The sequence below is a fragment of the Humiphilus diazotrophicus genome, from assembly GCF_059726315.1.
In genome coordinates, this window is sequence record NZ_AP040870.1 from 7,306,069 (window position 1) to 7,363,739 (window position 57,671).

Sequence of the window (57,671 nt, forward strand, 5' to 3'; positions counted from 1 at the left end):
CAAGGATTTTAATGTTACATAAATGGATTGCGAAATCGGAATGTTCGTTTCCAGTTATGGAAATATCGATTCGGTCAGCAGAGCATCTTTGACTGATGAAATGAGTTGTCTCCAGATTGGAGGATGTATGGAAAGCAGAAAAGGACGGCACTTGTTACGGGAGCCTCTTCAAATCCGCAACAATGAATTGGAACCAGGAGCGGCGCGGGTTATATAATTTGTCGAACTCTCATGAGATTGCGTTCGTTTTTGCTGCTTTACGGCCTGCTCTCCGGGTGCGTTATTGCGACCCATGGACAGGAAGGTCCTGTGCTCACGGGCTATATAACTCGCGTGGTTTCCTCTTCAGATTTCGACGTTGACGGCATCCATGTCCTATGCCGAGAAAGAACAGGCGATGATTCGAATTCAATTCTGGACAAATCGGTAACGACTGTGGATTGTCCAAGCGAGACGCCACACGCCGGGGACAGCTTCGCCATTCACTACTCTGTATGGGATAACAGCAAAAACGCTATCTATGCGACTCACCTCGATAAACGGCCCGTGTCATCGTTAGGAGAGATTTCCGGTTCGGCGGTGATTGATGCCGCACCGACTGAAGAGAAGACCGGAGTACAGCCGCCTGGCCTAACAGTCCGCGCGGACGGCTTTCGAATTCGCATCGCAGCCGAGACTCGGATCGAGTGGAATGCCCCGTTACAATCACTGGTCGATGTAAAAGCAGGGAACTGGATCAAATACAAAGGCAAAGTGAATGCGGACGGAGTGCTGATCGCCAGTTCCGTGCAGATTGCTCCCAATATGATCAGCGACAAAGAAGAGAAGCTTCGTACTAAGAATGAATTTGACCCATCGGCTGTTTCTGCGGATACAAAACAAAACTACCTGAAGGCTGCGTTTGCAGGAGGTTATGACGCGAAGAGATTTCCCCCATTTCAGGATTCCGCAATGCAGGCGCGCATCGAGAAGATCGGGAAAAGTCTCGTACCTGCATACCAGCGTGCTCTGCCCGATTCAGATCCGGCCAAAATCGATTTCCGTTTTCAGTTGATCGACACGAAACACTTACGCGAAACTCTGACTCTGCCCAACGGCATCATCCTGATTCCGCATCAGATAGTGGAGAAACTGCAGAACGATTCTCAGGTTGCGGCCGTACTCGCGGACGGCGTGGCCCGCGTTTTGGAAAAACAGCAGTACCGGACGGCGGGGAAAGTTAAGGCAGGGTATGCCGCGATGTTTGCGACGCCAATTTCGCCGTTAGCCGGGTTCGGAGGCCACGTTGCAATGGATGATATTAAGAAGAAAGAAATGGAACAGCGTGGACGCGTCAGCCTCATTTTGCTGCACGATGCGGGATACGATATCGTACAGGTCCCGATGGCATGGTGGCTGCTCGACAAAGAAAAACCGGAGTCGCCTCTCCATATTGAGATACCCGACCGCGTCGACTATCTTTTTCGAGTCATTGGAGAAATCTGGAAAAATCCTGCGGTTTTCACTTCTTCAGCCCACTAGCATTTCAGCCGTCTACCTCAGAAACCGCGAGGACGTTTCTGAGGTCCGGGCGAATAGCCGCCGATATCTTGAACTTTACGCGAAGGCCGAATGACGTGACCTGCCCATTGCATTAGCTGATGCGGTAAATCCGATGTTAGAGGATGATTTAACGACTTACAGTAAACCGATGGGTGTCTCTACGTACAAACAGCCAAAACGATCATAGACGGGTTTCTCCAGGTTTGTGTAACTAGGCTTCCGTTGCCACATGCCGTGCAAGCGGAAAAATCACTGCATCCTTTTTGCACCTCAAGAATCTGAGTCCGTGTAACGACGGAGACACTCAGGAGATAGCAATGGAAAAGATCATACTCGTCACGGGTGCCAACAAGGGCATCGGCTTTGAAGTCTCGCGGCAGTTGGCCCGCACCGGAGCGCTGGTGCTGATGGGTGCTCGTGACGCCAAGCGAGGCGAAGAGGCTGCGGCCAAGCTGCGTGCCGAAGGGTTGAACGTGCGGTACGTGGCGGCAGACCTGGAGAGAGCCACCGAGACGGCAACGGAACTTGCCAAGCAAATCGAGAGCGAATTTGGCCATCTTGACGTGCTGATCAACAACGCCGGTATCGCCGATCTGGCCACCGATGGCCGGGCAAGCGCGACCTCGATCGATACGGTCAAGCGGATCTTTGCAACGAACTTTTTCGGAACGGTCGAATTTACGCAGCCGCTGCTGCCCCTGCTGAAGGCCGCTCCTTCGGCGCGAATTGTGAACGTTTCTAGCGGCCTTGGATCACTCGGGATCAACAGCAATCCGGACTCGCCGTTCTACGATGTGAAGCTGCTGGGCTACAACTCATCGAAGGCAGCGCTGAACATGTTCACCGTAAACCTCGCGTGGGAGTTGCGCGACACCAACATTAAAGTCAATTCAATCTGCCCCGGCTACACCGCCACCGACCTAAACAACAATAGCGGCCCGCAGACCATCGAAGAAGGCTCGATTGCAATTGTGAAGTATGCACAAAGCGGCAACGACGGCCCAACGGGCGGCTTCTTCCACAAGGATGGCGAGTACCCCTGGTAAACGCTCACTGGGTGTACGTCAAAGCGCGGCGCATTCGGGTGCTAACTCATCAGTGCGCCGTAATGTCGATATCTAGCCGACGACGCCGTTTCCGCAGAGCACCTGCAGTGCACAACATAACGGCTCAACGAACACGATTGAAAAGGTGATGAGTGATGACAGTATTAGTGACCGGTGGAACGGGACTCGTGGGATCGCGGCTGTTGCGCTACTTCGTGAGTAGTGGCATCGATTGCCGGGCTCTTGTCCGTTCAGGAAAAGAACTTCCAGTGGGCGTTACGCGTGTAGAAGGAGACCTCTTCGATGCGGTTTCACTAAAGAAGGCCGTGGAGGGAGTATCGGCAGTCGTTCACCTTGCCGCCGTTTTTCGAACGTCCGATGAAAGCGAAATCTGGCGAGCGAATCTCGAAGGTACACGTGCTCTTATCGCATCCGTAAAAGAGCATGCTCCGCATGCCCGCTTTCTAATGGCGAGTACCGTTCTGGTGTATGACGAAGATGCCTCTCGTCCAGGTATGGAAGAGGATGAGGTGAGTCCCAAGCATGCCTATCCCGCAAGCAAGGTTGCGGCGGAACGGGAACTCCGGGAGAGCGGGCTGAACTGGAGCGTTCTGCGTCTCCCGTTCGTGTATGGAGACGGCGACGAGCATTTGGCCGCTGTCCCCGCGATTGTTGCGAGGTTGAAGTGGCATCCTGCACAAACATTCAATCTTGCTCACCAGCGGGATGTTGCGCGTGCCTTCGAACTTGCGCTCACCGGTGTGATGGACGGACGTGTCGTCAATATTACAGATGATGCGCCGACTACACTCTATGAAATGGCCAGGGCCATTGGTGGCATGGTCGAACCATCGTCGGAGCCGCTGCAGAAACCATGGTGGGGGCGCGCAGATGGGACACTTAGTCGCAGTCTTGGGTTCAGGCCGAGTGTTGCCACGCTCAACCAGGCCATTCGGGATGGCATCCTTTAGCACGGTTCCGGGTTCCGCTTCACAAGCAGATTCCTTGAGTCGGGAACTTTCAGAATGGGCTCGCTGAAGAGGATTCTCCGCTTCCTAAGAACAAACTTTTCCCGTAACCATTATCATTAGAAGCTGATAGTTCAGATTCAACCAACGAAGGAAGTACGAATGTCAGTTTCTGCAAATCGTGTTTGGCGGCAATTGCCCAATGAAATCCGAGTCGCCATCTGCCAGGTTTTTTGGGCTGAGGCAAAGGGTACTGAGAGACAGTTCCTTTTTGCCACCCTCGCGAAAGCGAAAAATGTGCGTGAGGTCTTTGTCCGCAAAAGCTCGATTGAGCGGCTGGTCAACTGGACGGCGTCAACCCTGTCGCTGCCTGACCCGCTCGTGGATGATCTGCTGAAGGAGTATCTGCTCCATGAGCATCGTGCTGTAATTATTAGCTTTCTTGACTTGCTCAAAATTCCCCATTCCGAGGGCATGATTGCAGAGGACTTCGACTACGGCACTCTGAAAAATAAGAGCGTACAGGAGGCTGCCCGCAGCTTGCTTACATCGGCAGATCGTACGGGCTCCGAACTTTATCTGAAGTACCTCGTGCTTCAAGGTGGTCCATGGGCGGGGATAGAGGAAGTCCTGCCTGCCGGGGAGTGAAGACAGTTGGCAAGTCTCTGATTTCAATTTTTAGTGAAATCGGGTGCAATGGAACAATGACATCCCCCGGGGGATCGCACAAAATAGCCTGGTGTGAAGCGTAGCGGAACACTGGGTTACCTCCATTCAATTCATCCGCCCCAGTAGGGGCGGAATGAATTCCAATCTCCTTGTTTAAGATTTCTGAAGGATTTCCTCCCGTCGCTCTACGGTGCTGGGTTTTAGGGGGAAGCTCATCCCGCGCTCTCGTCCGCAAAGCGCGATGCATTCTTAGGCTTTTAGGCCATTTAGCTTCCCGCCTGCGATTCTGAACTACAGAATTTTTAACATTTAGTTTCTATTTGGGAATGTGAAGGATAATCGTCGGTGCCCAAGTAAATCGATTCGCAAAAATAAGCCTCTGGGCGTAGTATTGCGACGACTAATTTCGTCGGGAAAATTTAGCCCCCAGACGGCAAGGAGAACATCATGGTGTCTACCGATTCTTCACGCATAGTTCCCTCCAGAATTCTTGTTCCGGTTGATTTCAGCCCGTCGTCTCATCTTGCAGTTGAAACGGCTGCGGGACTGGCGGAAAACTTCGGCGCGGAGCTGTATTTGCTTCACGTTGTCACGGAAGTTACCGGCTTTGTTTTACCGGATGGCGTCACCCAGGAATCCATAATGGATAAGACCAAGTCGATTGCCAATGAGCAATTCCAAAACGCCCTCGCCGATCTGAAATCCGAGAGGTTGAAGGTCAAAGCCTGTGTCGAAGCTGGCGGTGACGTGGTCGGCACAATTCTGGATGTAATCGAACGTGAGCACATCGACATGCTTGTGATCCCGACGCACGGTCTTTCGGGCTGGTATCCGGCAGTTTTCGGCGCTGTCACGGAAAAGCTTCTCCGTTTGGTGGAGTGTCCGGTGTTCCTGGTGCGCACTCCTCAGCCCGAAAGTTCTCTACAGACACGTATGCTACCCGCGATGGAATGGTGGACTGCTCGTATCCCCAAAATTGCAATGAGTAAATGATTGATCCATCTTGAATGGTTCTAAAACGTGTGCCCCGGTGTAGTGAACAATAATTGGCCTTGCGGAGAGGCCTCCAGAACTTAGGTGCTCTTGTAAGAAAGAAAACCTGCTTATGGAGGTTATCTGTAAGCCAATTAGCGACACACTACACGGGGCATAACGACGCACTTCAAACAGAAGTTTCACCTTAGTGCGTTCAATTTCGAGACTTCAAGAGGATAAAAGCGTTGCCTTCGAAACTCTTGGTTGAGCTTTATGGATAAATGGCATCCGTGAAAGGTCGCATAACTAAAGCTTATTTAGTAGTAACTTACCTCCATGTTAAGAACCTTCAGGAGATCTCCGCCGGGTCAAAAGAAATCGAAGGACTGGCGTTTCCCGAAATATTTGGACGAGCGGCAGCCCTGTAATGGTTCGGAGAAGTACCTATCATGCGTTTGAACGCGTTGCTGAAGGCACTTTCAGAGGTATATCCCAGGGAATGAGCGAGCGCCGATACCGGAACGTCCTCTTCTCGCAGGGCTCGCGCAGCCAGACGCATTCTCCAGGTGGCAAGATAAGTCAGCGGTGCCACGCCTACCACTTTCTTGAAATGAACCGCGAACATCGTTCGTGACATTGCTGCTGTTCGTGCAAGCTCTTCCAAGCCCCATGAGTGGTTCGGTTCGCGGTGGATCGCACGAAGTGCTGGAGCAATTCGCGCATCTGCAAGTGCACGAAGCCAGCCAGTCGGCAGTGTGTCGGAGGTAGCGAGATGAGCGCGCAAAATCTGGATGAACAAGAGCTGTGCCAACTGCTCCGAGGCCAGTTTGGAACCGGGCATGCTCGATGAACGCTCTTGAACGAGTTGGTCGAGAAGCCATCCGAAGGCTACGGCCTGAGGCAATCCAGCACGAATGTGTATCCAGGGTGGTAGGGCATCGGCCAATAATTCCCGACTCGTTGAGTCCAGCAGCACGTGTCCACCCAGGTAGCTGAAGTCTTCACCCTCGCCCAGGTGTGCGGTTCCCTTTGCCGCGCAACGAAAGACCTCCATCGCTTCTACCGGAGCGGTTTGCAGATCGCTGGATAGCACGAATGATCTTCGCGCGGCCAGAAGTCCTACGTCTCCTGCTCCCACTTCAAAGGGCTCGTTCTCCCCATCGATTTGGACCCAGCAGCGGCCCTTCACCACGGCAAAGAATTTGATTTTGTCCGGGGCGGGGAAGCGTATCGCCCATTGGCCGCCGGCAGTGAATCCTCCCGTCACGAGTGTTTCGGCGCGTGTGAATTCGAGGATATCGGAAAAGGGATCTGCGCTCATTATCGAACTATCGCGCAAGTCAAACGTACTTTCAAGTATTCAGCGTTCATGGCGTACGAACTATTCTCAATTCAGTCGTCAGGCCCATCGTTGGGATCTGCCTCCGGATGGCGAAGACGAGACAGGAGTTTGCGTTGAACGAAGAAGTAGTACTTGTAACGGGTGGAACTGGTTTCATCGCTCAGCACTGCATAATCGCGTTGTTGAGCCACGGATATAGCGTACGGACGACGGTCCGATCTCTGTCGCGCGAAGCGGTGGTGCTCGGAAATCTCAAGACGGGCGGAATCGAACCGGGCGAACGCCTCTCGTTTTTTACCACCGATCTGTGTGCCGATCCAGGGTGGAAAGAGGCCATAGATGGGTGTACTTATGTGATCCATGGCGCGTCGCCAACTCCATCCGGGAACCAAGTGAGCGAAGAGGACTGGATCAAACCAGCCGTTGAAGGAAATTTGCGAGTCTTGCGTGCTGCGCGCGAAGCCGGAGTCAAGCGAGTGGTGTTAACCTCCGCATTCGGAGCAATTGGCGTCGGCCACAAGCCGCGCAAGAAGCCCTTCGATGAGACGGATTGGAGCGACTTGACGGGCAATGTCGCACCTTATCAGAGGTCGAAAACACTCTCTGAACGCGCAGCCTGGGACTTCCTTGCGCGAGAGGGTGGCAGCCTAGAGCTTTCGAGTGTGAACCCGGTTGCCGTTCTCGGTCCGGCTCTTGGCCCCGATTATTCCCATTCCATTCGTCTGATCAAGGGCCTGATGGACGGGCAGCCTGGATGCCCAAAGATCAACTCCGGCTTCGTCGATGTGCGGGATGTGGCGGACCTGCATCTGCGTGCCATGACCAATCCCGCCGCAAACGGCGAGCGCTTTCTGGCAACAGCTGGCGAAAGCATGTGGTTAGCCGATGTTGCCAAAGTGCTGCGAGCCAGGATGGGGGCGGCGGCTGAAAAGGTGTCAACGCGGGTGTTGCCGAACGCGGTCGTTCGCCTCGCCGCACTTACGAATCCCGCGATGAAGGCAATAGTGCCGCTGCTTGGCGTTAATCTGAACGCCACAAGCGAGAAGGCCCGGCGTGTACTCTGCTGGTCACCTCGTTCGAGCGAAGAAGCTATTGTCGCTGCAGCAGAAAGCCTGGTTCGGCTTGGCTTGTTGCAGTAGGCCAGCTGAATCGTGAGGAAAGAGGGCAATCCTCCGTTCAAATTCGGCCCGTCATTCGTAGCGAAGAAGCTCCCATAGTATCGACCTTCGAGGCTCTGTGGGCGGAGGATTGGAGACTTGACCGGACATTTTCTCTACCCTTGACATCTAGGGAAAGGACGGCTAGGCTGTGTTTACCCTTGATATCTAGGGGTGGTTCGATGGCGAAAAATGACCTGCAAGGAGCACTTGACCTCCTGATTCTCAAGACTCTTTCTCAGCTTGGCTCGATGCATGGATACGGCATAGGGATGCATATTCGGCGTGTTTCGGATGAAGCCATCATCGTAGAAGAAGGTTCTCTCTACCCCGCGCTCCATCGCATGGAGCAGAGCGGGTGGGTCCGGTCGAACTGGGGGATCACAGACTACGGGCGCAAGGCGAAGTGGTATTCGCTAACTCGTGTTGGCCGGGAACAACTGCTAGATCGCGAAAAGAACTGGGAGCAAGTGGCGAAGGGCGTTGCCGCAATTCTGCATTTTGCATGAAACGGATGATACCGATGTTGCACCGATTCTGACTTCGCAGGCAGTCGTCTGCGCATTGTGGAGAGGACATGATGTCGATGCTTCGAAGAATACGGAACCTCTTTGGGCGTACGCATTTGAATCGCGAAATCGAGATGGAACTCACCGCCCACATCGAGATGTGCATTCACGACAACATTGCTAATGGCATGACGCCTGATCAGGCACGCCGAAACGCGCTTATCCGGTTCGGCAATCAAGCGGCAACCATGGAGCGCGTCGCGGGAATGGATACAGCACCTTTGCTGGAAAGCATTGCCGCCGACTTTGCCTATGCAGTCCGCCAGTTCATAAAGAACCCTGGATTTGCGGCGACCGCGACCGTTGTCCTGGCTTTGGGCATCTGTGCCAGCGTTTCCATCTTTGCCTTTGTCGATGCCACACTGATCAAACCTCTTCCGTACCGCAATCCTTCACAACTGGTGGGACTCTTCGAGAGCAATCCTCTCGGGCCGCACTTTCATCTTTCCTACTTGGACTACCTTGATTGGAAGAAGCTGAATCACGTTTTCAGTTCAGTAGAGGCGTACGACAATAAGCTGGTCGCGTTGAAGGTTGCAAACGGAGTACAGCGCGCCGACGGTGCCATGGTAAGTGCCGGATTCTTTCGCATGATCGGAGTCGCTCCCATTCTAGGGCGCGATTTCAAGGATGGCGAAGACACGCTCGACGCGCCACGAACCGTACTCTTGAGTTATTCAGTCTGGCAGAAGCTCTTCGGCGGCAGACAAGACATCGTTGGTAAGACTGCGATACTCGATGGCGCGGCTGTCACGATCATTGGTGTCCTGCCCCGCAACTTCTACTTCGGGCCGGTTGGTGCTGCTGAATTCTGGATGCCGATCCACGAATCTCCGAATCCGGAGCTGCGCGGAGAACATGACCTCCTGGCTCTTGGACGGCTTAAGGATGGAGTACAGCTTGAGGCCGCAAGAGCAGAAATCGGCAAGATTGCGCAACAATTGGCTGTGCAGTACCCGGACGCGGATGGTGGACGGGGCGGGACCGTTATGCCACTGGTTGACATGGTAGTTGGCGGCATACGTCCGACACTCTGGCTCCTCTTGAGTGCGGCCTTGCTTCTGCTTCTTATTGCATTTATCAACGTATCCGGCTTGTTACTTTTGCGCTTTCAGGCCCGGCAACAGGAGATTGCAGTACGTAGCGCGCTCGGTGCATCGCGCACTCGTCTCCTCCGCCAATTCACCATTGAAGCTGTTGTGCTTACGATGACTGCCAGCCTTACGGGAATTTGTGCGGCGTTTGGCATCATTCATCTTCTACGGAAACTCATTCCCCTCAACTTCCTCGCGGCAATGCCGTATCTCAATACACTCGGCATGAATCAGCATGTTGTGCTCTTCGCCGCACTGGTTAGTCTTGCCTGTACGGCATCGTTCGCACTGATCGGGGTTTTCCGTGCGCCTTTATACAATCTTCGTCCTGGACTTACGGAGGGAGGTCGCGGTGCTGTGGGAATCGTTTGGCGGCACCTGGGTGCCAATCTTGTCATCGTCGAATTGTGCATGGCCACGATTCTTATGGTTGGAGCTGGACTGCTTGCGAAGAGTCTTTACCATCTGATGCATACTGAAACCGGGATCGATCCCAGTCATCTGGCGACGCTGCGTCTTTCGACGCCTCCTTCGAAATACTCAAAAGATCCACAGATAATCGCGCTTGCAAAGCGCATCATCGCCGACGTAGGCCGCCTGCCAGGCGTGCAGTCTGTCGCTGTGACGCACGGATTGCCGATTGCGAATATCGCCGGAGGGAGCACTACTTTTGAAATTCTTGGCAGCGATCAGAACAAACAACAAAACAATGAGGCGGTCAGTCGGCCGGTCAGCACAGACTACTTCCTTACACTCAGGGCGCGTCTTTTGCAGGGGCGATGGTTCAGCGAGACAGACGACACTTCTCAGTTTCGCGTTGCTATCGTGAACCGCACCTTCGCGCGGAAGTATTATGCCGGTCAGAATGCGATCGGAAAGCATTTCCGATTCGATGCCTCTCAGCCTCCAGTCGAAATCGTCGGCATAGTGAATGACCTTAAGGAAGGCCCCTTGGACTCAGAGGTTCAGGCCGCTATCTATACGCCTTTCAACCAGGGACCTGACGCGTCATTCAATGTGGTGGTTCGGACTGAGCAAGCCCCGCAGAACCTTCTGCCCACTCTTGAGAGGACAATTCACGAGGTAGATTCCGACATCCTCGCTTCAGGTGCCGAAACAATGGATGACCGGATTCAGAATCTCCAGTCGACCTATCTTCATCGCTCGTCCGCCTGGCTATCGAGCGGGTTTGCATCTATAGCGCTTCTGCTCAGTGTTGTTGGTCTATATGGTGTAATCGCTTATTCCGTAAGCCAGCGGACGCGTGAGTTTGGCGTACGCATCGCGCTTGGCGCATCGCGGAATTCGGTCTACCGGCTGATCTTGAGACAGGGAGGGCGAGTGATTGTCTCTGGCATTGCAGCGGGCCTGCTCCTTGCACTCGGGACTGCGATGCTTATAGGAAAACTGCTCTTCCATACGCGACCATGGGATGGTCTTACCTTCTTCATTGTTGCTACTGTGCTTGCGATTTCTGCGCTGATAGCTTGTCTTATCCCAGCACATCGTGCTGCTGGCGTCGAGCCAATGGCGGCTCTGCGGACAGAGTAGATCCCCCCAGTTCTGATTTGCACGGTTCCTGAGGAACGCCGAACTGACATCGATATCGGTGCCTTGTTGCGAAACCAGAGACGAAAAGGAGGCGTCCGCCTCCCTTTCGTCTCAACGTTCTGTTCGACTCTTACGGTGCCAGTACAAAGGCAATCGCGGCTGAGGCGTCATATTGGCTCTGGCGGCTCCAGCCATTGTTCGCCGTTGCATATACATAGATGTATTCAGCGAAAGCAGCGATATTGCAGCTTCCCATGAGGTAATCGATCGGCGCCGTGATAGGCGAAACCACAGCGCCGACCGGTCCGCTGGTTGGCGGAGGCGGTGGTGCAGGCGGCAGCGTTACCAGATTGACGCCCTTGATCAGCTCCCAGGCGAATGTTGCGAAGCTATTTGGATGTGTTGCCGTGAATGCCATAGAGACTGGGTCGGCATTCTTCGTTCCGTAATGCAGCAGGCCACAGGTTGGATCGGCTCCTGCTCCGTGCAGGAGAGGGGTGGCAATCGTGGCACCGCACTGATTGTTGTCGATTCTGATGATTAATGGAGAGCTGGTTTCAAGCACCGTTCCTCCGCTGTTGGTAAACTCCAGCGAGATGGCATGGAAGCCGTTGGTCAATCCCGTTGTATCGAGCAGATCGCCCAGCGACGGATTCATCCAGAGGAACAGCTGGCTGATAGGCCGTAGCGGGTAATATCCGGGGCTACCTCCTATCGAAGTGGGTGTAGTGGTGACTGCGACATATTCCGCACCGTTCCAAAATTCATCGGTAAACGAATCGGTGTGCACCACGCCATCCACCTTTACCCGGTAATAGGACGCGCCATCATTGTCGGCACGCTGGTGGTTCACCATCAGCGGTAAAGTGCCGCCAAAGGGTGTGTCCTTTACCTGATAGAAATAAGTCGGATCGACCGTTGTATCTGCGAGCCCACGATGCGGACCCGGGACCTGTACGATCTTGTCGAAAGGAATGAATCCAATTCCCATCAAAAGCGGTCCGGACGAGGCCAGAGAGAAATCAAATTCTTCGATGGTCTGGTCCGTGCAGATGAGCAGTTCGGCAGTTGAGACTACCGCAACGCTGGAAGGCCGGGACGCAACCCCGCTTGCAATTACCTGTGACGTACCCGCCGTAAGGCTAATGAGAAGTACTGAGTTGGCTGGATCGCGCTGCGGTATTAGCAGGGAAGTCTGTGCTGCATCCATCCATGTCAAGAAGAACGGCGACGTCAGATGAGTCGCAATAGACTGGCGGGAACCATCGCTCAAACGATAACGGCTGACGCGGCCGCCGTCTGGGCCTGCTGTCTGTTCACTAATATAGGCATATTGCCTGTCTGCGCTAAGCACGATGCCAACAGCATTTTGCAGATTGCTCAGCAGCGCACTCTTCGTTCCTGTGGACAGGTTGATTTGCCATAGCTTTCCCGTGGCCGCATATTCGACAACGTAGGCATAACCATTGACTTCATCAAGAAACATCTGCTGGGGCGCCGTCATTCCTGAAGCGACGACGGCAGCAGACGCACGGTTTGCACTGAAGAGCGAGACCTTCAGGAGGTCGCCGCTACGTTCCGTGACATAGACATGGGTTCCGTCTTTACTGGCCTTTACATCCTCCGGCTCGCTATATCCCGTTCCAAGCACGGCATACGGGGAATCCAGGTGATAAGTTACCCACTGGATCGTCATGTTGTAGCCGTAGCTCACGACCTTGACCTTGGCATAGTTGCCGCTTGTAGTAAGGACGGCGAACACGTCTCCGGTGATCAGTTTGTTGCTGGGATCGTTATTGCCATCGATGGCCGTGGTCGAATAGGTCAGGTTATAAAGCGTGTCTGGCGTGATGGCATTAAAGTCGATATTGCCAAGGTTGATGAGCTTCGCCGAGTTGAGCGGCGTCATGGTGCGGAGCACCGCTGTTTTCTGCTCCCACCAGATATCGAAGTTTGCGCCGAGCCCACCTTCGGCTCCGCTGTCGAGGTCAAAAGTCCAGGTACCTTTCAGAATTGCGGTTCCGGAGGATACAACAGTTCCGGTACGGAATAGGTTTAACCGAGACAGTTTTCCATTGTATTCAACAAAAACCAGTTGGTTCTGTGCCCGGCGAAAGTCGCTTCCAATGGCGCCGCCGAGACCACTTACAAGGGGAACGGGTGAAGACATGATCTTCCTCCTGAAACTTACGTTTTGAGCCTGTTTAAAGTGAGATCAGAACATAGCGTTACAAGTAACTTGACTGTGAAACCTCTTGGACTCGCGATATGCTCCATTTGAAATAGCGCTAATTGTGACTCTGTATCTCGCAAAGATCGCTAAGATTTTCACGCAGGCGAATTTTCCAGGGGCTCAGAACTTCAGCTATTTACAAGCTAAACAGCTCATTAGGAGTGGGTTCAGGCTCGAAGGCAGGAGGGATTCCCAGAAGCCCGTTCATCGTGCTTTAGTGGGGGTACACATTTTCCATTGCGAGAAGCGCTATACGCCGCAACATGCCGCGAAAGATCCAGAAATGGATTGGATAAAGCGCGTACCAGTAAAGCAGGCCAGTCAAACCTGCCGGATCGAAGATAGCGGTCTGGCGAATTACAGATCCAGATCCATTTTTTTTAGGAATGACTTCGAATTGCAGCCAAGCTTTTCCTGGTACCTTCATTTCAGCAATCAGACGCAGTTGGTGACCAGCTTCAATCGATTCGACGCGCCAGAAATCGAGTGCATCGCCAGGAAGCAGATTCTTTGCATCGCGCCTGCCCCGACGAGTGCCCACCCCGCCGACCAACAAATCGATGGCGCCGCGCAGTGTCCACAAAAAATTGGCATAGTACCAACCATTGTTGCCGCCAATTGTGCGGATAGGAGCAAAGGCAGTTTCAATATCAGCCTCTACATCGATGCTGCGGGAGTCGACCAGTCGAGTACCAAATCGTGTACCTCCCCAGCTTGTCTGTTTCCCTGAGGAGGATATGGCATCGCACCAACTGGTGGCAGCAAACTCCTGGTCCTCGCAGAGCAAGGCACGAGCAATTGCCTCTTTCATGCTACGCGGACGCACCGAAAAGGTTGTAAGCGCTGCATCGTCTTCGACCAATGTGGCAATTTTCATGCTGTCAATCAGCTTACGTCCCACGCGCGCATAGAGAGGAGTGACCAGGCCCAACCACAGACTTGAAAGACGAGGTGTAAGCACCGGCACGGGAATCATCAGTCGATACAGCCCACATTGCCGGGCATACTCCTGCATGATCTGCCCGTAGCAAACCTGATCTGGGCCGCCAATCTCAAAGGTGCGATCTTCCCCGTTGGGTCGTTCAAGAACTGCAACCAGATATGAGATGACGTCTTCGACTGCGATGGGTTGTGCTTTGGTGTGAACCCAACGCGGGCAAATCATTACGGGCAATCGCTGAACCAGTGCGCGGATCATCTCGAAGGAAAGACTGCCAGAGCCAATTACAATCGATGCCCGCAATTCGATCACAGGTACTCCCGTTGAGCGCAGAACCTGAGCTACTTCTTGCCGGCTTTGCAAATGAGGTGAGAGCTTTGTAGTGCTTGATCCAAGTCCCCCCAGATAGATGATACGGCGCACGCCAGCTTCTTTGGCGGCCTCGGCAAAGTTGTGTGCTGCACGACGGTCTTCTTCTTCGAAGTTGCCATCCGACCCCATCGAATGTACAAGATAGTAGGCTGTGTCGACGCCCTGCATTGCGGCAGGCAAACTTTCGCGCTTGAGACAATCGGCAGCAATCAGTTCTGTTTCCTGAGCAAGCCGCGCCCGCACAAATTCCGGGTTGCGCGCCATGCAGCGAAGCCTGTGACCACTTTCTTCGAGTTGCTTGGCAAGTCTGCCACCAATGTAACCACTGACGCCAGTGAGCAGAATGAGCCCCGTTTCAGCATTGCCCATGATTTGCTTCATCTGTGAAAACGTTCCTTGATCAGCCGCGCCGCAATCATACCTGATTGTTAGATAGTCGGTAGGCCACTGCCCGGGTGCGTGGTCATGTGCTCAATTCGCTCAAGCAGCATGGTAGGATCGGCGATGCTATGCAAGCCAGATCCCCTTTTAGCAGAATTCCAGCAAAGCAATTTGGAATCAGGACAAAAGGATAATTTCGACCTGTCAACGATACCGATTCGGGCCGCACGTCTCTCCGACTCTACCTGGGCTTGTTGATGCAATAGAAATCGTCTTCAAATCATCAAAATTTATCTGGTCCGAAATTATTGATCTTTGAGACTGCACTGGAGGGTATCAGGCGCAAGTATTGCCTCTATCTCTATCTCTATGTGATTATGTCTGAGCATGTCCACTTACTTGACTTAATATTCGTAATCAAAGCAGTTTGTCGAGGAGCTAAGTGATATACATCGCAGACCTGAGAATAGAGGGCTAGGGGAACATCCTGAGGTTTGGAATTGACCCGCTCAAGCCAAAGGAAGGTGTGGAGTGTTAAGACATACTTTACAGTTTGTCTCCAGACATCTTTTACAGTTTTCAGTTACAAAACTAATCTTCAAGCCATTTTGACTTCACTTAATCTGAATGCCCCCGACGGAAACTAAACAAAGCAGTCACCGGATTGCCGCCCCATCGCCTGAGAACCTCTGAATTGTCAAAGGGAAGCGCCCCGGCCACGCTCACGTTGAAATGATTAGCAACACGAGGCACTGGGCAAGCAGAGACAGAACGAGCAGCGGAATACGGATTGTTAACGATCTATCCCACGACGCCTGTAGCTCTCGACCATTGTTGAGCCTTTGTCCGGTTTTCGCCGCTTCGGTTTGAATCCGATTGATTGGTTTTGACAAGCGGTTATAGATAACGACGAACAGAATCAGCATGAAGAGAGATGCGAGATAGAACCATCGCTGCTCACTCCTGCTGAACACGGCCAGCAAGAGGTTAGACAATATCGCCGAGACGCCCCAGATCGGCATGCGGGCGTCGGCGAAGAGGTGAAGAAAACCCATAACTTCGGTTCCGGCAGATGGAGAAGCCAATTTGAGCGCGGAGCGGCCGATAGTCAAAAAGAACATGTCCGTGCCATAGACCACTGCCGTGCTAAGAATGCCAATGAGAGATAAGGCCCACATCCAATGGTTCATTGTCTCTTCTCCTTCTATTTCTATCGCTGCTGCTTAAATGGCATGGATCAGCAAGAGGCCAGCCACAACCATTACCGCGCAGGTCACGCCATGAACGGAGAGAGCGGTGGATTTCCGCCCATCAGAGAGCAAGATGTTGGACATGTCGCCAAAAGGGATGATCGCGAAGACTAGGAGAACAATGCCTACCGTCCGGGTGTCTGTAGTCATCATCAGAGTCAGGACGGCCACCCCAGATGCGACGTCCCTGACTCCCTTTAGACGTAGCCATGCGCGAGTGTCGGTATCCGGGGCTGGCGGCTTTAGACCAAATGCCCCCGAGACCCGTTCCGGCGAGAAAAGGTAGAAACAACCGATCACAATGATCCCAACGGAGACGAGAACGGCGAGAGAAAGCGGGATAGCGGTATGCATAAATATCTCCTTGTTAGAAAATCTAGCAACGCTAGTTTTGATGTAGAGTGTACGAGAAGGATTCACTTTCCATCGAATAAATCTAGCGGCGCTATAATTCCTATCGATGGAAACGAAATTGGCAGTGAACCGAATTGCAGAACGAAAACTGCGCGACAGGCAGGCCCGCAGGGCACAGATCATCAGTGCCGCACGACGGATCGCGGAGATGGAAGGGTGGTCCAACGTGACTGTCCGGCGGCTATCCGACGAAATTTCTTACAGTCAACCCGTCTTGTATTCTCATTTTGAAAACCGCGAAGGGATTCTCGCCGCAGTCGCCATTGAGGGTTTCCAGGAGATGGGGCTGGCTTTGGAGAAGGCGCGGAAACGAGTTAAGCGAGGAAGTGCGGTCGAAGCGGTCGCGGCAGCCTATCTGGAGTTCGCCGCGTCTTCGCCTGCGCTATATGAAGCGATGTTTTCGCTCGGCTTGAGCGTGCCATTCGATGACGCGGCTACTCCTCGGGAGCTCCGATTCGCGTTTTCTCAACTCCTGGAGTTGTTTCAGGAGCAGAGCCCGAAGCCGGAGCTTATGTCGGAACTGTTTTGGGCAGGCCTTCACGGTATCGCTGAGCTGACAAGAACCAAGCGGTTTCCGCGTAGTCGTCAAAAGGAGCGCGTAAGGGCGCTCGTTGAGCTCTTCACTTTTCGAAGAGATGAATAGGATCAGGTGGTGAAAGCGCGATAGCTGCTGTAGGTGCGTTGCTGGCAAAAGACACGCAATAGAAAGAGCTTCTTCGTAAGTAAGTTTCTGTTATGGAGACAAGTTCAATCGGGAATTCTGAACAAAACCGGAATTGATTTCGTACAATCGGCAGGCTGCGGTTTTCGCTGCCTTTCGAACCGCAGAATGACAACTCAAGCAACGGACTACATGAATCCTGTGAATTCTCCGACCGACAAGCGCCAGGCGATTGTACGAGCAGCATTGTTTTGGGCTGGCTTCTTTGCCTTCTTCTTTCTGACCAGAGTCGTTGTCGGAACGATCAGGGAGGGCCGAAACAGCAGCCAATGGTACGGGGCGGCGGTAATGACGGTTTTGCTGCTTATATGGACGCGTATCTGCCAGCGTCTGGAGCGCAGGTCCGTCAATCCAGGCACCTCGTTTTCACGAGGCAGCATCCCTCGGACATTACTTGGGCTGTCTTTGGGAATACCGCTGTGCGGCGTCTCTCTCGTCAGTTTGAAGTGGCTCGTACCTGGCGTTAAGTTTGTTTTTGCCCCGGTTGCTATTGAACCAGTCCTGGTCTCACTCTTATTGTTCCTGCTTCTTTCTGCCTACGAGGAGATCGGTTTTCGAGGATACCCGTTGGCCCGGCTGCTACCGAGCTTCGGCGTTTGGCCTACACTGCTATTGATTGCACCGATGTTTGCTCTCTACCACGTTGCGATGGGCTGGGCACTCCTCCAGGCAGTAGTCGGGACGGGATTGGGGTCGCTGCTCTTCGGGATGGCTGCGATTGCCGCCAGGCGAGGTCTGGCGTTTCCTATCGGAGTCCATGCTGGCTGGAATTTCACCACCTGGTGTTTAACCAGCGATACCGGGCTTTATAAGATGACCTTTCCTGCTTACTTATCCCATCGTGTTCAGACATCCGGAATGATTATGTATGTAATCTGTATGCTGCTCGGAACGGCATTCCTGTGGCTCTGGTGGAAACGAAAGAAGGAGTTGCCACTTTCATAGTTCTTCGAGAGTGGATGCGAGCACTCGAATAGGACTGTGTCTGCGATTTCAGTTGGAATAGGGGGGATTGAACGTCGATGTGTACAATACTCAAGGAATTCAAACCCCATGACCTCCAGAACTCTGTCCTCGGTCTTTTCGTTCCTTGCGCTGTTTGCGGTGTCCTCTGCGTGGTGTGCTCCGCCGCAGCATAAGCAGACCTTAGATGAAATTCTTCAGCGTTTACAAGCTAATCTGAACCACTTTGATACTGGTGTTCCGAGCTTCTTCTGCGATGAGCATGTTATTTCGCAGATGGAATCTGACCAGATCGAACGGAATATCATTGAGTCTGTCTTCCGGCTTAAACGCACTTCGAACAAAGATCATACGACAACTCTTGTCGAGTCACGCGACATCAAGAGCGTTGATGGTAAATCTCCGACGAAGCAGAATCTGGAGGGTCCCTCCTTACTTAGCGGATGGTTTGAAGGTGGTCTTGCCCTAGTCTCACTTAATCAGACAGACTGCATGAGTTATGTGTTGGAGCGGACCAATGGCAAACCTCAAAACGAGCCCTATGTCATCCGCTTCTCCACCGTTGCCTCTGCACCGAATTCTGCCTCCTGTCTTCTCCAGGAGAAGAGCAAGGGCCGTGTAACCATCGATGCTGCCTCTATGCAGATTACGCGTCTGGAAATCACTACTCCTCGTCATGCCATTACTTCCGGGAACTCGTATTCATCGTCCGAGGTTGGCGAGCGAGTTCTCACGATTGACTATGCGCCCGTCGCGCTAAGCGGCGATACCTTCTGGATGCCCTCTACGATCACAATGCGTGTTACCAAAGGGAAGGGGAGATTCAACATGATTGTCTGGTCGTTCCACGCTACCTATAACAACTATCATGAGATGGAAGTAACGTATCGTATCGTGCCGGGTAGCGAAAGACCTTTGCAATGACGCTCTTCAGGCAGGACTGACGCACGATGAAGCTTTCGTTCGAGCGAAGTTACTCGAGTGCCATCAGTAGTACGGCCTATCTTGAATGGACGAGCCAGACCTCACCAGCCAGGAGTCCTGCCGACACACCGAGAAATGTTCCTGCGATCACATCGCTGACGAAATGAAAGTCACCCACGACCAGCAGCATTGCAGCAATGATCAGCAGGGCAGAGAACAACGCGATACTCCTCTTGTATAACCGCATGAAGACACCGGCGAAGGAGCCTGCGAGTACCATGTGTCCAGAGGGGAAGCTGCTGCCTGGGGAGCCGTTCAGAAGATCAAATACATGAGGGGCTCCGTGCAACACAACCGCAGGATTTGCTACTCCGAACAGGAGCTTCATAGTGCTGTCATTGATTGCATAAGCGCAGATAGAGGTGAGACATGCGAGTCCGGTTGCCTCACCCCAAGCTGGCAGATGCCCGCGCGTTATCCGGATGCTTACGAGCGCTAGTGCAACAGTCGCTTCACCCCCCAGAAGAATGCCACTGGCAAAGCCCCTACCCAGCATTTCCGTTATTCCAAGGACTCCATAGAAGTGTCGGGCTACCGGGACATCGAGGTACACGAACGCCAGCACGACTACAAGCGTGCAAATAAGCAGTGACAGAAGCCATCTCAAGGAGGGAAAGCGGAGCCCTTTCCGTTCCAGTCCGCCTCCATCGTGTTGCTGAGATCCGACAGCATCTTGAAGCAATAGATTCTTCCTTCCGGGGACGTCCCGGTGCCACACTACCCACTTCTTGGGCTCTGTCCCTCTGAATACGATGCCCGCATATGCAAGGCTCTGCAAATTAATGATACTTGCGGACGGTGAAGTTTCGGGACATGGGGGCGATTATTCAGGGAAGACTCACAAGCAATAGATAGGCTGCATAAGCTTCTGTGACTTGGTCTACATCTTTGCAGGAAGTGCTTTAGAGCGTTTTTCGAATTAGTGTAGACTGAGCATGGCGAAACTCAGCGACAAGCAAAGCAATGGCGAAAGCCTACGAAGATGATCTGCGACGTAAGTTCCTAGCAGCCTATGATGATGGGAATGGGACGCTGGAGGAATTGGCAGAGCTATTTGGAGTAAGTGTAGGTTGGGCGAAGAAGGTTTCCAGCCAGCGGAAGCATAGTGGTCAAGCCGAGCGAGTTGTTCATCGTCCCGGGAGAAAACCACACGTCGGAGCCAAAGAGCAAAAGCAGGTAATAGTGTGGGTGGAAGCGGAGCCGGATTTAACGTTGGCTGAAGTGCAAGCAAAGTTGCACAATGAAGCAAGCGTGGAACTGAGCTTGGGGCGGATTTGGTTTCTACTTCGGAAACTGGGTTTACGGCTGAAAAAAAGTCGCTCTATGCCAGTGAACGCGATACCGAAGCGAACCGCCAGCGACGCCAAGAATTTGTCGCCAAGATCCAGGCGACAAGTCCGGAACGGCTGATCTTCCTTGACGAGAGTGGTGTGACAACTTCGATGACGAGGCGTTATGCCCGTTGCCTCGGAGGCACTCGTATACACGAATCTACTCCTGGAGGACAATGGAAAATCATGACCATCCTGGGAGCAATGAGTTTTCGTGGCATGGTAGCAACGATGACCATCGAAGCCGCTACCGATGCGGAGATATTCCTAGCCTATGTCGAACACATACTCTGTCCGGCACTGACAGCTGGCGATGTGGTGGTAATGGACAACTTGAGTTCCCATAAGGTCAACGGCGTACAGAGGCTGATCGAGGCCGCTGGAGCAGAATTGCTATACCTGCCGCCTTACTCGCCCGATCTGAATCCGATCGAAAAGGCTTGGGCTAAGCTCAAACAACTGCTTCGGGCTGCCAAAGCTAGAACCAGAGAATCCCTTGAGCAAGCTATAGCCGACGCTCTCAAGCTTATTTTCCCTGATAATGCTCAGGCTTGGTTCCGTCTCTGTATAAATGGTCTACACTAATTCGAAAAATGCTCTAGTTATTTTCCGTTGACTTACCTGGGTTGGTCTCCGTTCTTCTGAGCGATTACCAAGCCACGTGGAGTTGAAAGAAGGACTACGGACAACAGTCCTTCCCGTTCGAGACGAAGCGCGGCTTCTCTGACAGTTCCAAAGGAAGAACTAGCGTCATGAATCAGAACAAGTCCGCGTGGACTGACCTGCGGCAAGAACTTACGCACCTCCTGCTCGCGGATCGAAACATCGCTGTCGCTGTAGAGCAAATCGATGCTCCCCGATACTGTCATATCGAGACTCGATCCGTTGCGAGCTTCAATCCAGTCTGCCAATCCCGAGTTGTCGATATTTTGCCGGGCCTTCGCATAGACTTTGGGATCGTATTCGACCGTAATAATCCGGCCGAAACCATTTTCCCTGATCGCCTCGGCCATCTTGATCGCGCTGTGTCCGATAAACGTGCCTGTTTCGACAATAAGGTTCGGCTTCACGGTGCGGACGAGCGATTTCAGAAAGTCCAAGACTTCTACTTCCGCACTTTGCGCGTCGAGCATACTCCATCGTTCGGGGAATGGGCATTCCGGTGTGGGCCGAATCCATTCCTCCTGGATGAATTCGCCTTGCTCCGAGATCCTGTCGATAATTGCGTGCTCTTCCTTCGAGTGTAGGAAGCGGAACACCTGAAGGCTGACAAGAACAGTGCCCGTCAGCAAAGGCAATATGCGCCAAACCAGGCTCACATTTGTCTGGATGGCTGCAATGTAAACACCCGTAAGAATCAGATACTCGCCGAAAACAAGACCGTCGGGACGCTGCAATTGAAGTTGTCTGCGGCCCTCACTCCATAGAAAGGCCGCCACGAGAATGAATGCGGCTAGCAGCAGCGGATGAGTCATGGGCGAGGCCAGAACCGCGAGGGTGGCGGCAGCGATTGCCAAAGCTGCCAGGTCGAGCAATCGGAAGAGATTCCATCCATCCATTTGAAAGAGGCTAAGGCGTCTTCTTCGCAGATCCATCCGAACAGCAAGTACTACACAAAGTCCAATCAATATGGATAAGCCGGTAAATTTCATCATTCGCACCTTCCTGTGTTGTTCTGGTTCTGGACGCAGCCGTCCTCTGCTGCATACAGACAAGCCAAATTTGGCCGTATGCCGTGTATTTGCGTCGTCTTTTGGGGTGGGTTGCTAGAAGTGAAGTGCGAAGCCGAACATCGCTGAGGGATTGTTTCGGTCGAAACTCACAGTAGAAGAGGCAATCGTGTCACGCACATCGCCACGCAGACTCCAGCGGCGGTTCAATCGAAAATCCAAACCCGTCCCAAGAACGTAAGCTGCACTCGTCGCTGGACGTTCAGGGCGTGTCGCGATACCAATGCCGAACGTTGCGTAAACGGCGGTCCGATTCGTTACGTTGAAGTGATAGCGAATTCCAGGGGTGACAAAAAGCCGGAGAGAATTAGCCTCGTGTTGAGGCGCGACTGGGATGATGAGCGGAACTTCCACGTACAGTCTTCCTGCAGGCCGTTCGACCAGTTCCCGGGCATAGTTGACCTGCAACCCTACACGAGCATCCGAGCTGCTGCTCGAAACTCCTCCCAGGATTCCGAGATCGGAGTTCTGCGCCCATGCGCTTGCTGTTAAGGCCGAGAGGAAAACTAGAAATGCGAACGTCTTCATGAGAACGATGCTAGCGAGCCATTGGAGATGTGTCGACCTATTCGCCGTGAGCGGCAGGATATGGGCCATCAGCGGCTATGAGCTCCAATTTCAGCCATATCGCCGGTCAAGATCGATTTTCAGCCACTCATCGGAAACAAATAGGGCGGCACTGGCAGGACGCCGTATGCTAGGCACGTGAAGTTTGCAGCGAAATGGATATTCCGACTGGTGTTGATGGCCGTGTTCCTCATAGGAGGGGAGCTGTTGTCAGCACAGAGTTCGTGGAACAAAATTCGCTACGAAGGCGGAACCATACCCGCCAAGGTCAACCCGTTCGACTGGAATACGACACTTCGCATTTCACAAAATAATGTCGAACTAATCTTCGCTGGAAGTAAGAGATTGGAGATTCCGGCTACCGAGATTACCCGGCTTCTATCGGGTGAGCGTGCGTATCGCGAGATTGGCAAGGAGCTCTCACATCGTGAGACTGTGGCTCCAGTTCCACTCTTCGGTATCCTTCAAGCGAGCAAGGAATATCTGATCGGGATTGAGTTCACAGGAGGAGATCGCATACATCACGTGCTTCTTCTCAGCGTGCGAAAAGACTCGTACAACGATATTCTGCATGCCCTCGCTACCGTATCCGGGCAGCATGTGGAAGGAGCATTCTAGAAACAGGATCGATGGCTCTCATTCTCCAATTCATTTCGCTGGTCGTTTTTGCGTTTGGGGCACCTGCCTTCACTGTCTCGGCCTTTTCCTATTGGCGTCAGCGCGGCATCAAAAATCATCTCTTACGCGCTTTCACTGTAGTTTGCGCTTTCTCCTTCTTAGCCAACCTGATTTCGACCGTTGTCTTTATCGATTATCCGGTGGTTCAAACGCTGCGTGCCGTTCTGGCAGCTCTTGTGCCGCCCATGATGCTGCACCTGGTGCTGAAGAGGGAAGCAAGTGCCCGGACAGCACGGATCGTCTTCCCTCTGCTCTTGATTCTTTACGTCGCCTCCACCCTCTGTGCGGTAGGACGCGTTTATTTTTGGAGCTTCGCGTCAAAGTTGCCTCCGGCGCTATTCCTGTGCGCTGCAAGTCTGCTGTCAATTCTGGTGTTGTTTACCAATCGCCACGGACGTGCTCAGGCAGAGCGAACGCAATATCTATGGAATCTTGTCATCTTTGTGTTGCTGCTGGGAACCGGAGTTGGAGCACTCGTCGCAGACAATCCGATCTATGTCCTCGCACCTGACTACCTTGTCCTGCTGTTCTTAGCCATTCGACTTTACTACGCTGAACGGCTGGCCTTTTTTGACACATGTCTGAGAGTCGGTGCATTCTTCGCTTCCGGTACGATTCTCTTTGCTTCCGCGTTGCTCTTCGCACCACCCTTTCGCAGCGTCTTTGCGAACGCGTGGTTTTCGACCTGGCTTGGAATCCTGGTCCTTATGCCTGCCTGGCTGCTGGCGCCGTTCCTCTATCGCGGTTTCAGTCACTGGATGGATCGCGCGCTGGACCGAAGATACTCTGCGATCGAAGCCGAGCGTCTCTTCAGCAAATCGGTTCAAGCAGCGCAAGATGAACATCAGCTTCGCGACATCGCAGAAAATACGTTAAACACCATTTTCTCCTGCTCTGTCCAAATCGCATTCGACGGAATGCCGGATCAGAACTCGTGCGGAGATTTCACGATCCTTCTCAAGCCGCAAGGATTCATTCGCCTGCTTTCTCGAAAGAATGGCGTTCCCTTTCTCGGGGGCGACCATCGCTTGCTTGAAACGCTGGCAGAGACTCTCAGCATGTTGTTGCAGAATATTCGTCTACGCGTTGCGCAACAAAAGCAGCAACAGCGGGAGCAGCAGCTTTCCGAGCTGGCGGAGCGTGCCGAGTTGCGCGCCCTTCGTGCTCAGATCAATCCGCATTTTCTCTTCAACGCACTTAACGCAATCGCGGGCTGGATTCGAACGGAACCGGAATTTGCAGACGACACAATTGCGCAACTCGCCGAGGTCTTTCGTTACACGCTTCATCGCTCGGGGCATGAGTGGGTTCGCGTTTCTGAAGAAATTGAATTCATCCGTGCTTATCTGGCCGTAGAGCACGCCAGATTCCGCAACCGTATTCAGTTCCATATCGAAGTGGCCCCGGCAACCAACAATTTGCAAGTTCCCGCGATGTCGATTCAGCCGCTGGTGGAAAACGCAATTAAGCACGGGATCTCTCAGGCGAACGGCCAAGGCCGTTTGGTGGTGAGAGTCAGTTCCATCGAGGACGCACTGCTTATCCGCGTGGTCGATAATGGCCCGGGATTTCCATCCGAGTTTACGTTAGAGAGTGCCGAAGGGCACGGATTGAAAAATGTTAAAAGCAGGCTTAGCGGCTACTATGGAAATGCCGCCAAACTGACTTGGAAAAACACAATCGAAGGCTGTGAAGTCGCCCTCGAGATACCACGAAAGGAAAGCTCCATATGCGCATCCTGATTGCCGACGATGAACTTCCGGCGCGCCAGCGGCTGCGCCAGTTACTGGTGGCTCATCCGGAACATGAGGTCGTGGCGGAAGCCGAAAACGGCGCGCAGACAATGGAGTTGGTTTCTACACTGCGGCCAGACCTTCTGTTCCTGGACATTCAGATGACGCAAGGAACCGGTCTCGACGTGGCCGCCTGCCTTCCGACTCCTCGGCCAGCGATCATCTTTTGTACCGCATTCGATCAGTTTGCAGTGGACGCATTCGAACTGAATGCTCTCGATTATCTTCTGAAGCCTGTTAGTCGAGTCAGGCTCGATCAAACTCTTGCACGCGCGTGCCAGCGTATTGCATCGGATACAAACGCGGATATCGATCTGGGAATGCAAGCAGCGGGTAGACCTCTATCCCGCTTTCTGGTCCATAGCGGAACGCGGTATCTGGTCATACCGTTGGCGGAGGTTTCCTATTGCGAATCTGTAGATGGACTTACTCGGCTGGTCACGAGTTCGGGAAAGGAATATTGGATGGATCCTTCCATTCAAGAATTGGAATCTCGCGTAGACGCCACTCAGTTCTTCCGCATTTCTCGTTCCGTTTTGGTTAGCTTGAGTGCGGTGCGCGAAATTCATCCGCTTCCGGGAGGCAATGCCGAACTGCTGATCGGCAACGGCACGCGGCTGGATGTAAGCCGTCGTCGTTTACGTGATCTTCTTTCGAAAATTGAAAAAGGCTAGCGGAATGAAGTGTAACCAGCGTTCCTTGAGCGCCTTGGTCTTTTGCATGAACTGAACGCTGGACACTGACGAGAGAAGTGTCCAATTGACAAACTCGGTGTGTGCGAGGTGCAACTAGATTACGAAATCACCTTCGAGCACATCCAAGGCAAGATTTGCCATTTCCCGTTGATGCGTTCTAGTGCCACCCACCCCCAATTGCCGCATAGAACTCCGCAGTGCACGGACGATCGGGCGCCACGGCTGTTGTTGTGTCTTCCACCAGCCACTGCGAACGCGGCGCATCGCCCCATTCAATTTCATGACTCGGCAGCAGTAGTGAGTAAATCTCGTACGAATCCGCTACCCGGTCCTGTGGCATCGGTATCGCCTTCAGATGCTGTGTCGTTGTGGTCTGCTGCTGGGCAAGTCCGGTTGCCATTGCGATCATGAACCAGAAGGCGCATGTCGCACGTTTCAGAGCACAGAAAACGCCCACTATTTTCATACCGTGCATGATAGCAGTAGCCTGTTGATTAATATTTTGATTAGTTCTTTGAGAGCCTCTGAGTGGCTTGGATGGGCCACCCCGCCTCCTAGAGCGGAAGCTGAGAGATGACGCTGACTCGTTTTACTGTGTAGTTACGTTCTGCGATTTTCATTATTCCCCTCCGGTATGTTTGGGGCGCACCTCTCCGATCAGGGAGGCCGCGTTTTGAGAGTGAAGAAAGTCCCAGCTGGAAAGGTGTCACATAGTAAGGACGATCTTGCCGAAAGGACGCTCATCCACCAGATATTTCAGGGCCTCTACTGCTTCAACGAAAGGAAAGGTCTTGGCGACGATTGGCTTGATGGCTCCAGACGTCAGCAGCGGGAGGATAGTCTTCCAGGCTTCGTCCCAGAGCGCTTGCGGCTGAGCAAAGAGTGAGAAGCTCTTTATACTCGCTCGCTTCCAGATCAAATTGGTGACGTCGATGGTTGTGGTGCGTTTGCTTGCATAACCAAGCGTAGTCAAACTTCCACCTACTGCGAGCGTGGTCAGGGCCTCACTTAGAACCTCTCCGCCGATGCCGTCGATCACAATGTCCGTGCCGTACCCCTCGGTGACCCGGTTCACTCCATTGCTCAACGTCTCCTGTGACAGATCGATGACTTCATCGAACCCGAGCGCTTTTGCCTGTTGAGCTTTCTCGTGATTGGTTGTGCTTGAGATAGAGTGCTTTGCACCCAAGGCACGCGCTAACTGCGTTACAGCATTTCCAACCGACCCACCGATTGCGGGAGCCAGCACCGTCTTGCCCGCTTGAAAATCCGCGAGTTTAAGGGTCATATACGCCGTAAGATACGCAACCGGAATGCTGGCCGCCGTAATGTCATCGACACCTTGAGGAATCAGGCTAAGGTGTTCTTTTCGCACAGAGATCCATTCGCTATAGCTGCCGTTTTCAGAGACGCCATAAGGACCTGTGAACATTACACGCGAACTGGCGGGAAAATTTGTACCTCCGCCCTCTTCCACGACGCCCGCTCCCTCGTTGCCCAGAACCAGTGGCGCCTTTGCCCGGGGTAGTTGACCAAAGAGAATTGTATGGTCGAGGGGGACAACACCGGCTGCAGTTACGCGCACCAGTACCTTCCCATCCGCGACCGATGGTTTTGGAAGATCAGCCAGTTGAAGCCCGTCATAGTTCCCAAATCGTTCTGCCTGCATTGCTCGCATGTTGCTCTCCCTTTCGTCCGGTGGCTCGTGTTTCCTTCAGCGTTCTGTGATAAAGATGATGGCCGTCATGAATGCGATTCACAATCGTGATGCCCCATCATCTAGAGAGGCCAAGGACCCTGAGGAGGATTTGATGAGGATCAGTTTTGCTGCAATGTTTCTATAACCTCCGATTATTATCTGTATCTATCGGCATTCTGCAATTGTTTATCGGTAAAACGATTATTTTCTTACCCTTTTCTAAATAGTTCGCCTTTTTTAAGGATTGAGTCGTGGATGATCTACAGCTTGACATGTATGGTGCACAGGACATCTCTATAGGCACTTACTGGCTCGTCAAAGATTGTTTCATCGGGACGTCATCTTGGCGGATGTGCTGTCAACCTTGATAGGCGCCCCGGTTGGAGCTCTGTTTAACTTTCTTGCTTCAGCCGCAGATAGCAATAGAGCGGCCAGGCATGTGAGTGGGCACAGTAGACAATGAATCCAGAAAGCCCGGTGGTAGGCAGGGAAGAGGCATCGAGCGAGTCGGATGCCGACCATTGCCCGGTCCAGTACTCGGGATACATTCGCGTAAAGTTGGCGAAGGTTATCCGGCGCAGCAGATCCACGGCCGCATTCTTGTCAAACGATGCGACTCCAAGCACAACTGGCCCGGTAAGTGCATACCAGAAGCCTCCATCTTCACGTGCTCCTGCTCTTGTTCCAGGCCTAGCGATTGGCTTCTCAATCTGCTTTATCCCCATTGCCTCGCCTTTGATCAGCCGTGTTTGCATCTCTGCGAACAGTGCTCTCTTTCGTTCGACGGGAAGCTCCGGAATCAGCAGAGTGAATCCCTGTGGTTCGAGCCACATCTCGTCCTCTCCCACTGCCTTGTTCTGGAAGTACATGCGTTTGGGAAACGGCTGTGTGCCCCAGTCCGCCAGAAATGCCTTCAGCAACTGCTCGCGATATTGGCGCACGGCTGCGAGCAATTCGGCGGCTCCCTCCGAATGGTCATATTGGTGAAGTGTCGTTGCTAAATCAGCCAAGATGGCAATGGCCATTGCTGAGTTCATATGCGACTCGGAAGACTCGAAGACATAGTTATACGGTTCAGAGATCGGCCAGAAAAAGAACATATCGTTCCAGTCGGAGTTCCACAGCTTCACCAGCCCGTGTCGCCCCGTTCCTATCCTGTCGCGTAAGAATAGAAAGGCTGCGCGCACATGGTCCACACCACTGCCCGTTCCTGCACATTCCAGAGGATAGTAGGAAATCGACTCGGTCAGAATCGAGATATCTCCGGTTGCGCGTAGATACTCGTTCAGCAATTGGAAGAAATAGAGCTGCTGATCGCTCGTCAGCCGCCCGGAATGCGGTGCCCATCCGAAACCCAGATCGTCCAGCTTGATTTCGCCATCGGGAATAGTTCTCTTCATGACGAAGCGAAGCGTGGAGCGAGCTATGGCAGGATTGAGGTGGCACATAGGCAGAGCCTGCTGGGCGAGATCGCGACTGCTGGCCATATTGCCCCACTGATAGTCGTACACCGTTCCCTGAGGCACAACTGTTTCATCGTAATACTCGCGCCAGGTGGTCATTTGCTCCAGGACGGCGGCGTTCCAGCGCATCTCGCGGCGCAACTCTGCGTCTTGCTCGTCAGTGAATTTCGGGACGGCTCGATTCCATGCGCTCTGGAACTGAGGTTCATGCGTGTTACCAATCGCCCGTGTGAGAGTATCTGCAATCTGGCCAATTTCAGCTTGGGTGAACGCATAGCCAATGATGCAATGAAAGACCTTCTCTTCGGAAGCGGCCAAGGTGAGCGCGGTTTGCACTCCAATCCAGTCGCCTCCTTCGCTATCCTTCTCCGCTGTGGTCGAAATCTCTGCACCAGGGAGTGCAGATGCGCGCACGAACAACGATGGCGGTGCACCCTCGAACCTCGACATTCTCTTTCCGTGCGAAAACATAAGTGGTTGCGGTTCCTGTGCGTGGAAATCGCATCGTACTTCGAGCGCTTCCTTTGTTACTCTTCTATCGATCTGCACTAGATTGCGTTCTGCGTCCCACAGTGCAAATGCCTGCTGATAGGCAGCCTTCACGCTCTCTCGATAAGTCAACTGAAGAGGCTTCTTGCCGAGGTTTTGCAGTGCAATCGACAGCACAAAGGCCGAAGTTCCGTCGCCAGGCCGGGACGACGGCATCACCGAGAGGGTACGTGTGAGGCGCAAATCTGGTGTGGGGTGATAGCGGAATTGTGCGTATCCCACACCGAAGAACTTCTCCGCAGATTGTGCAGCAGGTTCCATCAAACCCACTAACTGAACACCTTTGCCGGCTACTGTTATCGACGCGCGATTTGCTCCACTCCACATCTCCGGTCCCTGGTTGAGACGGCCCCAGGCTCGCTCGCCACTTAGGATCTCGTAAATGCCACTGACATGCGCGAATAGCGTGAAGCGGTAATTACCAAGCAGAAAGAACGGGTCTTCCGGAAGATACTCGCGAGTAATCCTGTTCGATGGCAACACAAACGGAACCGATCCCGTGTAGGTGTAGCGCGGCAGACCACTCGAATCGTCACTCCACGTTCCTACAGCTTTCGCTGCTGTGCTTGCATGCTCCCCCAGCCCGAAGGCAGGTAGGGATGCAGCAATGGAAGCTGCGCTCGCAGTTTTTACAAAATCCCGGCGTGACATCTCTGATTGACTCATCGTTCTCTTGCTCCTTGCTATTTCTGCAAAAAGTTAGCCCATGAATTTTGGGCAAAACTCATTCCCTGAAAGCTTACTCCCTGAAAGTGTTCTTCGTTTGACATGTCACTGATGGGTGACATAGTATTGTCACCATACGGTGACATGGAGGTGACAAAATGAAACAGAAGAAACAAGTAAGACGCCTGGCCTGGTCTCTGGCAGTTGCAATCGCACTTCTACCGTTGCTTATGGCGAGCCGGTTAGGAGCGCAAGACGGGCATTGCGCGAAGACGGTCCGGTTCGGTTCCGAGGTTGATATGGTACCCTTCGCGACCGGAGGATATTACGGCTCCGGTTTCATGAGCATTGGTGCTGCGAGGTTCCGCTACGTGGTGGCGAGGACCAATATGCCTTCTTTCATGGTGAGTGATGGCTTCCGTGACAAGCGCACAGATGCGTATGCGCTCCTCGCGGACCGTTTTTTCGGAGCGGGAAGGAACAACCAGGAAGGGCCATGGATAGGTGCTGGAGCAGAGTACTGGCGCAACCGCATACGTACCGATCAATCGGAGAAATATGCCGAGTACCAGAACTACATGGCAACAGTTGGTGGCGGTTACGTGTGGAAGCTATCGCGACACATCTACTTGAACCCCTGGGCAGGCGGACATCTTGTCATTGCGCATGATCGCGACATACCAGTCGGCGGTACGATCTACAAGCAGCCGGCTTTTACGCCTGAGGCTTCAATTAAACTCGGCATCAAGTTCTAGTATTCCAACTAAGATAGACGAATGACTATGGGGCAGAGAAATCGCGAGGAAACGCGAGCCAACATTCTGGCGGCGATGGGGCGTTTGCTTGCTCGTTCAGGCTTTCGGCAAATAGGTGTGAACGCTATTGCGCGTGAAGCTGGCGTGGATAAGGTTCTAATCTATCGCTATTTCGGAGGAATGCCTGAACTTTTGAAGGCTTTTGCGGAAGAGGGCGACTTCTGGCCAGGGTTGGACGAACTCATAGCCGAGTATCACGGCTCCTGGGCGGACCTGAGCACCGTCGAACGGGCAAAACATCTGCTGGTCGCGTTTGGCCGTGCTCTGCGGAGGCGTCCTTTAACGCAGGAGATCCTGCGCTGGGAGTTACAGGAGCGAAACAATCTGACCGAGGCACTATCGCGCCATAGGGAAGCACAAAGCGCCACGCTCTTTAAGGACTTCGATGCGTCATCCGGGATGGACGTAAAGGTAGTGGCGAGTCTTCTGGCCGCAGGACAGACTTATCTCATCCTGCGTTCAAACATATCGGATATATACAACGGCCTGTCCCTGAACTCAGATCAAGACTGGGCTCGTCTTGAAGCCGCTACATGCTTGATGGTTGACGCGATGTTCGCCGCGTATAAGGAAGGCAAAGGTTCGCGTTCTATAAGTACGCATATCGCCAGCCGAAAGCCTAAGACGGAAAAGACGGTGAAGGCTAAGCCGAAGCAGGGAAGAAAACAATAGATCGAACGAATTTGTGCCGAGAGAGGTTGGACACATTATTTATGAAAACCGTTTAGTCCGTGGAGGCTAAGATCCCGGTAGGAGGACAGTATGGCTGGAATAGACAAGCAGATTTTTAGCCGCCTTTTCACCCTTATTCTTCTCGGCCTTGGCGTGCTCTCTCCTTTGGGGGTATTTCCACCTACTCGTTCTTGTATTCCGCTTGCTCGGCCATCGAGACCAAACCCTCTGCATGAGCCTATGGCTCCGATTCACTCCGATCAATGGGAAAAGAGAACGTAAGTGCAGGGCCAGTCCGAGCAGGGATTGTCGCGCACAAGCGGGTAATGTACTGGCGGCCGTTTCGATGTTCTAGTTAGCATTGACAATCAGGTTATTTCCGCAAAGCTGGTAGGTCTGGGGGATTTTCTGCAAAGGGCTTTGGATCTGTTTTCCTGAAGAGTAAAAAGGCGACTAAGCTGGTGATGGCAATCAGCGTCCAGAAGCCAGCGTCATAGGCTGTTGGCCAACGCCCAAAGATTGGCTTCCAGAGTGAGGGTTTTCCTGCACCGTCCAGGCCAGTTAGTGCATGGAGCGATATATTAATTGCGAAGTGCATGCCAACGGCTGTCCACAGAGTGCGCGTGAGCAAGAAGCTATAGCTGAGAATTATTGACATAGCGCCGGTCGTCGCGACCATCTTCGCCGCAGGTATGCCGAACCCCATTCCGGGCAGATGAAATAATCCGAATGGCAAAGCCAGCACCCAAACAGCTTTTCTAGGAGTTAAGTAGCTGGAAAGCACAACCAATGCGTATCCACGGAATATGAGCTCTTCTCCGAAGCTTGTCCAGAAATATGTGTGAGCGATGAAGGCGGCATGGCTAAATGACAATAAGCCTCTTTCCCAATGGAAGGGAACCTGTGTGGCGAGGGCAGCGGCAAGCAGGGTAATAAACAAGAAACCGCAAGCTACTCCTAGAACAAAACCTCTCGCATGCGGCAGGGTGAGCCGGAGCCCTAAAGCATCTGTCGGAAATCCATCTTGCCTGAGCAATTTCTTACTGCCGAGCAGCAACAGGACAACGCCGCAAGCGGCCAGCATGGCTCGCACCATGAATGCGCTGGGACGTTCGTTGGGGAAGAAGGCAAGGCCCGCCAACCCAAAGCCGTACGCCACCACGCACAACGATGCAAATTGCCAGAAGGATCTCTTCTGTGCAGCTTGGCTTGTTCGTGAAGTATTCAGATCGGGTTCTCTCCTGGCGAACTGCTGAATCGGAAGCTGACTAAAGACTCATCCTTCTGATGGGATAACGTTGCATTCCGTGAGTACCACCTGTGTAGAGCGTCTCAACGTATTGTGTATCTCGGCAACCGTATCCGTATAGTGCATGAGATCAAGGATGTCTTTGTCACGACCTTTTGCTTTAACCGATGCTCGATAGGTGATGTCTTCCGCGGGTTCTCCTCTGTTGCCAAAGCGGCCAGTGACCTGGACTCCAACCAATTCGACATCCAACTTGCGTTCCACAGCTTCGCGGTAGATATCGTTACAGTAGCAGGTAGCAAGCGCCAGAAAGAGTAACTCGCCTCCATTTACGGCGGAGCCGCGTCCTTCGGCCTTGGCGGGAATCGCCAACGACTGCTCTCTATCATCAGTACAAACCGTTGTCTGATGATGTCCACCCCGATTGGCGACCGTCGCTGAGATCTGCATGATTCACCTCTCCATACATTGAGTTCCCAGGGAATGCTTGTGATGCCCATCTAGACATTTGGATCCCATATCGAACAGGACTTATGGACAATTAGAGCCTAACAATAGATGCCTAAAGACCAGCCGACATTTTAGTATGAATTCTGAATTCAATGAATTTGTTGACGACGCGGCATTTCTTGGCTAATGGAATCCCGTTGCGTACTGGAGTTGTAGACAAAGGAGCGGATTGCGTCTGCCAATCTTGCTGGCTGGTCTATCGGCATAAGGTGGCCACACTCGGGGATGATATAAAGTCGGGCGTCTGGAATTCGGGAGAGAACTTCTCTTTCATGTTGTTCCACCGGGTCTTGCCTATCCTGATCGCCAGCGAGAACCAAAGTCGGGACGGCGATCTTTCCTACCTCAGCAGAGATATCTTCATATGCGATCACACTGGGCCAAGCCAGTTTGGCTTGCGGTGCAGAAGCGAAATTATCCGCAAGAATTTGTTCTCGCATTTCTTCGCTCAAAGGACGCGCCGTAAGAAAATCAATCGCCCGCAGGGCATTCTCCCGGTTGTCGTAGGCGTGGAGTTGCGCCTCTCTGGCGAAATCCGGAATGTTTTGCGGCGTTGGCGGTGCGGGAGCAACAAGGATGAGTTTCTCTAGACCAGCCGGACGTTCTGAGGCCACAAGTTGGGAGATTTTGCCTCCCATCGAGTGCCCGACAAGAACAAATCTCTTGAGCTCAAGGGCATGAATGATATCGAGCGTGTCGTGAGCGAGATCCCGCAGCGTGTAACCCTGGGCCGGAGTATCTGACTTGCCCGATCCACGCTGATCGTAAGCTATACATCGGAAATCAGCCGAAAGGTGATTCCTTACAGCATTCCATGTGCGGGCTGAACCGCCCCAGTAATGCAGGAATAGCAGGGTTGGCTGCCCACTACCCGAATCCAGTACGTTGAATGACAACTCTCCCGCACGTACTTTCAATACTCTGGAAGCTTCCTGTTTGCTCATGGTGTTTTCCCTTTGTTGGTAATGCTCGCCGCGGCGACGGCTCATCCTCTCAAGGACAAGATGCTTTTGGCGCTTCAAGTACGCAGAATATTTCGCGGAGAGTTCATGTTTTGAAGACTTGACGGCAACCGCGCGGAGGTAAAAACTAGGCTTGTTCATCGAATAGGTCACCTGCTGGAAAGCAGCCTGGTATTTCTGCAATGTAACCCGGTGAACTTTGTGTGCGTCCAATAGTTGGATGCATGGCCGAGCATGACATTCGGAAGTCAGGTTCCTCTCGATATCACTGTGAAGCCAGTCTTCAAAGAAGGCGCCGACTTGAAGCTCTGGCCGTCGTTAACATCGCAGATCAAGTCTCTATCTCTCGAAAGGGCACTATCATGATTCATAAATTCGCAATTGCCGATGCGTCGTTTACGCGTTCCCCAGGGCAGACCGCCGATATATTTGCAGCCAATTTAATCGACCAGCGCCACGGTGGACCGATAACCATCGGCTACGGTCGTTACGCTCCTAATCAGATACTGGAAGCGAGAATCGCCGTCGATGATGTCATGTTGGTGCTGGAAGGGCAGCTATCTGTTTCCAGCAGGGGTGCTACGGTAACAGCGGGCTCCGGAGAGATCGTCTACATGCCTAAAGGCGAGTCGGTCATCATTCGCTCCCATGCCGAAGGAGCAACTACGGCTTACGTCACTTATCCGCATTGGGAGGAAGCGGCCAAATGAGATAACTAGGAGTAAGGCACGTCGCTTCTCCGAGATGCTTGTACGCCCAAACAACACCGTTGTACTAATCTCTCCTACCTAATGTAGACAGCATTGATGGGCTTTTCATCAATGCTGTCTTCGCATTTGCCGCCTTTGACGTTAAGCATCTTTCAAATCTTCTTTTGCCATGTCAGCTCCTTATCCGCTGCCAAAGAATTTCTTTGAGAAACACGTTTTGGTGTACAGTGTACAGGTGGCTCCTTCCAAGACAGACCGGAAACAAATTATTGGTGCAGCGATGGAACTGCTGGCACATGGCGGATTGCGCAGTGTGTCGGTTCGTTCAGTAGCTGCTCAATTAGATCTAGCTCCTAATGCCCTCTATCACTACTTCGCGGATGTCGAAGAAATTAAAGCAGCCGTAGCAGCGGAGGTCGCTGCTCGTCTGCATGTCGTGCTTGAGAAAGCTGTTCGTGGTAAAACAGCCGATCGTGCAATCCGTGCGATAGCTGCAGCATACATGGCGTTTGCCCGGGAGCAACATTTGTTATACGAAGCCCTTCTCGTACCTCGGCCTGCAACGGGGCAGAATGCAGTTGCACCTGAGATGTTGTGGCTGTTCTTTGTTGGGCAGGTACGCAGGATAACCGGCGAGCAGCGTGCGCCTCAGGCGGCTGTCGCCCTCTGGGCAATGTTGCACGGCATGGCGGCTTTGGAGTCTGTTGACGCATTCAATGAACAGATACCTGCTACGGGCTTCGAGTTTGGATTGAATGCCTGGATGGATGCCTCCCGTGCAGTACAGACAAGGACTAAACGAAGAAAGGAAACCTAGGTGAAAACTTCCCCTTACCGTCGGTTGGCCGTTGGCTGCCTTGTTGCAGCCGCATCGATCTTTCTAACACCGCCCTTGACATCTCAAGACCTCTCGGGCGCAGCGAACGGCGGAACGACGTATTCCCGCACGCAGGTGACCGGGTACATTGCCGATGATCGCAAAATCGTAACACGGCAAGGCATTGAAGAGCTCCTGCCCCTCAAGATCAATGGCGCGAAACAATGGATCTCGATCCGAGGAAAGAACAAGAACAATCCGATTCTGCTCTTCTTACACGGCGGCCCTGGATCTCCCTTTATGCCGACTTTCTGGACCGTGCAAAACGGATGGGAAGACTACTTCACCGTTGTGCAATGGGATGAACGGGGAGCCGGGAAGACATATGTTTCAAACGACCCGAAAGCTCTCGCTCCGACGATGACAGTCGAGCAGTTGACTGAGGACGCATCAGACATCGTCCGCTACTTGCGTGATCGCTTTGGAGAACGGAAGATCTTTCTGCTAGGTCATTCGTTCGGCAGCATTCTTGGTCTTGAGCTGGTGCAACGACATTCTGAATGGTTTTATGCCTACATCGGAGTTGGCCAGGTCGTGAACTCGGTGAAGAACGAAGAAGAAGGTTATCAGTTCGCTCTGTCACGGGCAGTTGCGCAGCGGAACACCGAAGCGATTGATAATTTGAAATCCCTTGCTCCGTATCCAGGGGATCCAAGCAAGTTCACGTTGGACAAGCTGGTCAAGCAACGCTCATGGCTGATCTATTTTGGAGGTCAAGCATACGGCCGGACCAGTATGGATTACGAGGATAACGTACAGTTGTTATCGCCGGAATATACAGAGGCAGATCTTAACGCGAGACCTGCAGCGCAAGGCTATTCCGTATCTCTTCTGCTTCCTGATTTGTTCAAAGTAGACTTCTCATCCGTCCGGACAATTGGGTGCCCTGTGTTTCTTTTTGAAGGGCGACACGACTACACGACTTCGCACACCCTAGCGGCGAAATGGTTTGAGCAGTTGAATGCACCCGATAAGAAGCTTGTATGGTTCGAGAACTCGGCGCATATGGTTATGGAAGAAGAGCCAGGTCGATTCCTTGTGCATCTAGTGAATGATGTCCTTCCGCTAGCATCGCGGGCAACATACGGTTTTTAGTTGTGTGAGGGCCACCCTCCATGTCGAACGGCGGGTGGTCCATTCAAGTCTTCTTTTGGTGTACAGTTCCATGACATCCTTTACAAAATGTCTCCGGACATTCTTTACATTCCAGCGCCAGAGTCAGGCTAGCTGGAGTGTATGCTGGTTCCTTTTCTTAACGGTCCATTCCGCAGGATAAGGGCGAGATGAATGGGTTGGCGATTTCGGCTATCCCAAAGATGCTTGGCGAATCTTGATTTCTTCGCTATTATTGAATTAATGGCTAACAGGAACTATCTCGGAGAGTTTGAGCTCATGCTCCTTCTCGCTGTGATTCAGCTTGGAGATGAGGCTTATGGCGTCCCAATCTCTCGACAGCTCGAAGCATACAGGGGGAGAGAGGTGTCCGTGGGTAGTGTTTACGCGGCTTTAGAGCGATTAGAAACGAAGGGCCTGGTCGCCTCCAGTCTCGGAACTCCGACCGCAGAACGCGGTGGCAAGGCCAAGCGTTTCTTCCGCATCACCAAAGAAGGGCTGACGCAGGTGAACGAGACCCGTCGTGTGTTAACCAGGATATGGAAGGCAATCCCGGAACTCAAAACGAGTATGCCACAGGAGATCTGATGAGACGAAGAGAGCCGCCATCATTCGCGACGTGGATACTCGAGCACTTGACTGCCGGTAATCGCGATGAGGCTCTCGCCGGTGATCTCCTCGAAGTCTTTCAGTCAGGCCGCACGAACCGCTGGTACTGGCGCCAGACGATTGCCGCTTGCGTCGTTTCCTGGATTGAGAGCCTTCGCGTGCGTTTGCCAATGGTGTCCTTCGTACTTCTTTGGTCGATGCTGGCTCCAACATGGAAGCTTCTCTGCGACAGAATCGGAGGTGCTTCGGCTTTTGACCGGATCTGGTCACTCTTTGGGCCAGTTTGGATACTGCCAGCATTTGTTGGCTGGCTTTTCTTGCATTCGCTTTTTCTCTGGAGCGGAATACTTCTTTTCCGCGCGCTTAATCTGAAGTCTCCTCTCGACGTCAATGCCACGCGCGCGCTTAAGCTAGCGCCGATCGTCTTTGCTCCAGTGTATGGCGCCATGTTCGGACTGGTGAATCTATATTGGTACTCCTATTTCGCGTATTCAAGTACTCCTGCTTCGGCGCTGGGCTGGATCACAGATATAAATCTGCTTGCAGTTGTGATTCGCATTCCGTACTTCATTGCTCTGGTGTGGGCACTATGGAGAACGACACCGAGGTCGGTACGTAAATTTCAGGCTTCACTGACCGAGTCACCGACAATTGATTCTGTAACAGGATCAGATGTATTTACGTTTAAGTTGAATCTCGATCCCTCCACCGGAAGATGGTTCTTTGGTTTCTTCGTTAGTGCCGGACTGATCAACGCACTAGGCGTCAGCCTCCTGGTTGGGAGATTACTGGAGAACGACGCTACCTCTCTTCCTTTGCTTTGTGTGCGTGCACTCCTGTACGTGCTGGTTGGTGCTCTGGCAGGCGTTGGAGGAGCATGGATTTATTGGAAGCACTCATCCAGCCCCTTTCGTATTGCTGCGCCGTTGCCGTTCTCACTGTTCGCCTTGGTTTGCGCCTCTGGGTGGGTGTGGGCGCCCGCGATCATGTTTCTCTCGGATCAGACATCGCCGGTAGCTCCGTTGATTGCCTCGGTTGGTGCGTTCATTCTCTTCTCTGGTCTGCGCCAAGTCAGTTCGTTTGCTTTCACGGCAGCACCAAGCGGTCCGGCAAGCCACCGATACGGTGGAAGTGACCTCTTTGAGGAGTCCCGCTATCTACAACAGGGAGAGATGGATGGGTATTTGATCGCGATTGGACTGTATACCGGGCTTGCTGCGATTGCTATGCACGCGTATTACGTCGCGACGGCTCTGTTGGCGCCCAGTGCGTCTCTGCTCGCATGGAAATCTACTTTGCCGCAGGAGCCTTCCGGTGAGAGCCGACCGGAGTACGAGCCCGCGGTGCGAAGGCTTGTGTATGCAGTGATTCCTGCAGTACTTGTCACAATCTGGACGTTGCTCGAGGGAGTTGCGCTACACGATAAGATTCAGAATCTCAATGCTTCAGATGCGGCCGCCGGCAATAGAGCAAATCATCAGAGGCCTTCGGCTAGAAACTTCACCGGCGGAATCGGCGGCTATGAAAGTGTGATTCTATACCCGTATCCGGAGAAGAAACAGATTGTTGCACCAAGCCTGCATCAAGCATCTCTTCTTGCTCTGGGAACAAAACGCACACAGATCATTCGCTTCAGCGGAGCTTATTGGTATCTCCAGCCCCCGGCCAAACGTCCTGGCCCGAATGCTCAGCGTGTCCATAACACACCTCTTGATCTAGACCTCGAATCGAACAACTCTAACCCCATTTTGATGGAAGCTCATCAGGAGTTGCAGAGAGCGATTCCGATCTCGCGTTGTCGTGAAATCCAGATTGAAATCGCCAACCATGACAACAAGGAGGGCGTTCTTTCCCTCGCGGTCTTGTTGGCCGACGGAAGATCGCCGAAGCAACAGGTGATCGATTTGGGCCAAATACCCATTATTTCCACCCAGCCGGGCAGCTTTTCCATAAAAGCCGCTCCAGTGCTGGAGACGGTGCACTTCGCCATTCCGGCGAACGTGAAGATTCGAAACTTCAGCGAGATCATCGTAGTGGTTCTTGCTGATATTGAGCACAGATATCAAGCGCCCAAGATCGCGATCCAACAATTCACAATATTGCCACGCTGATGCCTAGATTCCAATTCGTTGATCGGGAAAAAGAAATTGTCGTAAAGCTGGCACTCGTACTATTGATCGTCGCAGTGCCAATTGCTATTCCGTTGTCGTAGGCCATCATAGATCCAGATAGACCGTCGGAAATGAGAGGTCATCATGAAACTTCTTCTCACATCTTCTGGGATCAACAATGCGGCCATCTGCCAAGGGCTGGTCGACCTCCTGGGCAAGCCGATATCAGAATCCAGCGCACTCATCATTCCTACTGCGATCTACCCCTTTCCCCGCGGTGGCGGAGTGGCGTGGCAGGCCGTTACCGGAAGAGCCAGATCTCCACTGGCAGAATTGGGTTGGAAGTCTTTGGGAATACTTGAACTCACCGCGCTACCCAGTATCGATAGAGCAGCGTGGGTCCCAATGGTTGAGGAGACAGATGCACTGCTGGTATTTGGGGGCGATCCGTTGTATTTGTCCTACTGGATGCAACGGTCCGGGGTGACCGACCTTCTGCCGACGCTGAAACAGGGGCCGGTCTATGTAGGCGTAAGTGCGGGAAGCATGGCGGCTTCCTCTACTATCGGTGAGACCTACTCTAAGGTTCCTAACAGCAGCCGTGACGCGCTCACATCGGAAGAGGTGGTCTTCTCAACACCACAAGGAGAAGTCAGCAAGATTCTCCTCACGGGCAGGGGAGCCGGGCTGGTCGACTTTGCGCTGATTCCGCACCTGGATCACGAGGATCATCCAGATGCTTCCTTGGCAAACGCAGAAATATGGGCTGTAAAGCTATCGCTTCCGGTGTATGCGATTGACGATCAGACAGCCGTCAAAGTGACAGATGGCTCCGTGGAAATTGTCTCCGAGGGGCATTGGAAGCTATTTACTCCACGTAAATGAGGGCGCGACGCAACTCAGCGTCAAACTACAGGCTCCTGAACTCCAACCGACTGAAGAAGACGCCAGGGTTGCGGGCAAACCGTTACCCCTACTCGGAATGCAATTGGTGTGGAGCCGGGGCCTTCAACTCAGAAATACTGAGAAGATCGCGCGAAAAACCATCGTCCAAAAATGCACTATTGACAAGAACTAAATCGCTTTTATAAGCTTCGCCACCGATAGAGTATTCGCGAAAAGATTGTTGTCAAACTTCGATTGTAGTTTCACGGGTAAACGCTTACTCAGTTGATTCGTAATTGCCAACGTGGGGATGATCGCCGGATCGGAACGTTTTCAAAAGGGATCTGGCGCGGTGGAAGAATCGAAGCGCGAGGGGAAAGAAGGAACTTCAGATGAAAAGGATTCTGCTGGCCGTAGCTCTTGTCGTAATGGCCTGGACGACAGTGCAAGCGAGCACAACGGTGAAGGTGGAGCAAGGTGCCCTGCAGGGCACAAAGGAAGGGGACCTGTCTGTATATCGAGGCATTCCCTTTGCCGCGCCTCCGGTAGGAGATCTGCGCTGGCGCGCGCCTCGGCCTGCGGAACATTGGCAGGGTGTGCGTCCTGCGGACAAGTTTGCGCCTCAGTGTGTGCAGGGCGGATTCGGCGCGGATGCCAGCAACTCCTCGAAGATGAGTGAGGATTGCCTCTATCTGAATGTCTGGACGCCGGCGAAATCTCCCTCCGATCACGTTCCTGTACTCGTCTGGATCTATGGCGGCGGATTCAATGGGGGCGGCACCTCGGTTCCCGTGTATAGCGGCGAGGTCTTGGCTCGTAAAGGGGTGGTGCTGGTCAGCATCGCCTATCGAGTGGGGACGCTGGGCTTCCTGGCCCATCCGGAACTGAGTGCGGAATCGCCGCAACACGTCTCCGGGAACTACGGTCTGCTCGACATGATCGCTGCATTGCAATGGATCAAGGCGAACATCGCCTCCTTCGGAGGAGATCCCAAGAAGGTGACCATCTTTGGCGAGTCGGCTGGCGGAATCGCCGTTAGCATGCTTAGTGCTTCGCCGCTGGCCAAGGGCCTGTTCGAAGGAGCGGTTTCAGAAAGTGGCGGGTCATTCGGACCTCCGCGCCGCTCCGGAGCTCCGGGCGAGAATATGCGCCTGCTGGCCGATGCGGAGAGGGACGGCAGACAGATGGGCGTGGACGCTGGCGCAGCATCGCTGGCAGAATTGCGAAAATTGCCTGCAGAAAAGATCCTTGCAGCCGCACGCGGCCAACGTCTTGCTTGGCCAATCATTGACGGCTGGGTGATTCCTTCGGATCAGTACAGCCTGTATGCAGCCGGAAAGTTCAACGACACTCCGGTGCTGATCGGATACAACTCCGATGAGGGCGCTAGCTTTTCGCATGACCGCACACCCCGGGAATACGCCGAGGGAGTGTATAAGCGCTACGGACCATTCGCAGATCGTTTGCTCAAGGATTATCCGGCGGGGGAAAGCAGTGTTCCCAAAACAGCGCGCGATCTGAGCCGGGACGCGGCATTCGGATGGCACACTTGGAGTTGGGCGCGGCTTCAGGCGAAGCAGGGCAAATCGAAAGTCTTCTACTACTACTTCGATCAGCATCCGGACTATCCTGCCAATTCGCCGCAAGCCGGGCATGGCGCCCCTCACGGACGCGAAGTAGCCTATGTCTTCGGGCACTTGAACGATCTCCAGCACGAAGAGCCCACGGCCTCGGACCACGTGATTTCCGATGCCATGGTGACTTACTGGACCAACTTCGCGAAATTCGGAGATCCGAACGGCAAGAGCGTGCCCGCATGGCCCGCGTTCAGCGACCGGACTCCCGAATTGATGTATTTCAGCCAGGCGGCCCACACCGGTCCGGTTCCGAATGAGCCAGGGCTCAAAACGCTGGATGAGTACTTCGCATGGCGTCGTTCTCCAGAGGGAGTGCGCGCTTCTTCCGTAGAAGATGCCATCCCGGCTTCGACAAATGTCCCGGGCGCACAGTATCCACGAGTTCTCCCCGACCGCAGCGTGGCATTCCGGCTAAAGGCTCCCGATGCTCATTCCGTCGATGTAGATATCACTGGAAAGAAGTTCCCCATGATGCGGGGCAATGACGGAGTGTGGAATGTGACCACACCGCCTCTGGTGGAAGGCTTTCACTATTATGCGCTCGACGTAGATGGGGTCCGGATGAACGATCCGGGAAGCCACTCTTTCTTCGGCACAAGCATGGATGCCAGTGGCATCGAGATTCCCGAGGAGGGGGTCGACTACTACCTCGCCAGAAACGTGCCGCACGGCGACGTACATATCCGGACTTATCGTTCGAAGATTACCGGCCAGTGGCGCCGTTGCTTTATCTACACGCCGCCGGGCTACGATGCCGATCCAGCAGCACGCTATCCTGTGCTCTACCTGCAGCACGGCTCGGGAGAAGACGAGACCGGATGGATCTTTCAAGGACATGCGAACCTCATCCTTGACAACCTGATCGCGGAAAAGAAGGCCGTGCCCATGATCATTGTGATGGACAACGGTTACGCATCGCGCCCTGCGGGGCCTTTTGGTCCACCTCCGAGCCCATCCGGGGACTTCGCCGCCTTTGAGGACGTGATGATGCAAGACGTCATCCCCATGATCGATTCCACCTTCCGCACCATTCCGGACCGCGAGCATCGGGCCATGGCGGGACTGTCGATGGGAGCCAACGAAGCTCTCCATATCGCCACGCATCGCCTCGACACCTTCGCCTACATGGCGGGATTCAGTGGAACCATGAATGGTCTCAGCACCGATGTACTCGATCCCGCTACGGCCTTCGACGGAATCTTCAAAGACGGTGCAGCCTTTAACGAAAAGGTGAAGCTGCTCTGGCTCGGCATGGGAACGCAGGAACCTCACCCTTTTCCAGGGGCTATTGGAGCGTTTCGTGCGATGCTCGATAAAGCAGGCATTAAATATGTCTACTTCTCATCGCCTGGCACTGCGCACGAATGGCTGACGTGGCGACGCGACCTAAATGACTTCGCTCCCCGCATCTTCAGGTAAAGGGATTGGACGAAGGCAGCTCAACACAACATTGTTAGAAGCAACATTGAGGGGAATTGGAATGGAGAAGATTGCAGGGGCACTCAAGTCAATACCGTTGAAACGGTCCTTTGCCATTGCGCGTTCGATAGGCATGGCGGCGATGCTGGCCAGCGTCAGTGGGCCGCTCCATGCGCAATGCGCTGGAGAGAGCGGTAACAGTTTCGGTTTCGATATGGCACCGGAAACCAGTCAGCACGTCGTGGAAGAGGCAGTGAAGCAGATCCCAAGCCCAACGGCTCCAGGACCGGTGAAGCCAACCTGGGAATCGCTTCAGGAGAACTACAAGGTTCCGAGTTGGTTCAAAGGCGCCAAATTCGGTATCTTCATGCACTTCGGTATCTTCTCGGTACCGGCGCATGGTAACGAGTGGTATGAAAAGTTCCTCTATGCGGGCGGGGATGATAGCGTGCTCAAGGTCATCTTCGGGCACGACATGGCGCTCGACATCAACAACGGTCCAAACAGCACGCGGGCGTGGCATACCGCGCACTTTGGTCCTCCGGATAAGTTCGGCTACAAGGACTTCATTCCCATGTTCAAGGCAGAGCATTTCGATGCCGATGGCTGGGCATCTCTGTTCAAGAAAGCGGGAGCCCGCTATGTGGTGCCGGGTGCGCAGCACCATGAAAACTTTGCCATGTGGGATAGCAAGGTCACTCCGTTCAACTCCATGCAGATGGGCCCGAAGCGGGACATCGTAGGCGAGCTTGCAACTGCCGTGCGGAAGCAGGGAATGAAGTTGGGCGTGGCCAATCACGGTATCGAGAACATCGAATTCATCAATCCGCCACGCGAACTGGCCGAACAGATGAAATCCGAGAAGAGCGATTTATACGACCCGAAATGGGCGGACTTCTACAACTATGCCGACCGCAGCGATGCGGCAATGAAACGCTTCTTAGTGAACTGGTTTGAGCGTAACGCCGAACTTATCGACAAATATCAGCCTGACCTCATCTACTTCGACAATGGTGTTGATCAGCGCTATATCGATCCGCTGAAGCTGGAGATTGCCGCTTACTATTACAACCGCGCTAAAGGCTGGGGCAAAGAGGTCTCCTTCACAACGAAAAAGGCGGCATTCGCACCGGCGGGAACAAACACTAAAACGATTGCCTCCATTCTGGATTTCGAAGGCGCTCCGCCAGACGGGATCCGAGGTGGCTCTTGGGTTGTCGACCGGCCCATCGCAAACATGAGCTGGGGCTACGTAGAAGGCATGAAAGCCAATTCGCCGGAGACAGTTATCGGCTGGCTGGTGGACACCGTAAGCAAGAATGGAACACTCCTCCTAAACGTCTCTCCGAAGGCTGATGGCACGATCCCCCAGGATCAGCAGGACACTCTTCTCGCCGTCGGCAAATGGCTGGAGACCAATGGCGAAGCCATTTACGATACACACGCCTGGACCCGTTTTGAGGAGAAGGGCAAAGAGCACATCTATTTCACCGTCAAGGGAAGTGATCTCTACGCAATTGTCATGGAGAAGGGCGACCGAAGCGACATCGCTATCAACTCCTTGCCCAAGGGCGGGAGTGCCGGGGCAGTCCAATCTGTAACCATGCTTGGCCGTGGCCCACTCGACTTCAAGCAGGACAGCACCGGGCTAGCGGTAGTTATGTCCGATGCGACTCAGCATAAGGGGCCCTTTGTTCTGAAGATTACGGGGCTTGCAACGAACCCGGATATCAATACCGATTCGGGCAATCCTCTCTGCAGATAACCGAATACCGAGCCCTGCCGAGATTGTCGAAAAGAACCATGATCGCTCCGCCGACAACTCGGTGGGGCGATCATGGTACCAGTTTTGCGAGATGATTCGGGCCGCCTTCACGCCGAAACAAGACTTTACTTTACTTCGCTTGCCACAGCTCGATTGGGTTGCCTTCCGGATCGTGAATGCGGGCAAAGCGTCCGTTCGGATATGTCATAGGGTCGATCTTCACCGTGATTCCTGCCGCCTCAAGCTGCTTAGCCATCTTGTCGAGATCGTTTACGCGAAAGTTGATCATCCACTGCTTCGTTGCGTCGCCAAAGTAATTGCTCTTCTCTGGGAAGGGGGAAAATACGGTCGGTCCGGCTTGCTGTTGCCATACCGGATCGTTTTCGCTCTGCGGGGTTACGAAGATGCCGAGGTGTTCCTGATACCACTGCGATAGCGCCTTAGGGTCGCGCGCACGAAAGAACATGCCACCGATGCCTGTAACTTTCTCTTTCGGCGAGGTGTTTGCTGCGGCTGTTTGCTCTGCGGCTGCAAACGATCCCGGCAGTAATGCCGATCCGGCAGCGGCGGTGAGTACTCCAAGCATTTTACGGCGTTGCATCTTCATTGCGGCCTCCATGTTTGTTTATGGTATAAGGCGGGCTCTCGACCGGAGCGTTCCGATTCCTGGTGCGACTTCACGATATCGATCTAGTTGGAGCAACGCAAAGTCGCACCAGCAGTTTTTGAGCAACCGGCTTTCTGACTGGAAATGCTTCTATAGATGCTTCTTAATCCCCGTTTGCGGCAGCTTCCAGCGCGGGCAAGTCTAACTTGATCATACCCATCATGGCTTCCATTGCTTTAGGGTGATTGATCAACTCTCCGATTTTGCGTGGCACGATCTGCCAGCATAAGCCGAAGCGGTCTGTGAGCCAGCCGCAGGCCATAGGTTTGCCCCCGTCGATCAATTTGTTCCAGTAGCTGTCGATCTCTTCCTGGGTATCGCAACGAACAAAGAAAGAGAATGCGGGGTTGAGCTGATGAGCGGGACCGCCGTTGAGGAAGACCATCTCTTGGCCTTCAAGCTCAATCGTGATCGTGGCAATTTTGCCTGCGGGCCAGGGACCGACACCCTTGGAACGCAGCTCATCCAGCCTGCGCGCATGCGGGAAGACGCTCAGGTAGAACTCGGCGGCTTCTTCCGCGTTGTCATTGAACCAGAGGAATGGCGCAAGTTTATTCATGTCCGGCATAGTACCAGTCGGGAGGTGACTGCTGGCAAGCCGGGGAGAGCGAATTTTGGGGTGTACATTGGGTGGTCGGCACGGAAGGAATCAGGATATAACTTCAGTTCTGATCCGATGTTTTCCGTGCCTTCCTTCCGGCGGAAGGAATCGATAATAGCCAAGGATGGAGCGAAGTGGAATCCTGGGTAAACTGTCATAAGAAAGCTGCCCGTCCCGGAGGGCCGGGACGAACACTTGTCTGCTTGTTCTTTCGGCTTATTCATCTCGTAGTGCCTGGAGCGGATCTATCTGCGTTGCTCTGAGTGCGGGCACGCACATGGCACAAAGAGAAATCACCAGCAGAATAAGCGCGGAGATGGCATAGATCGAAATGTTGAAGGTCTGGATCGGCAGATTTGAGTTTTGGGTCATATGTGCGAAAGCCAAGGCTGCAGGCATGGCAAGCACGATGCCGAAGAGCAGTCCGATGACTATCTGCTTCAGCCCTTTTGTTATGACTGCCTGGAAGAGTGACTTACGCGTTGCTCCGAGCATCAGCTGGATGCCGAATTCACGGATGCGGCGGTTAATCGCGAAAGAGAGAACTGCATAGACTCCGGTCACGGCCAGGATCATTGCTATTGAGGCCATGAAAAGAATGATTTTGACCATCGAACGCATATCGGTTGCGTTTGCCTCAAGGAATTCCCAGATGGTCGAAGGAGTATCCGTCTGACTGGCGTCCAGTGTTTTCACGATTTGTTCAATGGATGCAGCGACAGGTGCGGCATCTCCCCGGAAACGAACGAAGAGCTGGCCCTGAAGCGACTCAGGATCGCGCACAGTGTAAAGCCTTGGTCCATCCAGCATACCGAAGCGCTCCGAACGGGTGTTCCGGACTACGCCAACTACCAGGAAATGTCTATCGTCAGGAGTTACTACCATCTTTCCTACCGGATCGTCGTTACCCCAAAAGGTTTTCGCGAAGGACTGTGAGACGATGACGACCGGCGAACTCTGTGAACCGGAAACATCCGACTGTTGGAAGGCTCGGCCATGGAGTAGAGGAATTCCAAAGGTAGTAAAGAAGTCGACCGATACGCTGTCAATGCTTGCTGCCTTGCCTTGTCCTTTGTTCTGTCTTTCGAGACGAACCTCATTCTGCGGTGCGTATCCAAAGGGCGAGATACTCGCATAGGTCAGTGACTGAACTCCTGGAATTCCGAGAATACGCGCCTCTAGCGTGCGGTAGAAGACAGTTGTCGATGCTTTGGTGTAAGGGGGAGTTCCGATTGCAAGGGGAACCGTCATGACCTGATGTGTTTCGAATCCAGGATCAATATTCGTAATTGCGGAAGGAAGGCGTGTAAAGAGCACAGCGGCAGTGAGCAGTACAAAACTCATGGCAAGCTGCACAATGATCAATGTGCTTGTTGTCCGCGAGCGCGTAGTGACTGAGCCTTCACGGCCTTTGAGTCCTGTTATTAGGTCGAAGCGAAAAGTTTCGCGCATAGGTGCAAGGGCCGATGCGATAGTGGCGACCAGCACCAGGGCAGCGAGATAGCCAAAGACTGTCCAATCCAGCTTGATGTCTGACGTAAATCCTCCTTCCGTCAGACTCAATAATCCGGTGAGGAGCGCGGGTACTCGCGTGGCAAGAAAGATGCTGATACCTCCAGCTATCGATGCCGTCAGAAAGCTTTCCATCGCCAGCATCCGCATCAGGCGCGCACGTCCGGCTCCAAGCGCCAGGCGAACGGCGATTTCGCCGCGGCGCGCAATAGAGCGCGACAAGAAGAGCATGGTGACATTGGTACATGCCAGCAGAAGAACCAGAGAAAGAGGTCCCATTATCAGGACCATCAAGCCGACGACGATGGTTCGTACTGCCGGGTTTTGGATAAAGGATCCATTGGTCAACACCACCGCCGTTTGGCGATCGAGGGAGAAAGTCTTTTGCTCAAGGTAGAGGTGGTCCCTGCGCCGAAGGATCGTTTGCAGTTCGGCTGTTGCATCGGTACGGGAGTATCCCGGGCGCAGACGTCCTGCGACGGAAAGCCACGTCCGACTGGAATCTCGAAAGGCGCTGTTGCCATGGTTGAATACGGGGTGAAGCGTGTAGGGCATCCATAGGCCACCGGGCAACAAGTTGGCTGCGCTGTCCGGGAGCACGCCAACAACGGTCAGGGGCTGGTGGCTGACGTGGATTACCTTCCCAACGATGAGCTGGTCGGAAGAATAGAGATTTTTCCAGAGATGTTCACTGAGGATGGCAATGTGTACGGAGGTTCCGGAGTTGCACTCTTCAGGAAGAAAAAAGCGGCCTAAGAGCGGCCGGTCGATGCCGAAGACCTGAAAGTAATTGCAGGTGACGAGCAGGGAAGAGGTCTTTCCATGCATGTCATCGAGTGTCGTCTCAATAGAATTCCACGCGGCGAGACTGCTAAGCGAATGAGCCTCTTCCCGCATGGCATCGTAGTCTTCGGTGTTGGAAGAAGAGAACTGTGCCGCTCCGTTGAACCAGCCTTCGTACCGAGGATAGATCTGAACAAAACTGGAAGCGTCTTTCCTCGTCGGGGAATCGAGAAACATGAAATTGAGGATTGTGAATACACCCGCATTCAATCCGATTCCAACAGACAAGGCAAGTACGACAACAAGAGTGAGCAACGGAGCGCGTCGTGCAGACCGCAGAGCATAAAGAAAATCTTGCCGGTCAATGAACATGGCTTGGAGCCTCAAAGCATTTGCGAGCTAAGAATCCGTCTACCGGATAACTACCGCGCAAAATGACGTTGTTACAGATTTAAAGTAACAATACCCTGAAATTGTACAACTTGCACGATCTTTACGTGTAACACGCAAGTGTACATCGCCGCAGCTAATTGGCGCATAATCTTTAGGATATTTAGCGCATTTTCTGTTTCCTTAGTGATCCCTTAGTCATGTCTTGATACCTTCTGTTCGGAATAGTAAGTCTCATCCATTTGATAAGGGATCATCCAAGTTACCAGTTTCTACCTCATCTTGGCGCTGGAAACGTTCAGTTGTGGGTGGTGCCTCGAATCTGCTCTATGAAAAGTGATATTTCGTGAGAAATCGAGTCGGGTTGCTCGATCTGGAGTACATGCGTGCTATTTTTCACTACGATGCGGCGGCTTCGAGTCGAAAGCTTTTCCAGATCTTTCTGCATTTGTTCCCATTCTCTCTCCCACTTTACTGGCCATCGGGCCGGATCATGCGAAAAGATTAGCACTGGAAGCGCACCATAAGGACCGGTTGGAAGTGCCTCCTCTCCAGATAATCGAAAGCTGTCTCTTTCAGGACCCAAGGCGCAGATCTTCGGATGGCATAGGCCCGTTGTTGCCAGTTGCCAACGGGGCTCAGCGATTCCGGGCCTGGGCCAGGAGCATGCTCCTACGAGCCGATCATCATTTGTCATACACGCCATCTTGAAGCCTAGATTTGTAAACCATTGCGGCGGAGCTTTGACTTTCCCTTGTCCCCATGCGGGTGTAACTGCATCCACAAAGATCAGCCCGACAACCTGCTCCGGATACCTGGTGGCGTATTCCCGGATGAATAGACCACCTAGGGAATGTCCCATTAAAACAATGGGGCCGGTAGCATTGGCCTGAAGCAGAAGGCTATGCAGCTCGGCGGTAATATGATCCGCATCCCTTGGAGCCGGTCGTGCTTCGCTATAGCCATAACCAGCTCTGTCATAGGAACAGACGCGGGTTGTTTGGGAGATGGCAGGCTGAACCTTGGCCCAAATCTTCCATGCACTACCCCATCCTGATTCCAGCACGACTGTTGGAGATCCGTTTCCCATGCAGTCGAGATGCATCTTATGGCCATCAACCATGTAGATATTTCCGTGAAACCATTTATTCGAGTGGAAGGACCAGATTTTGATTGTGTTGTAAGCGCTGATAGCTGTTATAGGCAAAGCTAAGAGAATGACGAGGGATAAGGCGATCAGTTTGATCAACCGCCAGCTTTTCCATGGTGCTCGGGATGCTATGGAGTAGAGGTGTCTACAGCTGATCCAGAGAACTGGAATTCCGATAGCAGGAATGATCGCTGGTAATAAGACATAATCAAAATCCATTTCATCACCTTGGTCTTTCCTATTTCCCGCAAATATGTAGACCCGGAATCGGAGGTATATGCAGCTTTCCCCCAAAAGAAAGCTGCTCTTCGGCTGTCCTCAGCAAGTCTATACCTATACCTATGAGGGAAATGCTCCGAGAGGTGAGTTGCACCAACGCTTCAATATCGTAGCGAGCAATACTTTGGCTTGAGCTAAACGATCAAGCTAGTTATGGGAGCATATTGTCTATTACTCTTCCCGTAGTGAGACCATCGGATCTACTTTGGCGGCACGGCTTGCGGGCAACCAGCAGGCGAGAAATGCAGCCAGCACTAGCGGTAGCAACGCCAGTGCATAGGTGCGAGGATCATTTGCAGAAATCTCATAAAGCTGATTCTGCAGATAGCGGCATAAGATCCATCCACTTATCGAGCCGATAGATAATCCGGGGATGACCAATGCAAATCCGTGGAAGAATACATTTCCGACTACGGATTTCTGTGAAGCGCCCAGGGCCATGCGGATGCCGATTTCGCGAGTGCGGCTCACTACATTGAATGCCAAAACACCATAGAGCCCAAGCGAGGCAAGTAACAGCGCAAGAGCGGCAAAGGAACCAATCAGCTCAGATTGAAATGTTTGGCCCGCGAGGGACTCCGTAACCCGGGAAGAAAGAGGCCGTACATCGTATGTAGGTTCGGTTGCCGTTATCTGCCGCAGTTGTGTTTTAGCAGCTTCAATGAGACTTGAGGGAGTCTGCCGGGACCGCATTACCAGAGAATATTCAGGGAAGAACGGAAATTGCCGGATAGAGAGGTAAAATTCCTCGTGACTGGTTTGGCCAAGATTATCTTGAGTTGTATCTCCAACAACTCCGATTACAGTACAGTTGGCTATTCCAAGATTAGGCGAGCCAAGTAAAAGGTGCTTGCCGATTGAATCTTGCCCCGGCCACCAGCGTTGAGCAAAGCTTCGTGTGACGACGATGTCCATAGGAAGTTTTTGCAGTGCTTCGATTGCCTCTTTCATACTTGGAGCCCCGGGGGAGGGGAAGGATGGTATCGGCTCTTCGCCGCTAAAGACGCGTCCTCTTAGAAGAGGAATCCCCATGGCCCGGAAATAATGGGCAGAGACAATCCTCTCGGAGGCTGAGGGATATTCGCTGGGTGGAGGTACAGGACGGTCAAGCAGTCGAAATTGATTGTGGGAATCGTTGTGGCCAAAAGGCAGATTGCTGGTAAGGGCTACCGATTCGACGCCGGGAATTTGTGCCAGTCTGTCGGCAGCATCCTGATAAAAGGCAGTGATGCGTAAGGGCGATCCGTTGACGCGTGCTGATGGAGAAGCCAGACGTAGGGAGAGTACATTTTCCGGCTCGTAACCAAGAGGACGGTCTGAAAGCGACCAGAGACTGCGCAGAATCAATCCGGCAGTAACTAATAGCAAAGTCGCAGAACCGACTTGCGCCATTACTAGAAGATCGCGTCCACGGAAACGTCCGCGAAAAGACTTTGCGAATTCCCTGTGATCCCTGAGTACAGTGTTGGGATTTGTTCGCGAAAGCTGCCATGCCGGTACCAGTCCGAATGCCAAGCCGGTTAGCAGTGTAAGCGCCAGTGCAAAAGATACAACTCGATAATCCAGAGACGAAAGGGCCTCAGCTTTGAGTTGCAGGAGTTGGGATGGCACCAGGGATTTGAGCATGGTCCCCAGTTCTACCGCGAGGAAGAGGCCCAGCGCTCCACCAATCGACGCAAGCAGGAGATTCTCGACCAGGAGTTGACGAATCAGTCGCGAACGGTCGGCCCCGAGAGCTGAGCGAATTGCCATTTCGCGATCACGAGCACAGGAACGCGCAAGAGAAAGAGTCGCAATGTTGACGCAAACAATCAGCAATACCAAGCCTACCGCGCCCATTAATAGGAACTGACGCTGTTTTGCCTCTCCCATCAGGAACTGATGAAGGCCCATTACCGAAGCACCGATGCCGGTGTTGCTCTTCGGATACTGTTCACTGAGACGTGATGCGATAGCATCCATCTCACTTGTAGCTGCGGCCAGAGAGACACCCGGTTTGAGTCGTCCTAGCGCGGTGGCATTGCTGTGACTTTCCCTTGTCTGCATATAAAACTGCTCGACAAAGGGGCCGAGAGGCAATATCAACTCCGATTTACTGAAGAAGCTGAAAGACGCTGGCAAGACTCCGATAATAGTGGCAGACTTTCCGTCTACATCGACGGCGCGACCCACGATACTGCGATCGGCATTGAATTGCTGCAACCATGTGGAGTAAGTAAGCAACAAGACTAGCGGTGCATTCGTTCTGTCATCTTCCGGACGAAAGTCGCGCCCCAGTATTGGTTGAAATCCCATCACCTTCAGGAAGTCGGAATCGACCATCACCGTGGACAGGCGTTCCGAAGCAGTGCCTGTTTTCACATTCACCGAAACAGTGGTGCGATAGATCGTAAGGGCCGAGAAAGAGCTCTGCTGATGCTTCCAATCGACGAAGTCCGGATAGGAGACCGGCATGAGTCCCTTTGATTTCGTCGAGAGCTCGCTGATATGAACTAATTGGTTCTCCTGTGGATAGGGCAGGCTTCGCAGGATCGTCGCATTGATCACCCCGAAGAATGCAGTATTCGCGCCGATACCAAACGCAAGCGTGACTATCGCAACGATCATAAATCCGGGGCTCTTGCGTAATTGCCGCAAGGCATACGACAAATCCTGTTTCAAAAAGCCCACCTTTGACCTCTTTCTCGCGTCAGTGGTAGCCCCGATACGGCTGGGTTCATCTGTTGATAGGCATTTTGTATTCCATATGTCTCGGCGGAACAAGCCCTTTCTTATCAGTAGGGTAGACAAGAAGCTTCGGTTAGCTCTTATGTCGGAGAGTGTTCGTTTCCGATCAATTCTGCTCGCAAATGAACATAGAGGGCGAACATTATTCCTGTGATAGCGGTCGAGATTGTATGTCCGGATTCATTTCGCCCTACAGGATGCCGCTGAAGTTTCTACGTCGGTTCTTGGAGCATGGCAACGAGGCACAACCTGCGAAGCAGGCGGCGGTCAGAAACCGCCGCCACAGCCGGTTCGGAGACCGGCGATACCACGACAACGAACAAGGGCTGATGAAGGCTACTTGTATGGTGCAGTACAACCCCATTTCGGCGAAGTTAGAATTCGAAGCCGCCGACGCTTGCCCCTCTGGGAAAAAGTAGCCGGACTTTAAGAACTGGCCATGGGTTTACTTGGTTGCAGATTCACTGCTTTGAATCGGAGAGGGGCCGGAAAGGGTAAAGCAGGTCTGAAGTACCGCCGGTCTCCGAACCGGCTGTGGTGGCGGTTTCTGACCGCCACCTTTCTGCGTTGTTTCCTTCTTCATCGTTTGCTGCAAAAGCTATAAGTTCCCGAAACTGTTACCAGTGCGAATGGAGCACCAGTCTGGGGTATGCCTCGGCCTTATTCAATGCGTAAGGCTCGTACGGGGTCGATAGACGCTGCACGCAGTGCCGGGATGATTCCTGCAATTGCTGCTGCGAGTACCAGCACTCCGATGGCTATCGCCATCACCGGTGTATTCACTCTGGTGATCTCGTAAAGCTGCGATTTGACGTAACGCACACAGAAGATTGCTACCGGGACACCAATAGCGAGGCCAATAACGGTTTGCAGCATGGCTCCGCGCAGGACAATTTGGACGACACTCTGACGTGCTGCTCCCAGCGCCATGCGGATGCCGATCTCCGGTGTGCGACGAAGGACGGTATAAGACGTGACTCCATAGAGACCGATGGCCGCGAGCAGAAGAGCCAGTAGTCCGAAGAGGGAAGTGAGGCGTGCGATTAGCCTCTCCTCGGTGAATCGATCGTCGATCTGCTGCTGGAATGTCTGGAACTTTACGACTGCGAGGTTGGGGTTGATGCTAGCCAGGGTGTCTCGAACAACCTTCTCAAAGCTGGGAAAGGGTTGGCTGGTTTGGATAACCAGGGCTCCGGCAAACATCGATAAGTCCTTCTCGAGAGGGTTGTCCGGATCGTTGGCGATGCCGGCTCGTTGTGTGAGTGGCAGAAAGTACATGGCATGGTTTTTCCAGTAGATGCTTGTGTAGGTGGTATCTTCCACCACGCCGACGATCTCATGAGCTCCATCTCCGCCGGTTTGGCCCGGGCCGGAGAAACCGAAGCGATGGCCGATGGGGTTGCGCTTGCCGAAGAACTGCTTGACGAATTCCTGGTTGACGACAGCGACGGACGCCGCATTCATTGTGTCCTTCCATGTGAAGCCGCGGCCCATGACTACGTGAGTACCAACAGAGTCGAAGTACTCGGCATTCCCTTTCACCCAAGATGCACCTTTGTTCAGGTCTTGTTCGCCTTGAATCTTTACACCGGACCCCCAATTATTTTCTTCCATTGGAGTGTATGTGGAGAGGCCGACTTTGAGAACGCCGGGAATGCCGTGGAAGCGGTCTACGATGGTCTGGTAGAGAGGCTCAACGTCTGTGTTCTTGTAACCAGCTGCTTGCGGATTGATGTGGGCTATGTAGCGGTTGGTTGTATTCAGCTTCATGTCCACGTTCTCGGCCTTATTGAGGCTCTGCGCAAAAAGACCTGCAGCAACGAGCAGTACAAGAGAGAGTGCGGCTTGCAGGACAACGAGCGAGCGCTGCAGGAAGGATGCTCCTTGGGCGGTAGTACGTGCATTGGAGCGCAGCGCCTCAGCGGGATTCGTGCGTGCAGCCATCAGCGCCGGCGCGAGGCCAAAGAGAACACCCGTAACCAATGAAAGCGCAAAGGCGAAACCGATGACCAGGGGCGAAGGCGAAGCAGCAACCGGCATGTTCTGTTGATTGGGAAACGCAAGTGCCAACAGCGCGTGAGCTCCTAGATATGAGATAACAAGGCCGAGCAGACCGCCCATACCCGAGAGAAGAACGCTTTCCGTGAGGAGCTGGCGCATGATTCGGTTGCGTTGCGCGCCAAGTGCGGAGCGGATAGAAAGCTCAGCGCGACGGCTCATGCCGCGTACCAGCAGCAGATTGGCGATATTAGCGCAGGCGACGAGGAGGACCAGTGCGGCAATCCATTGCAGGAGCTTCAGGTGATCCTTGTAGCCGTTCTGCATGTTCTGGATACCCCCGCCTCCAGGAGTGAGTACCACATGTGTACGGGGGAGAAACTGTTTAGAACGAGGATCGGTAAAGGTCTTCAGCGGTGCAAACTGCTGTTTGAGTAATGCGCTGGCCTTGGCCTGTAGTGCCGGCAGGGAAGTTCCCGGCTTGATACGTCCGATGATATAAGCCCACTGGGTGTCGGGATCGGTAAAGTACGGTGCGCCGCTGACCTCATCCATCGCATTCATGGGGAGGAAATACTTGGGAGGATTGGTATCGATGCGGTCTCCGTAAAATCCTTTGGGTGCAATACCGATGATCGTGGCCGGTTTGGTATTGATGTAGAAGACGCTTCCTACCACAGCCGGATCTCCTGCGTAGTCCTGATGCCAGGCGTCATAACTCATTACGGCCGTGATAGCTGCACCCTTCTGGTCGTCGGCATCCATAAAGAGCCGACCCGCCTCTGGCGAAAGACCAAAGACGCGGAAGTAGTTCCCAGAGACGAAGGTTCCCATGACAGATTTCGCTACCGTTGACGGGCCGGCGCGGCGGACAGTAAGAGGACGCCAAGCGTAACCCGACTCCATCGCAGCCAGTTCCTCAAATTCCGGCAGATTCTTCTTGAACATGTAATAGGTGTCTGTGGCGAAGAGCGAGTAGTCGCCCTTGTCGTTCCAACCGCCGTTGACGCAGCAATCGTCGGTGTCTCCGATGCGAATGAGGGTTTTAGGATCTGTAACCGGCAAGTTATGAAGCAGGATTGCATTGACAAGAGTAAAGATGGCCGAGTTTGCCCCGATGCCGAGCGCGAGCGTGAGTAGCACGGTAGTGGTAAACCCTGGCGTTTTACGCAATTGGCGGAATGCATATCCCAGATCCTGTAGCAGAACTCTCATTCGTTAGACCTCCAGACACACACGTGGCTTTACGCAAATAGAGCATGTAAAGTTCCATCGTAATTTTGTTCCCGCTACCTAAGTTCAATCGCCTTCGTAATCTCAAGATTGTGGCATTGTGTCCACAAATGGAAAGGAGTGTTCGAATTCGGACGCTTTGCATGGGCTATCTGCGATACACGCGTTATCTTGCAGGTCGCGTAATCAATGGTGGGTGCGGTTTATCGCGACCTTAGTCTTAGGTAGTTGCCAGGGAGCGAAGGAGGAGCTTAACTGCTTCGACAGATTTGTTGTAACCATAGCTTTTGGGAATCCCACACGCTTCGCGGAAGGATGCGAGGCGTGTGGGCGCCAATTCATTGTCGATCCTAGGTATCCAGACGATTCGAGGCAGCAACCCGACCATACCAGTGACCAGAATCCTTGATCGTGCGTTTCTGGTTGCGGAAGTCCGTATAGATAAGCCCGTATCGCTCCGTGTAACCTTCTCCCCATTGGAAATTATCCAGCAGTGTCCACGCATGGTAGGCGCGCACGCGGGCACCATCCGCGATAGCCCTAGCCAACTCCGCTAGTGTTTGCCGGTACCAGAGGATGCGTCTCGTATCCGGGATACGGCCATTCTGTTCTTCATCGGGAGAATCCAGATAACCACAACCGCTCTCCGTGATTT

The 57,671-nt window shown here is 53.2% G+C and carries 48 protein-coding genes (1 of these 48 running past the window's edge); 26 read left to right on the forward strand and 22 right to left on the reverse strand.

Annotated elements, in window-relative coordinates:
• Positions 1–231: 231 nt before the first annotated feature.
• The 5 genes from AC6I7T_RS29230 to AC6I7T_RS29250 all read left to right on the forward strand — a co-directional run bounded on the left by AC6I7T_RS29230 (position 232) and on the right by AC6I7T_RS29250 (position 5,218).
• Positions 232–1,521 carry a hypothetical protein gene (locus AC6I7T_RS29230; RefSeq protein WP_497791372.1) on the forward strand — a complete coding sequence of 430 codons (1,290 nt, stop codon included), beginning with the start codon at positions 232–234 and terminating at the stop codon, positions 1,519–1,521.
• A 338-nt stretch (positions 1,522–1,859) separates the two neighbouring features.
• A complete protein-coding gene (locus AC6I7T_RS29235) occupies positions 1,860–2,588 on the forward strand; it encodes an SDR family oxidoreductase (RefSeq protein ID WP_497791373.1) in 729 nt (242 codons plus the stop codon).
• 155 nt (positions 2,589–2,743) lie between these two features.
• Positions 2,744–3,559 (forward strand): NAD-dependent epimerase/dehydratase family protein, encoded by an 816-nt coding sequence (locus AC6I7T_RS29240; RefSeq protein WP_497794655.1) that lies wholly within the window; start codon positions 2,744–2,746, stop codon positions 3,557–3,559.
• Positions 3,560–3,718: 159 nt separating this feature from the next.
• Positions 3,719–4,204, forward strand: coding sequence for a hypothetical protein (locus tag AC6I7T_RS29245; RefSeq protein WP_497791374.1), 486 nt, complete (start codon positions 3,719–3,721; stop codon positions 4,202–4,204).
• A gap of 468 nt (positions 4,205–4,672) precedes the next feature.
• The gene (locus tag AC6I7T_RS29250) at positions 4,673–5,218 is read left to right on the forward strand and encodes a universal stress protein (protein ID WP_497791375.1); all 546 of its coding nucleotides are present in this window, start codon (positions 4,673–4,675) and stop codon (positions 5,216–5,218) included.
• Positions 5,219–5,549: 331 nt separating this feature from the next.
• On the opposite strand, the gene AC6I7T_RS29255 is transcribed toward AC6I7T_RS29250, so the two are convergent.
• Complete coding sequence (locus tag AC6I7T_RS29255; RefSeq protein WP_497791376.1) at positions 5,550–6,521, reverse strand: AraC family transcriptional regulator; 972 nt, start codon at positions 6,519–6,521, stop codon at positions 5,550–5,552.
• Positions 6,522–6,628: 107 nt separating this feature from the next.
• Here AC6I7T_RS29255 and AC6I7T_RS29260 point away from each other — a divergent pair, with 107 nt between their 5' ends.
• From AC6I7T_RS29260 to AC6I7T_RS29270, 3 genes are all read left to right on the forward strand, one after another.
• Positions 6,629–7,681: an SDR family oxidoreductase gene (locus AC6I7T_RS29260; protein ID WP_497791377.1), complete on the forward strand. Its 1,053-nt coding sequence runs from the start codon at positions 6,629–6,631 to the stop codon at positions 7,679–7,681.
• A 200-nt stretch (positions 7,682–7,881) separates the two neighbouring features.
• Positions 7,882–8,208 (forward strand): PadR family transcriptional regulator, encoded by a 327-nt coding sequence (locus AC6I7T_RS29265; protein ID WP_497791378.1) that lies wholly within the window; start codon positions 7,882–7,884, stop codon positions 8,206–8,208.
• A 77-nt stretch (positions 8,209–8,285) separates the two neighbouring features.
• Positions 8,286–10,913, forward strand: coding sequence for an ABC transporter permease (locus AC6I7T_RS29270; RefSeq protein ID WP_497791379.1), 2,628 nt, complete (start codon positions 8,286–8,288; stop codon positions 10,911–10,913).
• A 130-nt stretch (positions 10,914–11,043) separates the two neighbouring features.
• Here the strand turns inward: AC6I7T_RS29270 and AC6I7T_RS29275 are convergent, their stop codons facing one another.
• From AC6I7T_RS29275 to AC6I7T_RS29290, 4 genes are all read right to left on the reverse strand, one after another.
• Positions 11,044–13,083, reverse strand: a complete 2,040-nt coding sequence (locus AC6I7T_RS29275; protein ID WP_497791380.1) for a YncE family protein — start codon at positions 13,081–13,083, stop codon at positions 11,044–11,046.
• A 277-nt stretch (positions 13,084–13,360) separates the two neighbouring features.
• Positions 13,361–14,839, reverse strand: a complete 1,479-nt coding sequence (locus tag AC6I7T_RS29280) for an SDR family oxidoreductase (RefSeq protein WP_497791381.1) — start codon at positions 14,837–14,839, stop codon at positions 13,361–13,363.
• A gap of 722 nt (positions 14,840–15,561) precedes the next feature.
• Positions 15,562–16,029, reverse strand: a complete 468-nt coding sequence (locus tag AC6I7T_RS29285) for a hypothetical protein (RefSeq protein ID WP_497791382.1) — start codon at positions 16,027–16,029, stop codon at positions 15,562–15,564.
• Positions 16,030–16,062: 33 nt separating this feature from the next.
• Positions 16,063–16,443 carry a DUF4267 domain-containing protein gene (locus AC6I7T_RS29290; protein ID WP_497791383.1) on the reverse strand — a complete coding sequence of 127 codons (381 nt, stop codon included), beginning with the start codon at positions 16,441–16,443 and terminating at the stop codon, positions 16,063–16,065.
• Between the two features lie 124 nt (positions 16,444–16,567).
• Here AC6I7T_RS29290 and AC6I7T_RS29295 point away from each other — a divergent pair, with 124 nt between their 5' ends.
• The 3 genes from AC6I7T_RS29295 (at position 16,568) to AC6I7T_RS29305 (ending at position 19,111) form a co-directional block, all read left to right on the forward strand.
• Positions 16,568–17,146, forward strand: a complete 579-nt coding sequence (locus tag AC6I7T_RS29295; RefSeq protein WP_497791384.1) for a TetR/AcrR family transcriptional regulator — start codon at positions 16,568–16,570, stop codon at positions 17,144–17,146.
• A gap of 186 nt (positions 17,147–17,332) precedes the next feature.
• Positions 17,333–18,169, forward strand: a complete 837-nt coding sequence (locus AC6I7T_RS29300; protein WP_497791385.1) for a CPBP family intramembrane glutamic endopeptidase — start codon at positions 17,333–17,335, stop codon at positions 18,167–18,169.
• A gap of 108 nt (positions 18,170–18,277) precedes the next feature.
• Positions 18,278–19,111 (forward strand): hypothetical protein, encoded by an 834-nt coding sequence (locus tag AC6I7T_RS29305; RefSeq protein WP_497791387.1) that lies wholly within the window; start codon positions 18,278–18,280, stop codon positions 19,109–19,111.
• A 76-nt stretch (positions 19,112–19,187) separates the two neighbouring features.
• On the opposite strand, the gene AC6I7T_RS29310 is transcribed toward AC6I7T_RS29305, so the two are convergent.
• Positions 19,188–19,853, reverse strand: coding sequence for a phosphatase PAP2 family protein (locus AC6I7T_RS29310; RefSeq protein WP_497791388.1), 666 nt, complete (start codon positions 19,851–19,853; stop codon positions 19,188–19,190).
• Positions 19,854–20,445: 592 nt separating this feature from the next.
• Between AC6I7T_RS29310 and AC6I7T_RS29315 the strand changes: the two genes are divergently transcribed.
• Positions 20,446–21,087: an IS630 family transposase gene (locus AC6I7T_RS29315; protein WP_497791390.1), complete on the forward strand. Its 642-nt coding sequence runs from the start codon at positions 20,446–20,448 to the stop codon at positions 21,085–21,087.
• A gap of 32 nt (positions 21,088–21,119) precedes the next feature.
• Here the strand turns inward: AC6I7T_RS29315 and AC6I7T_RS29320 are convergent, their stop codons facing one another.
• On the reverse strand, positions 21,120–22,157 hold the full coding sequence (locus AC6I7T_RS29320) for an O-methyltransferase (RefSeq protein WP_497791391.1): 1,038 nt from the start codon (positions 22,155–22,157) through the stop codon (positions 21,120–21,122).
• A gap of 111 nt (positions 22,158–22,268) precedes the next feature.
• Positions 22,269–22,760 (reverse strand): putative outer membrane beta-barrel protein, encoded by a 492-nt coding sequence (locus AC6I7T_RS29325; protein ID WP_497791392.1) that lies wholly within the window; start codon positions 22,758–22,760, stop codon positions 22,269–22,271.
• A 246-nt stretch (positions 22,761–23,006) separates the two neighbouring features.
• On the opposite strand from AC6I7T_RS29325, the gene AC6I7T_RS29330 reads away from it, so the two are divergent.
• From AC6I7T_RS29330 to AC6I7T_RS29340, 3 genes are read left to right on the forward strand one after another with little or no spacing between them, the layout of a single operon-like run.
• The gene (locus tag AC6I7T_RS29330; protein ID WP_497791393.1) at positions 23,007–23,417 is read left to right on the forward strand and encodes a hypothetical protein; all 411 of its coding nucleotides are present in this window, start codon (positions 23,007–23,009) and stop codon (positions 23,415–23,417) included.
• 11 nt (positions 23,418–23,428) lie between these two features.
• Positions 23,429–25,219, forward strand: coding sequence for a histidine kinase (locus AC6I7T_RS29335; protein ID WP_497791395.1), 1,791 nt, complete (start codon positions 23,429–23,431; stop codon positions 25,217–25,219).
• Positions 25,207–25,944: a LytR/AlgR family response regulator transcription factor gene (locus AC6I7T_RS29340; protein WP_497791396.1), complete on the forward strand. Its 738-nt coding sequence runs from the start codon at positions 25,207–25,209 to the stop codon at positions 25,942–25,944. Before AC6I7T_RS29335 ends, AC6I7T_RS29340 begins: the two co-directional genes overlap by 13 nt.
• A 178-nt stretch (positions 25,945–26,122) precedes the next feature.
• Here AC6I7T_RS29340 and AC6I7T_RS29345 read toward each other — a convergent pair whose 3' ends face one another.
• The 3 genes from AC6I7T_RS29345 to AC6I7T_RS29355 all read right to left on the reverse strand — a co-directional run bounded on the left by AC6I7T_RS29345 (position 26,123) and on the right by AC6I7T_RS29355 (position 30,342).
• Positions 26,123–26,440, reverse strand: a complete 318-nt coding sequence (locus tag AC6I7T_RS29345; protein ID WP_497791398.1) for a hypothetical protein — start codon at positions 26,438–26,440, stop codon at positions 26,123–26,125.
• 231 nt (positions 26,441–26,671) lie between these two features.
• Positions 26,672–27,643 carry a quinone oxidoreductase family protein gene (locus AC6I7T_RS29350; RefSeq protein ID WP_497791399.1) on the reverse strand — a complete coding sequence of 324 codons (972 nt, stop codon included), beginning with the start codon at positions 27,641–27,643 and terminating at the stop codon, positions 26,672–26,674.
• A 413-nt stretch (positions 27,644–28,056) separates the two neighbouring features.
• The gene (locus tag AC6I7T_RS29355) at positions 28,057–30,342 is read right to left on the reverse strand and encodes a GH36-type glycosyl hydrolase domain-containing protein (RefSeq protein ID WP_497791400.1); all 2,286 of its coding nucleotides are present in this window, start codon (positions 30,340–30,342) and stop codon (positions 28,057–28,059) included.
• 158 nt (positions 30,343–30,500) lie between these two features.
• Here AC6I7T_RS29355 and AC6I7T_RS29360 point away from each other — a divergent pair, with 158 nt between their 5' ends.
• Complete coding sequence (locus AC6I7T_RS29360; protein ID WP_497791401.1) at positions 30,501–31,097, forward strand: hypothetical protein; 597 nt, start codon at positions 30,501–30,503, stop codon at positions 31,095–31,097.
• Between the two features lie 21 nt (positions 31,098–31,118).
• Positions 31,119–31,829, forward strand: a complete 711-nt coding sequence (locus tag AC6I7T_RS29365; protein ID WP_497791402.1) for a TetR/AcrR family transcriptional regulator — start codon at positions 31,119–31,121, stop codon at positions 31,827–31,829.
• A gap of 373 nt (positions 31,830–32,202) precedes the next feature.
• Here the strand turns inward: AC6I7T_RS29365 and AC6I7T_RS29370 are convergent, their stop codons facing one another.
• The 3 genes from AC6I7T_RS29370 to AC6I7T_RS29380 all read right to left on the reverse strand — a co-directional run bounded on the left by AC6I7T_RS29370 (position 32,203) and on the right by AC6I7T_RS29380 (position 34,532).
• The gene (locus tag AC6I7T_RS29370; protein ID WP_497791403.1) at positions 32,203–32,970 is read right to left on the reverse strand and encodes a CPBP family intramembrane glutamic endopeptidase; all 768 of its coding nucleotides are present in this window, start codon (positions 32,968–32,970) and stop codon (positions 32,203–32,205) included.
• Between the two features lie 135 nt (positions 32,971–33,105).
• Complete coding sequence (locus AC6I7T_RS29375) at positions 33,106–33,528, reverse strand: OsmC family protein (protein ID WP_497791404.1); 423 nt, start codon at positions 33,526–33,528, stop codon at positions 33,106–33,108.
• Positions 33,529–33,677: 149 nt separating this feature from the next.
• On the reverse strand, positions 33,678–34,532 hold the full coding sequence (locus AC6I7T_RS29380) for an alpha/beta fold hydrolase (RefSeq protein ID WP_497791406.1): 855 nt from the start codon (positions 34,530–34,532) through the stop codon (positions 33,678–33,680).
• A 380-nt stretch (positions 34,533–34,912) separates the two neighbouring features.
• Between AC6I7T_RS29380 and AC6I7T_RS29385 the strand changes: the two genes are divergently transcribed.
• The 8 genes from AC6I7T_RS29385 (at position 34,913) to AC6I7T_RS29420 (ending at position 45,676) form a co-directional block, all read left to right on the forward strand.
• Entirely contained in the window at positions 34,913–35,260 is a 348-nt protein-coding gene (locus AC6I7T_RS29385) for a hypothetical protein (RefSeq protein WP_497791407.1), read from the forward strand.
• A gap of 220 nt (positions 35,261–35,480) precedes the next feature.
• Positions 35,481–36,077, forward strand: coding sequence for a TetR/AcrR family transcriptional regulator (locus tag AC6I7T_RS29390; protein ID WP_497791409.1), 597 nt, complete (start codon positions 35,481–35,483; stop codon positions 36,075–36,077).
• Positions 36,078–37,232 (forward strand): alpha/beta fold hydrolase, encoded by a 1,155-nt coding sequence (locus AC6I7T_RS29395; RefSeq protein WP_497791410.1) that lies wholly within the window; start codon positions 36,078–36,080, stop codon positions 37,230–37,232.
• Positions 37,233–37,457: 225 nt separating this feature from the next.
• Positions 37,458–37,838 (forward strand): PadR family transcriptional regulator, encoded by a 381-nt coding sequence (locus AC6I7T_RS29400; protein WP_497791411.1) that lies wholly within the window; start codon positions 37,458–37,460, stop codon positions 37,836–37,838.
• A complete protein-coding gene (locus AC6I7T_RS29405; protein WP_497791412.1) occupies positions 37,838–39,970 on the forward strand; it encodes a hypothetical protein in 2,133 nt (710 codons plus the stop codon). Before AC6I7T_RS29400 ends, AC6I7T_RS29405 begins: the two co-directional genes overlap by 1 nt.
• A gap of 144 nt (positions 39,971–40,114) precedes the next feature.
• Positions 40,115–40,855, forward strand: a complete 741-nt coding sequence (locus tag AC6I7T_RS29410) for a Type 1 glutamine amidotransferase-like domain-containing protein (protein WP_497791414.1) — start codon at positions 40,115–40,117, stop codon at positions 40,853–40,855.
• A gap of 392 nt (positions 40,856–41,247) precedes the next feature.
• Positions 41,248–43,911 carry a carboxylesterase family protein gene (locus AC6I7T_RS29415; RefSeq protein WP_497791416.1) on the forward strand — a complete coding sequence of 888 codons (2,664 nt, stop codon included), beginning with the start codon at positions 41,248–41,250 and terminating at the stop codon, positions 43,909–43,911.
• A gap of 61 nt (positions 43,912–43,972) precedes the next feature.
• Positions 43,973–45,676: an alpha-L-fucosidase gene (locus tag AC6I7T_RS29420; protein WP_497791417.1), complete on the forward strand. Its 1,704-nt coding sequence runs from the start codon at positions 43,973–43,975 to the stop codon at positions 45,674–45,676.
• 130 nt (positions 45,677–45,806) lie between these two features.
• Here the strand turns inward: AC6I7T_RS29420 and AC6I7T_RS29425 are convergent, their stop codons facing one another.
• The 4 genes from AC6I7T_RS29425 to AC6I7T_RS29440 form a co-directional block, all read right to left on the reverse strand.
• Entirely contained in the window at positions 45,807–46,277 is a 471-nt protein-coding gene (locus tag AC6I7T_RS29425) for a VOC family protein (protein ID WP_497791418.1), read from the reverse strand.
• A gap of 169 nt (positions 46,278–46,446) precedes the next feature.
• Positions 46,447–46,902, reverse strand: coding sequence for a VOC family protein (locus AC6I7T_RS29430; protein WP_497791419.1), 456 nt, complete (start codon positions 46,900–46,902; stop codon positions 46,447–46,449).
• A gap of 258 nt (positions 46,903–47,160) precedes the next feature.
• On the reverse strand, positions 47,161–49,611 hold the full coding sequence (locus AC6I7T_RS29435; protein ID WP_497791420.1) for an ABC transporter permease: 2,451 nt from the start codon (positions 49,609–49,611) through the stop codon (positions 47,161–47,163).
• 316 nt (positions 49,612–49,927) lie between these two features.
• Complete coding sequence (locus AC6I7T_RS29440) at positions 49,928–50,878, reverse strand: alpha/beta fold hydrolase (RefSeq protein WP_497791421.1); 951 nt, start codon at positions 50,876–50,878, stop codon at positions 49,928–49,930.
• A gap of 178 nt (positions 50,879–51,056) precedes the next feature.
• Between AC6I7T_RS29440 and AC6I7T_RS29445 the strand changes: the two genes are divergently transcribed.
• Positions 51,057–51,191 carry a hypothetical protein gene (locus AC6I7T_RS29445; RefSeq protein WP_497791422.1) on the forward strand — a complete coding sequence of 45 codons (135 nt, stop codon included), beginning with the start codon at positions 51,057–51,059 and terminating at the stop codon, positions 51,189–51,191.
• 38 nt (positions 51,192–51,229) lie between these two features.
• Here the strand turns inward: AC6I7T_RS29445 and AC6I7T_RS29450 are convergent, their stop codons facing one another.
• The 4 genes from AC6I7T_RS29450 to AC6I7T_RS29465 form a co-directional block, all read right to left on the reverse strand.
• Positions 51,230–53,728, reverse strand: a complete 2,499-nt coding sequence (locus AC6I7T_RS29450; protein ID WP_497791423.1) for an ABC transporter permease — start codon at positions 53,726–53,728, stop codon at positions 51,230–51,232.
• 502 nt (positions 53,729–54,230) lie between these two features.
• The gene (locus AC6I7T_RS29455; RefSeq protein ID WP_497791424.1) at positions 54,231–54,368 is read right to left on the reverse strand and encodes a hypothetical protein; all 138 of its coding nucleotides are present in this window, start codon (positions 54,366–54,368) and stop codon (positions 54,231–54,233) included.
• A gap of 77 nt (positions 54,369–54,445) precedes the next feature.
• The gene (locus tag AC6I7T_RS29460; RefSeq protein WP_497791425.1) at positions 54,446–56,998 is read right to left on the reverse strand and encodes an ABC transporter permease; all 2,553 of its coding nucleotides are present in this window, start codon (positions 56,996–56,998) and stop codon (positions 54,446–54,448) included.
• Positions 56,999–57,366: 368 nt separating this feature from the next.
• Positions 57,367–57,671, reverse strand: the 3' portion of a protein-coding gene (locus AC6I7T_RS29465) for a glycoside hydrolase family 1 protein (protein ID WP_497791426.1). It continues 1,240 nt past the right edge of the window; 305 of the gene's 1,545 nt are visible here — the last part of the coding sequence; its start codon lies beyond the right edge, outside the window; it ends in the stop codon at positions 57,367–57,369.

Coding starts and splice junctions, on each gene's coding strand:
- AC6I7T_RS29275 (WP_497791380.1), bottom strand. CDS start 13,083: ATGTCTTCACCCGTTCCCCTTGTAAGTGGTCTCGGCGGCGCCATTGGA.
- AC6I7T_RS29280 (WP_497791381.1), bottom strand. CDS start 14,839: ATGAAGCAAATCATGGGCAATGCTGAAACGGGGCTCATTCTGCTCACT.
- AC6I7T_RS29360 (WP_497791401.1), top strand. CDS start 30,501: ATGAAACAGAAGAAACAAGTAAGACGCCTGGCCTGGTCTCTGGCAGTT.
- AC6I7T_RS29335 (WP_497791395.1), top strand. CDS start 23,429: ATGGCTCTCATTCTCCAATTCATTTCGCTGGTCGTTTTTGCGTTTGGG.
- AC6I7T_RS29380 (WP_497791406.1), bottom strand. CDS start 34,532: ATGAGCAAACAGGAAGCTTCCAGAGTATTGAAAGTACGTGCGGGAGAG.
- AC6I7T_RS29415 (WP_497791416.1), top strand. CDS start 41,248: ATGAAAAGGATTCTGCTGGCCGTAGCTCTTGTCGTAATGGCCTGGACG.
- AC6I7T_RS29320 (WP_497791391.1), bottom strand. CDS start 22,157: ATGATGAAATTTACCGGCTTATCCATATTGATTGGACTTTGTGTAGTA.
- AC6I7T_RS29265 (WP_497791378.1), top strand. CDS start 7,882: ATGGCGAAAAATGACCTGCAAGGAGCACTTGACCTCCTGATTCTCAAG.
- AC6I7T_RS29260 (WP_497791377.1), top strand. CDS start 6,629: ATGGCGAAGACGAGACAGGAGTTTGCGTTGAACGAAGAAGTAGTACTT.
- AC6I7T_RS29410 (WP_497791414.1), top strand. CDS start 40,115: ATGAAACTTCTTCTCACATCTTCTGGGATCAACAATGCGGCCATCTGC.
- AC6I7T_RS29250 (WP_497791375.1), top strand. CDS start 4,673: ATGGTGTCTACCGATTCTTCACGCATAGTTCCCTCCAGAATTCTTGTT.
- AC6I7T_RS29340 (WP_497791396.1), top strand. CDS start 25,207: ATGCGCATCCTGATTGCCGACGATGAACTTCCGGCGCGCCAGCGGCTG.
- AC6I7T_RS29350 (WP_497791399.1), bottom strand. CDS start 27,643: ATGCGAGCAATGCAGGCAGAACGATTTGGGAACTATGACGGGCTTCAA.
- AC6I7T_RS29300 (WP_497791385.1), top strand. CDS start 17,333: ATGACAACTCAAGCAACGGACTACATGAATCCTGTGAATTCTCCGACC.
- AC6I7T_RS29430 (WP_497791419.1), bottom strand. CDS start 46,902: ATGAATAAACTTGCGCCATTCCTCTGGTTCAATGACAACGCGGAAGAA.
- AC6I7T_RS29445 (WP_497791422.1), top strand. CDS start 51,057: ATGCAGCTTTCCCCCAAAAGAAAGCTGCTCTTCGGCTGTCCTCAGCAA.
- AC6I7T_RS29435 (WP_497791420.1), bottom strand. CDS start 49,611: ATGTTCATTGACCGGCAAGATTTTCTTTATGCTCTGCGGTCTGCACGA.
- AC6I7T_RS29355 (WP_497791400.1), bottom strand. CDS start 30,342: ATGAGTCAATCAGAGATGTCACGCCGGGATTTTGTAAAAACTGCGAGC.
- AC6I7T_RS29285 (WP_497791382.1), bottom strand. CDS start 16,029: ATGAACCATTGGATGTGGGCCTTATCTCTCATTGGCATTCTTAGCACG.
- AC6I7T_RS29345 (WP_497791398.1), bottom strand. CDS start 26,440: ATGCACGGTATGAAAATAGTGGGCGTTTTCTGTGCTCTGAAACGTGCG.
- AC6I7T_RS29385 (WP_497791407.1), top strand. CDS start 34,913: ATGATTCATAAATTCGCAATTGCCGATGCGTCGTTTACGCGTTCCCCA.
- AC6I7T_RS29255 (WP_497791376.1), bottom strand. CDS start 6,521: ATGAGCGCAGATCCCTTTTCCGATATCCTCGAATTCACACGCGCCGAA.
- AC6I7T_RS29420 (WP_497791417.1), top strand. CDS start 43,973: ATGGAGAAGATTGCAGGGGCACTCAAGTCAATACCGTTGAAACGGTCC.
- AC6I7T_RS29405 (WP_497791412.1), top strand. CDS start 37,838: ATGAGACGAAGAGAGCCGCCATCATTCGCGACGTGGATACTCGAGCAC.
- AC6I7T_RS29230 (WP_497791372.1), top strand. CDS start 232: ATGAGATTGCGTTCGTTTTTGCTGCTTTACGGCCTGCTCTCCGGGTGC.
- AC6I7T_RS29305 (WP_497791387.1), top strand. CDS start 18,278: ATGACCTCCAGAACTCTGTCCTCGGTCTTTTCGTTCCTTGCGCTGTTT.
- AC6I7T_RS29460 (WP_497791425.1), bottom strand. CDS start 56,998: ATGAGAGTTCTGCTACAGGATCTGGGATATGCATTCCGCCAATTGCGT.
- AC6I7T_RS29375 (WP_497791404.1), bottom strand. CDS start 33,528: ATGCAGATCTCAGCGACGGTCGCCAATCGGGGTGGACATCATCAGACA.
- AC6I7T_RS29290 (WP_497791383.1), bottom strand. CDS start 16,443: ATGCATACCGCTATCCCGCTTTCTCTCGCCGTTCTCGTCTCCGTTGGG.
- AC6I7T_RS29245 (WP_497791374.1), top strand. CDS start 3,719: ATGTCAGTTTCTGCAAATCGTGTTTGGCGGCAATTGCCCAATGAAATC.
- AC6I7T_RS29240 (WP_497794655.1), top strand. CDS start 2,744: ATGACAGTATTAGTGACCGGTGGAACGGGACTCGTGGGATCGCGGCTG.
- AC6I7T_RS29235 (WP_497791373.1), top strand. CDS start 1,860: ATGGAAAAGATCATACTCGTCACGGGTGCCAACAAGGGCATCGGCTTT.
- AC6I7T_RS29425 (WP_497791418.1), bottom strand. CDS start 46,277: ATGCAACGCCGTAAAATGCTTGGAGTACTCACCGCCGCTGCCGGATCG.
- AC6I7T_RS29365 (WP_497791402.1), top strand. CDS start 31,119: ATGACTATGGGGCAGAGAAATCGCGAGGAAACGCGAGCCAACATTCTG.
- AC6I7T_RS29270 (WP_497791379.1), top strand. CDS start 8,286: ATGCTTCGAAGAATACGGAACCTCTTTGGGCGTACGCATTTGAATCGC.
- AC6I7T_RS29325 (WP_497791392.1), bottom strand. CDS start 22,760: ATGAAGACGTTCGCATTTCTAGTTTTCCTCTCGGCCTTAACAGCAAGC.
- AC6I7T_RS29455 (WP_497791424.1), bottom strand. CDS start 54,368: ATGAAGAAGGAAACAACGCAGAAAGGTGGCGGTCAGAAACCGCCACCA.